This window comes from Streptomyces dioscori (assembly GCF_003024195.1).
In the GTDB taxonomy this organism is placed as follows: domain Bacteria; phylum Actinomycetota; class Actinomycetes; order Streptomycetales; family Streptomycetaceae; genus Streptomyces; species Streptomyces dioscori.
In genome coordinates this window covers 1-57,671 of the sequence record NZ_KZ679057.1, presented here as the reverse complement: position 1 = coordinate 57,671, position 57,671 = coordinate 1, and the positions used below count along the sequence as shown (strand labels likewise).

Sequence of the window (57,671 nt, the reverse complement as noted above, 5' to 3'; positions counted from 1 at the left end):
CAACTACCGTTGTCCAGCAGGGAGACGAACGAGAGGGGCCGACGTGACCACCACCGCAGACAGTGCCACCATCACTGCCCAGGACCGCTCCCAGGGCCGATTTGAGCCGGTGCAAGCCATGAATGAAACCGCGAACCAGGAGGGGCCCAAGCCCGCCCGCTCCCTGCCGGGCCGACCTCCAGGCATCCGGGCGGACAGCTCCGGTCTCACCGACCGGCAACGCCGCGTCATCGAGGTCATCAGGGACTCCGTCCAGCGGCGGGGATACCCACCGTCCATGAGGGAGATCGGTCAGGCCGTCGGCCTCTCCAGCACCTCCTCCGTGGCCCATCAGCTGATGGCACTGGAGCGCAAGGGCTTCTTGCGCCGCGATCCACACCGCCCCAGGGCCTACGAGGTCCGCGGATCCGACCAGTCCTCCGCACAGCCCACCGACACGGCCGGCAAGCCGGCGGCGTCGTACGTCCCGCTCGTCGGCCGGATCGCCGCCGGTGGTCCGATCCTCGCCGAGGAGTCGGTCGAGGACGTCTTCCCGCTGCCCCGGCAGCTGGTCGGCGACGGTGAGCTGTTCGTGCTGAAGGTCGTCGGCGACTCGATGATCGAAGCCGCGATCTGCGACGGCGACTGGGTGACCGTACGGCGCCAGCCGGTCGCGGAGAACGGCGACATCGTGGCGGCCATGCTGGACGGTGAGGCCACGGTCAAGCGCTTCAAGCGCGAGGACGGCCATGTGTGGCTGCTGCCGCACAACTCCGCCTACCAGCCCATCCCCGGTGACGAGGCGACCATCCTCGGGAAGGTCGTGGCGGTGCTCCGGCGGATCTGAGGATCCCCCTGACCGGGCCCCGGGACCTCTGCGCCGGTTCCGGGGCCCTGTGCTGTCCCCGCCTCGCTCACGGATGCCCCACGGAGCCCTGCGCCGGACCGCTGCGCACGTCACAGGGGCCGCTGCCGCCCGCTCTCACCGGAGCGGGAGACAGCGGCCCCTGTGTCCGTTCAGGCCTCCTCGGCCGCCACGGTCGCCTCTGCTGCCTTGGCCGCCTCGGCTTTCCGGGCCTTCTCGTCGATGGCGGCCAGCGACCGCCGCGCCTGGTTCCGGTCCGTCGTGTACCAGAAGTCGGGCAGTGACGCCTTGAGGTAGTTGCCGTAGCGCGCGGTGGCGAGCCGCTGATCCAGCACGGCGACCACACCCCGGTCCTCCGTCGCCCGTACGAGGCGGCCGGCGCCCTGGGCCATGAGCAGGGCCGCGTGCGTGGCCGCGACGGCCATGAAGCCGTTGCCCCCGGCGTCCTCGACCGCCTTCTGGCGGGCGCTCATCAGCGGGTCGTCCGGGCGCGGGAAGGGGATCTTGTCCATGACGACCAGCTGGCAGCTGGCGCCCGGGACGTCCACGCCCTGCCAGAGCGAGAGCGTGCCGAACAGACAGGTCTTCGGGTCCGCGGCGAAGTTCTTGATCAGCTCGCCGAGCGTCTCCTCGCCCTGGAGCAGGATCGGGAACTCCGGGATGCGGGAGCGCAGTTCCTCCGCGGCGAGCTGGGCGGCCCGCATCGAGGAGAACAGGCCGAGCGTACGGCCGCCGGCCGCCTGGATCAGCTCGGTGAGCTCGTCGAGCATGTCTCCGCGGTCGCTGTCCCGCGCGGGTCTGGCCAGGTGTTTCGCGACGTACAGGATGCCCTGCTTGCCGTAGTCGAAGGGCGAGCCGACGTCGAGGCCCTTCCAGAGCGGGATGTCCTCCCCCTGGACGCCTTCCGGGGACAGGCCGAGCGAGGCGCCCACGCCGTTGAAGTCGCCGCCGAGCTTCAGCGTGGCCGAGGCCAGGACGACGGAGCGGTCCGTGAAGAGCTTCTCGCGCAGCAGGCCCGCCACGGACATCGGCGCGACCCTCAGGGACGCCCCGAAGCGGTCGTGCCGCTCGTACCAGACGACGTCCCACTCGGAGCCGTTCGTGATGCGCTCCGCCACGTCATGGACGCTCTCCACGGAGGCGAGGGCCTGCTTGCGGACGGCGTCCTCGTCGGTGACGGACTTGTCGCGGGTCGCCCCGATCCCCGAGATCACCGTGCGGGCGGCGTCGCGCAGGGCCATCAGCGCGTACCCGAGATCCTCCGGGATCTCTTCGAGGCGGCCGGGCAGGGCCAGCTCCATCAGCCGCTCGAAGCCCTCGGCGGCCGTCTGCAGCTGATCGGCCGCCTTCTCGTTGACGAGCTTCGACGCCCGGCGCACCGCGCGGTTGACCTGGCCAGGCGTGAGCTCGCCGGTCGCGACCCCGGTGACCCGGGAGACCAGCTCATGAGCCTCGTCGACGATCAGCACCTCGTGCTGCGGAAGGACGGGGGCGCCCTCGATGGCGTCGATCGCCAGGAGCGCGTGGTTGGTGACGACGACGTCGGCGAGCTTGGCGCGCTCACGGGCGGCCTCGGCGAAACACTCCGCTCCGTAGGCGCACTTCGAGGCGCCGAGGCATTCCCTGGAGGAGACGGAGATCTGCGACCAGGCGCGGTCCGAGACACCGGGGGTGAGGTTGTCGCGGTCACCCGTCTCGGTCTCGTCCGACCACTCCCGCAGCCGCAGCAGGTCCTGACCGAGCTTGCTGGTGGGCGCGGCCGCCTCGAACTGGTCGAAGAGGCCCTCCTCCTCGTCCTGGGGCGCTCCTTCGTGGAGGCGGTGCAGGCACAGGTAGTTCGACCGGCCCTTGAGCATCGCGAACTCGGGGCGGCGGCGCAGCAGCGGATGCAGGGCGTCCACCGTGCGCGGCAGGTCCCGCTCCACGAGCTGCCGCTGGAGCGCCAGGGTGGCGGTCGCCACGACGACCCGCTCCCCGTGCGCCAGCGCGGGAACCAGGTAGCCGAGCGACTTACCGGTGCCGGTGCCCGCCTGGACCAGCAGATGGGAACCGTCGTCGATGGCCTGCGCGACGGATTCGGCCATGGTCACCTGGCCAGGGCGCTCCGTACCGCCGACGGCTGTGACGGCGGCGTGCAGGAGTTCGGGGAGTGAGGGCTCTGTCATAGCCCGACCACCCTACGGGTCGGCACCGACAACCGGGTGATCGCGGCGGTGGAGGGGGATGTGATCAGGACGCGTGCACAGGCGTCGGTGCTGTGGGTGATCACGACTGGTGGAGAGGGTTCGGGACGGTGCCGTGGACGGCGGCGTGCGGGCGCTGCGGCCGGTCCCGGTAGCCGTCGAGGTGCAGCCGGTTGCGGTTGAGGCAGAGTCGCTCGATACGGGGAGTGAGCAGGTCGAACGTCTCGTAGCGCTCCTTGAGCTCCGGGAACAGCTTGTGGTGCCGGAGGATCTCCGCCCGGACGAGTGACCAGAACTCGTCCTCGCGCACGCCCAGTTGCTCCTGGCACAGCGGGGCCAGATACCGGAAGACACCGACGAAGAGTCCGGAGTGGATGAACTGAGTGAGGAAGGCGGCCGGCTCCGTGAGCAGCACCGCCCGTACGTCGTCGGGCATGGAGGCGTGCTCGGGCAGCCGCTCCGCGCTCACGTTCACGTCGTCCACGAAGTCCTTCACCGCGAGCCGCACCGGTACGTCATGGTCGTCGAAGACAACGATCGCGTTCTCGCCATGTGGGCTGAACACAGTGCCGTACCGGTAGAGGAAGTGCAGCAGGGGTGGCAGCAGCGCGGCGAAGAGGCGGCGCAGCCAGCTTCGCGGGTCGAGGCCCGAGCGCTCGACCAGCTCAGCCGCGAAGGCCCGCCCCTCGGGGTCGGTGTGCAGGAGAGCGGCGAGCGTACGGGCACGTTCGCCGGGCGCCAGATGACGGGAGAGCGGCTCGCGCCAGATCGCGCCGAGCAGTTCCCTGTACTGGTACGGGACTTCCGGCAGCGCGTCGTACACCGGGTGCCCGACCGTCACCGACGCGACCTCGCCCAGCAGGATCACCCCGCAGGTGTCGTGGAGGAAGGGATCGGTGTCCCGCAGCCCGTGCATCCAGGCGGTGACGGCGGGGGCCGCCAGCGTCCGTTCCGTCGGGAGGCCGCGCCACACCAGGGTGTTGAGGACGGACAGCGGCAGTTTCACGGTGTGCCGGTCCGGACGGGATGTGTTCAGGAAGGTACGGATCGACTGCTGGGGCAGACGGAGATCGCCGTCCGGCGGCAGGGGGACGATGGCTCCCGCGGCGACGGAGGGTGCGAAGAGCGGCAGGACGACGTCGTTCCACTGCCAGGGGTGCACGGGCAGATAGAGGTACGACTCCGGAGTGAGGCCCCGCGCGCGCAGTGCGGTGTCGTACGACTTACGGACGGCGGGGTCGAGCTCGCGCGCGTAGAGCTGGTCGGCGCTGTCCAGGCCCTGGACGCCCCGGTAGGTGGCGAGCGAGGTGTGGACGGCGATCCACGGCAGGACGGTCGCCCTGCGGCCCTCGGGCGCCCACTGGGCGGCGTCCGTCGCGGAGAAGCCGAGCCGTCCTTTGTTGAGGACGATCCAGGGGTGACCTGTCTGGTGCCCTTCGAGCTCCGCGTACCCGAGATCGGCGAGGCGGGCGGCCGGGAGGGCGGTGTGGTCCAGCCGGGCGTCGGCGGCGAGTGTGGTGGACAGTTCGCGGATGACGTGCCCGAGGGTGGCGCCGTCGAGACGGAGCACGGCACGGGCGCGCGTGAGGAAGTCGAGGGGGTCGGTGTAGGGGCGCTGGTGTGGGGGTGGCATGGGGGCGTCGGGTGCCGTGGGGGTGGTGGCTGAGGCCTCCGTGAGCGGCTGGTCGGCGAGGGGCCTGGGATCGGGCACCGGGCCGGCGGGGCGCCTGGGCTCGGAAGGCGCGGCGTCGGTGGTTGGTTCGGGTTCGGTTGCGGCGGGAAGTTCGGCCTCGTCCGTGGGCCGGGCAGCGCGTTCGGTCAGGGTGAGTGACGACGGGTCCACCCGCCAGCTGTCGTACGCACCGCGGCGGGCGCGGAAGGCGAGGATGCCGCCGGCGTCGAGGCGCAGCGTGTAGCAGCGCTCGCCGTCGGGGGCGGCGGCCGGCTCCGGGTCGGAAGGGGACGCGGCCGAAGCCTGGGGTTCGGGGATGGGTGGCGCGGTGGGTCGTCGCTGAGCTTCGGTAGCGAGTGGCGAATCGTCTCCTCTGGGGCCCCGGGACCCGTCGGCAGCCCCCGCGCCGGAAGGGCTGGGAGAGCCGGGAGGGCTGGAGGGGCTGGAGGGGCTGGAGGGGCTGGAAGAAGCTACGGCTGCCGCCGTACCGCCGGTGCGGTGCACAGCCGGTTCCGGCAGCAGGATCTCCTCGTGCGCGAACTCGCCGATCATCTTCGCGAGCAGGCGGCGCCCCGCCTCCTCCCATCTTTCCGGGCTCAGTTCCGGCGGGTCGTAGAGACGTGACGGCTCTCCGGGAGACGGGGCGGAGGACGGGTTCGGCACAGGGACTCCTCGACTGGGAACCTGATCGGGACGAGCGGTGTACTAGAAGTGACGGCGCTACAACAGATCGCGCAGGGCCCGGTCTCGGACCATGAGGGCTGCCTTCTTGTCGGGCAGCTCTACCTCGGCGGAGAACCGGAAGCCGGCGCTCAGGAAGGCGGACACGGAGGGGGTGTTGCGAAGGTCGGGCTCCGCGACGACTCGTGCGCAGGCGGGACGACGGTCGAGGACGAGGTCGGAGACAGCGCGGAGCAGGATCGAGCCGAGTCCCCGCCCTCGATGGGCCACACCGCCGATGAGGAGGTGAATTCCGGTGTCGTGCAGGCGGGCCGGGTAGTGGCGGGCCAGGGGATCGAGATCCGCGCGGTAGATCTCCCAGTAACTCATCGGTGTGCCGTCCAGCATGCCGAGGCAGGGGACGCTGCGTCCGTCGCCGTCGAGTTGGGCGCGCAGGTGGTCCTCGGTCACCGTGCCGGGGCCGGCGAGTTCCCAGAAGGCGGCCACGGCAGGGTCGTTCATCCAGCGGCTGATCAGCGGAAGGTCACGGTCGAGGTGTACCGGGGTCAGGTGGAAGGTGCCCGCGTCGGTAGCCGTCTCCCCCCAGTCACCGACGCGGTCGAGCAGGTCCTCACCAGTGGGGGTGAGAGGGCGGGCGGGTCTTGTCCGGCGCGGTGCTGTTTCGGCGTCCCTCGTGAAGAGCGCGAGGAGGTCGTCGGGCAGACGCAGGTCGAGGGTGTCCGCGTTGCCCGGGCTGCCCGCGTCGTCCGGACCGTGCGGGTTTTCCGCGTCGTCCGGACCGTGCGGGCTGTCGGCAGCGGGCCCCGTTCCAACCCGGGCGTCGGCGCGGTGGGCCGTATCGGCAGCGGTATCGGCGTCGGCGTCGGCGTCGGCGTCGGCGTCGGCGTCGGCGTCGATGCTCGCATCGGGGGGAGGCACGGCGACGCTCCTCTCAGGAGACGGGGTGGGTCATGTTCCTCAGGAGTGCAGGGGGTTGGCGATGGTGACGTAGACGGACTGGGTGTCGACCGGGCCGACGAGTTCGTCTAGGCCGTGCAGCCGGGTCAGCAGGTTGGCCTTGCAGCGCAGGACGGGAGAGTCGAGCAGGAGGGAGGGCAGGGTGGTCCGCGGCAGGCGGGCCGGGCCGGAGACGACGCTGGTGAGGAAGCGGCGGAAGGCGGCCAGCAACAGGCGTTCATCAGCCAGGCGTTGGGAGCCGAAGGCACCGATGAGGCCGAGCACGTTGTTGATGGCGAGGTAGTAGGCGAACCGTTCGTCGGTGACCGCGTCGGAGACGAAGGTGTCGCTGTGCTCGCCGATGCCGGGCAGCCGCTCGTTCAGTTCCGCGCGCCGGGACTCGCGGAAGTAGTAGCCCTGGTTGTCGCGGTAGCGGCCGCCCCGGGGCCAGCCGTCCGCGTCCAGTAGCAGCAAGGTGTTCTGCTGGTGTGCCTCCAGCGCGATGCCGGCTTCGCTGTCCAGCCAGAGGACAGGACGGACGACGTGTTCGAGGTAGCGCAGGAACCACTCCGCGGCGACGGCTCCACGCGGCCGGCCCGTGCGGCCGGCGAGCCGGGTGACGATCTCGGTGAGCCGGGACCGGGTCGCGGACCGGGACTGCTCGGGCTGCCGTTGTCCGGTGGACGTGTTCCCGGGCCTGGGTGAGACGAGCCCGGCGATGCAGGAGACATCGTCGGTCGGCGTGAAGGGGTTGTGGCGGATCATCACGTCGAGGCCGGTCACCGGGGTGCCGTCGGACTCGTTCACCGCGAGCCACGCGGGGTCGCGCACGATGTCGAAGCCCGGGTGGGTCGCCTGCCACTGTCCGGCGAGGCCTGCACGCAACAGGCGGTGGACCTCGACGCCCCGGTGGAACTCCTTGCGGAGGTTCTCCCGGCGGGAGTTGGTGATGCGCAGGCCCAGCGACAGCTTCAGCATCGCGGGGGCACCGGAGCGGTAGAGGGTGCGGACGGAGGAGGTGGGGTGCCACGGGGAGCCGTGAGGGCCGAGGTCACGGAGCAGTCCGGCGGTCAGGAGTTTCGTGGTTTCCGGGCGGCGGTGGACTTCTCGGAGCTGCCAGGGGTGCATCGGCAGCGCGGCGTAGCCCTCGGGCAGCCGCAGTCCCGCACCGGCGAGCCGGGAGGTGAGCTGTTCCGCGGGTACCGGTCGGCCGCGCTCGGTCCACGCCGAGTCGGTGGCGAGCACGGAGGGGGCCACGGCCATCCAGTGCAGGGCGAAGGAGCCCCGCAACTCCGGCGAGTAGAGCCGGTTCTCGGCGACGGAGAGCCCTTCGCGGCTCTTCGGGGTGGGGTGGAGCGGATGGCCGAGCAGCAGTGACTGTTCGGCGGAGAGGAAGAGGTCGGAGCCGTCCGCGGGGTTCTCCCTGCGGTCCGTGATGAACACGACGGTCCGTCGCAGGGAGTCCGCGACCCGGCCGACCAGGTCACCGTCGTCGACCGAGTCGCGGAACCCGGCGGCCCCCACGGAGGCGACGTAGGTGCTCCCTTCGGCGGCGGTCGCACCCGGTGCGGCGGGCGTCATCGCTTCGGCGGGCGTCGTCGCTTCGATGGACACGTGCGCGGGGACGGACTCGACGGACGCTGTCGGGGTTCCATGAGCAGGAGCTCCATGGGCAGGAGCTCCATGGGCAGGAGCCTCGCGGCCCAGCAGGGCCGCGAGGGTGACGGCGTCGGTGGGAGGGGCCTGGTCCGGGGCGCTGGCGAGGTGAGGAGGGCCCAGTCGGTGCCACCCCGTGGGGGACCAGTACTGGACCGGGACGACAAGGGCCGTACCACTGGCCGGCAGGGGGATGCGCAGGGCGCCGTCGGCGGGAGCGGGGAGGTCGTGCTCGCGTACCCAGCAGCGCAGCAGGTTCTCCACGGCCGCCGCCTGGGCGGCGGTGTGCGGGTCGGGGTGTTCCAGCAGATCGGTATGGGCGCCGTACAGTCCTTCGGACTTCCTGGCCCCTCCCTTCTGCCGGGGGACCGACTCGCTCCCCGGCCCGAGCGGGACCTGCGGGCGGCAGGCAGCTCGCTCGTGGGGCTGGGGGCGTCCGTCGGATGCGGGCGTGGCGTTCAAAAGGGTTCCTCGGAGGTGGTTCAGGCTCGTACGGCGACGAACCGGGGCTGTTCCGGCATGGGTGACACCTGTGCGGTTCCTGGTCGGGCCGGGACGGGAAGACGGAGGGCGCTGCTCCCCCATCGGTCCGCCGCCCCACCCTGCGTGTTCGGTCTGCTCGGCCTGCTCTGCGTGTTCGGTCTACTTGGCCTGTTCTGCCTGTTCTGCCTGTTCTGCCTGCTCGGCCAGTTCGGCCAGTTCGCTGGGCTCTGTCGGCGGCTTTCGGGTGCCCGTGACAGCTCGGCCGGTGGGCACCTTCGCCACCTCGGCCACTGCGTCGGCGAGCCGGTCCAGTACCGCGGTCGCCTGCTCGTCGGTGATCGTGAGGGGTGGGAGCAGGCGCACCACGTCGGCGTGCCGGCCGCCCAGTTCCACGATCAGTCCGCGGCGCAGGCACTCCCGCTGGACGGCGGCGGCCAGCTCGGGCGCGGCGGAGGGAGGCCCTCCGGGGGTGGCGGACGGCTTCTCGGGGTCGACGAACTCGACGCCGATCATCAGTCCTCGGCCGCGCACCTCCCCGACACAGGCGAAGTCGGACTCCAGAGCGCGGAGTCGGCCGATCATGCGGTTGCCCAGTGCGGCGGCGCGCTCCGCGAGTCCGTTCTCGCGGACGTACGCGAGGGTCGCGGCGCCCGCCGCCATGGCGATTTGGTTGCCGCGGAACGTACCGGCGTGGGCGCCCGGTTCCCAGACGTCGAGGTCGTCGCGGTAGACGACGACGGCCAGCGGCAGGCTGCCGCCGATGGCCTTGGACATCACCATCACGTCGGGTGTGACGCCACTGTGCTCGACCGCCCAGAAGGTGCCGGTCCGGCCGACCCCCGTCTGCACCTCGTCGGCGATCAGTGGAATGGAGCGCGCCGCGGTGATCTCCCGTATCCGCCGCATCCAGTCGTCGCGGGCCGGGATCACGCCGCCCTCGCCCTGCACCGGTTCGAGGATCATGCCCGCGGGGCTCGTCACGCCGGATTTCGTGTCGTCCAGGAGGGACTGCGTCCAGCGGGCGGCGAGTTCGGCCCCTCGCTCGCCTCCGACGCCGAACGGGCAGCGGTAGTCCTGTGGATAGGGCAGGCGGGTGACTCGTACGTCCGGGGCGCCTCCGGATGCCGCGAGCGCCCCCTCTGTCATCCCGTGATAGGCCCCGGTGAAGGCGAGGATCCCGTTGCGTCCGGTCGCTGTACGCACCAGTTTCAGCGCCGCCTCCACGGCGTCCGTGCCCGCGGGGCCGCAGAACTGCACCCGCGCGCGGCCGGCGAGCCCGGGTGGCAGGGTGCGGAACAGCTCGGTGGTGAAGGCGTCCTTGACGGGTGTGGCCAGGTCCAGGACATGCAGCGGGGCTCCCGAGTCGAGGACCTTGCGGATGGCCTCCAGGACGACCGGGTGGTTGTGGCCGAGGGCCAGTGTGCCCGCGCCCGAGAGACAGTCGAGATAGCGGCTCCCGTCGGCACCCTCGATGGTCAGCCCGCGCGCCCGTACAGGGACGATCGGCAGGGCGCGCGCGTAGGTGCGTGCCGCCGACTCGCGCGCCGACTGCCGCCGCAGGATGCCCTCTTGCGCCGCGCGCGCCGTCGCGTTCTCGTGCGCCGCGCGTACGGATGCGGTTTCGCGCGCCGCGCGCGCCATCGCGCTGTCCTGCATCACGCGCGCCCCCGGTCCTTCGTACATAGCGCGCGCACCCGCCGCTTCGTGCACCGCGCACGCCCCCGCCGCTTCCCCTGCCGCGGGCGCCGCCTCGGGCTCGGACTCCGTCACAGCCACGTCTGCCGTCCTCCCGCTGTCCACGCCACGCTGTCCACGCCACGCCGTCCATGCCACGCTGTGCGGAGGCGCGTTGCCGGTCCGCCCGATGGGGCGGCAAGGGAATGAACGCAGCCGGAACGTCCCCCGTACGTACCAACGACGAGGACCGCGCGGGGCAACGGCGGACCTGAGATCCTCGCCGTGACGGAACCGTTGCGGGTCCGTCGGAAGTCCCCCACAGCAACGGCATAGTCTGTGGTGCCGTTCGGCGGTCCTCGCTGATCAGCACCCACGGTCCACGTCGGGTACGCACGGGTTCCCGGATCCGTGCGAAGTCCCGTGTGGCAGCACAGAGTTGTTCGTTCACCTCCAGGGGGAGTCACCACCATGCGACCGATACGCCCGCTCTTCGCCGCCCGTCGAGGGAGGAGCCCGCGCCGCAGAATCTCCCCCGTGCTGGCCGCGGTAGGCATGGCCACCGCGCTGGCTCTGACCACCACCGCCTGCGACGCCGGGACGGACGCCGACGCGGCTGCCGAGACGTCCGCCGCCGCGGCCGGTGACGGCAAGATCCAGATCCCGGACGACATCAAGGACAGGCTCAAAGAGCACGGCATCGACATCGACAAGTGGAAGGGCGGTGAGTGGAAGAACTGGGACAAGGACGACTGGCTGCGCGAGGCCGGCGACTACATCAACCCGATCATCGCGGACCTGTGGGACCCGGACCGTATGCGCGAGGCCGAGGACCCGGACCAGGGCAAGGGTGTCGACGAGAACGACCTCTCGGGTGACCAGGGCGTGACCGACCCCGAGCCGGCGCCGGTGGAGGCGCAGGCCGTTCCGGCGGCGTACCACGAGAACGTGCCCGAGGCGGGCAAGGTGTTCTTCGACTCGCCCGAGGGCACGATGGTCTGCTCGGCGACCGTGGTCGAGGACCCGGCCCATCCGGGGAAGTCCAACCTCGTGTGGACCGCGGGCCACTGTGTGCACGCGGGCGCCAAGGGCGGCTGGTACCGCAACATCGCCTTCGTGCCCTCGTACAACGACAGCGCCATGTCGGCGGCCGAGAGCGCGAACGCCACCAAGGAGCAGGTCGCTCCGTACGGCGTCTGGTGGGGCAACTGGGCGCAGACCTCGGACCAGTGGATCGAGCAGGGCGGCCCGACGGGCGGCGAGGGTGCCTCGTACGACTTCGCCGTCATCCATGTGACGCCGGAGAAGGGTGGCGACGGCAAGTCCCTGGAGGAGACCGTCGGTTCGGCGCTCCCGGTCGACTTCAACGCTCCGGCCGTGTCCGAGGTCGGGGACATCACCGCGACCGGTTACCCGGCGGCGAAGCCGTTCGACGGCGAGACCATGTACCAGTGCACGGACAAGCCGGGCCGGCTCTCGCTCGTCAGGTCCAACCCGACGATGTACCGCATCGGCTGCACCATGACCGGTGGTTCCTCGGGCGGTGGCTGGGTCGCGACGGGCTCGGACGGCGAGCCCGCGCTGGTCTCCAACACCTCGATCGGCCCGGTCACCGCGGGCTGGCTGGCGGGTCCGCACCTGGGCGCGGAGGCCAAGGGGATCTACGACTCGGTGAGCAAGAAGTACGCGGCACAGCGGTAGCGGCACGGGGACGGACGGCGGCAGGGTGGGCCTCACGCACCCATGCACCGCTCGGCCGCCGTTCGTCTCGAAGCTACCGATGGCCGCCCCGCACACGCTCGACCCGCAGGTCGGGAACACACGCTCTATCGGGGGTAACAACACCATGCGTTCCACACGTCCGTCCTTCGCGGGACGTCGCGGGCGGGGCCGCCTCCTCGCCGTCGCCGGAGTCGTCGCGGCCCTGGCCCTCACCGGCACCGCCTGCGACTCGGGGGACGACAAGGCCGCCGACAAGCCGGCTGCCACGGGTTCCGAGTCCTCCGGTTCCGACAAGATCGAAATTCCGGCCGACATCGCCGACAGGCTCAAGGAGCACGGCATCGATGTCGACGACTGGAAGGACGGCGAGTGGAAGAACTGGGACAAGGACAAGTGGCTCAGCGAGGCCCAGGACTTCGTCAACCCGGTGATCGAGGGTCTCTGGAAGCCTGAGCGGATGACGTCCGCCGAGGACCCGGAGAAGACGCTCTCCACGAAGGACGCGGCGGCCGAGCAGGGCGTCAGCGACCCGGCGCCCGCCCCGGTCACGGCGACGCGCGAGAAGACGCCGTACCACGAGAACGCCGCGCCGGTCGGGAAGGTCTTCTTCGACTCCCCCGAGGGTTCGATGGTCTGCTCCGGCACGGTCGTCACGGATCCGCGCCACCCGGGCAAGTCCAACCTCGTGTGGACCGCGGGCCACTGCGTGCACGCCGGCGGTGGCGGCGGCTGGTACCGCAACATCGCCTTCGTGCCCGCCTACAACGACCTCGGCAAGTCCGAGGCCCAGCTGGGCGACGCCACGCAGCAGGAGATCGCCCCGTACGGCCAGTTCTGGGCGGACTGGGCCTCGACCTCCGACGAGTGGATCGCGGGCGGCGCGGAGTCGGGCGGCGCGGGTGCCCCGTACGACTACGCGGTGCTGCACGTGAAGCCGGAAACCGGCTCCAAGTCCCTTGAGGAGACGGTCGGCAACGCGCTGGACGTGGACTTCTCCACGCCCGTCGCACGGAACGCGGGCGCGATGGGCGCCTGGGGCTACCCGGCGGCGGCACCCTTCGACGGTCTGATCATGCACAAGTGCGTCGACCGGCCGGGCCGGCTCTCGCTCGGCGCGGGGCTGCCGACCATGTACCGCATCGGGTGCACGATGACCGGTGGTTCGTCCGGCGGCGGCTGGTTCCGCGTGGTCGACGGCAAGACCGTGCTCGTCTCGAACACGTCGATCGGCCCGTCCGACAGCACCTGGCTGGCCGGTCCGCAGCTGGGCGAGGGCGCCAAGGCCATCTACGACAACATGAGCGAGGAGTACGGCGCCAAGTAGGCGCCGAGCAGAGGACGGCGAGAGCCACGTAGGAAACGACAGAACCAGAAGGCCCGCCCCTGCGAGAGGGGCGGGCCTTCTGCTGTGTCTCCGCTGATCAGGCCGCCGGAGCCGGCACGTACGGAGCGAGCTCCGCCGCCAGTTCCTCGTGCACCCGCACCTTCAGCAGGGTGCCCTCCGGGGTGTGCTCCTCGGAGAGGACCTCGCCGTCGGCGTGGGCGCGCGCCACCAGCCGGCCGAGCGTGTAGGGCACGAGGGCCTCCAGCTCGACCGAGGGGTGCGGCAGTTCGACGTCGATGAGCGCCAGCAGCTCCGCGATGCCCTGGCCCGTACGGGCCGAGACCGCGATGGAGCGCTTCTCGTTCCGCATCAGCCGCTGCAGCACCAGCGGATCGGCCGCGTCCGCCTTGTTGATCACCACGATCTCGGGCACCTTGGTGGCACCCACGTCACGGACTACCTCGCGCACGGCGGCCAGCTGCTCCTCCGGCGCCGGGTGCGAACCGTCCACCACGTGCAGGATCAGGTCGGAGTCGCCGACCTCCTCCATCGTGGAGCGGAACGCCTCGACGAGGTGGTGCGGCAGATGCCGTACGAAGCCGACGGTGTCCGCCAGCGTGTACAGCCGCCCGCTCGGGGTCTCGGCCCGGCGCACGGTCGGGTCGAGGGTCGCGAACAGCGAGTTCTCGACGAGTACGCCCGCGCCCGTGAGGCGGTTGAGCAGCGAGGACTTGCCGGCATTGGTGTAACCGGCGATCGCGACCGACGGCACCTTGTTCCGGCGGCGCTCCTGGCGCTTGATGTCGCGGCCGGTCTTCATGTCCGCGATCTCCCGGCGCATCTTCGCCATCTTCTCGCGGATACGGCGCCGGTCGGTCTCGATCTTGGTCTCACCGGGACCACGGGTGGCGAGGCCACCGCCCGAGCCGCCGCCCATCTGACGGGACAGCGACTGACCCCAGCCGCGGAGCCTCGGCAGCATGTACTGCATCTGCGCGAGAGCGACCTGCGCCTTGCCCTCACGGGACTTGGCGTGCTGGGCGAAGATGTCGAGGATCAGGGCCGTACGGTCGATGACCTTGACCTTGACGACGTCTTCGAGGTGGATGAGCTGGCCCGGCGACAGTTCACCGTCGCAGATGACCGTGTCCGCGCCGGTTTCGAGCACGATGTCACGCAGCTCGTTGGCCTTGCCGGAACCGATGTACGTGGCCGCGTCCGGCTTGTCCCGGCGCTGGATGACTCCGTCGAGCACGAGCGCTCCCGCGGTCTCCGCGAGGGCGGCCAGCTCGGCCAGTGAGTTGTCCGCGTCGGTCGCGGTCCCCGAGGTCCACACACCGACGAGTACCACCCGCTCCAGGCGGAGCTGTCGGTACTCGACCTCGGTGACGTCCTCAAGCTCGGTGGAGAGGCCCGCGACGCGGCGCAGGGCCGCACGCTCGGAGCGGTCGAACTGGTCGCCGTCCCGCTCTCCGTCGATCTCGTGGCTCCAGGCGACGTCCTCTTCCATCAGGGCATCGGCCCGAAGACCGTCGGGGTGGTTCTGCGCAACGCTCTGTGTGTCCTGGGAAGGGGAAGAAGAGGAGGTCATTGGGTCCTTACGTCGATGGGGATACCGGGGTGACGGACTCCACGCCCGTCACCCAGCTCAACGCCCGGGGCCGCCGGGAGATTCCCGCCCGGGGCCACGGGGCCGTGCCGCCGACCTGAAGTGTCGTCGACGTGAAGATGTTCGCACGGCACGCCCCGTCTCGTCACTCCAATTCCGAGGGGTTACGGGGCCCGCCGTGCGGGAATCACAGGGCGCCCGTCGCAGGGCTCACCGTGTTTGCTGCGCCGGGGTCACCGTGTCTGTTCTGCGGGGCTCACCGTGTTTGCTCCGCAGGGTCGCCATGTTCGCTCCGCGGGCGTCACCGTGTTTGCTCCGCGGGTTCACCCGGCGCGTTTCGCGGCCTTCTCGGCGGGCGCCGCGCTCTTCCAGTCGGGGTGTCCCGGCATGGGCGGGGTCTTCTCCGCGTAGAGCCACGCCTTGAAGAAGCCGCTCAGATCGCGGCCGGCGATGCCCGTGGCCAGGCGCTCGAAGTCCGCGGTGTCGGCGACACCGTCGTGGTGGGTGCTCACCCAGGCGCGCTCCAGCCGCTCGAAGGCGGGGCGGCCGATCTCCTCGCGCAGCGCGTACAGGACCAGGGCGCTGCCGTCGTAGACGTTCGGGCGGAAGATGCTGAGCTTCTCGCCGGGTTCGGCCCCCTTCGGGGCGGCGGGCGGTCCGCCGGCCTCGCGCCAGGTGTCGGACGACCGGTAGGCGGCCTTCATCCGGGCCTCCATGGGCCTGTCGGCCTTCTCCTCGGCGAAGAGGGCCTCGTACCAGGTGGCGTGTCCTTCGTTGAGCCACAGGTCGGACCAGGTGCGCGGGGAGACGCTGTCGCCGAACCACTGGTGGGCCAGTTCGTGCACCATGATCGACTCGACGTACCACTTCGGGTACTCGGACCGGGTGAAGAGGTCCCTCTCGAAGAGGGAGAGCGTCTGTGTCTCCAGTTCGAATCCGGTACGGGCTTCGGCGATGAGCAGCCCGTACGTCTCGAAGGGGTAGTCGCCGACCTTCTCCTGCATCCAGGCGATCTGGTCGGGGGTCTTCTTGAGCCACGGCTCCAGCAGCTCGCGGTCCTTGGTGGGCACCACATCGCGTACGGGCAGGCCGTCGGGGCCGTTGCGGCGCAGCACGGAGGAGCGGCCGATGGAGACCTGGGCCAGCTCGGTGGCCATGGGGTGTTCGGTGCGGTAGGTCCAGGTGGTGCCCGCGGCCCGGCGGGTCGCCCCTACGGGGAGTCCGTTGGCGACGGCCGTGTAGCCCTCGGGAACGGTGACCCGGACGGTGAACATCGCCTTGTCCGAAGGATGGTCGTTTCCGGGGAAGACACGGTGTCCGGCGTCGGCCTGGTTGGCCATCGCGAGCCCGTCCTTCGTCTGCACCCAGCCGCTCTGCTGGTCCTTCGTGGAGACCGGGTCGCTGTCGTGGTGCACGGTGACACGCATCGGGACGCCGGGCGGCAGCGCTTCGGCGGGCGTGACGACCAGGTCCTCGCCTGCGCTGCGGAACTCCGCGGGCTCGCCGTCGACCTCGACGGATCGCACTGTCCCGTGCGAGTAGTCAAGGTTGAACTGCTCCAGCCAGGCCGTCGTGCGGGCCTCGATGACCGTGACGGCCGGCAGCGGCTTGGTGTTGCTTCCGGAGTAGGTGAAGGCCAGGTCGTACGCCGTGACGTCGTATCCGGGGTTGCCCAGGTGAGGGAAGAGACGGTCGCCGATACCGAGCGGTGCTGGTGCGGGGGCGCTCGCGGCGATGAGGCAGACGGATGCGGCGGAGGCGACGAACGCGGTTCGAAGCCGCCGCTGCCGGGAGGCCGCCCTAGGGATTTCCGTCCCGGCGGTGTGGGGGGTGGTGCGGGTGCGCAGCATGGACCACGGCTATCAGCGCGTGGACTGCTCACGGAGCCGACTCGCACCGAAGCCACCCGAACGGCGGCCTTCGCGTGCACTTGGGAGATCTCTCACCCCCGGCCCTCGCGAGCGAGGAGATACCCAGGGGCGCGGGGAACGGCGCAATCCGTTGCCTTCAGCCGCGCGGGGAACAGCACACTCCGTTCACCCTTCAGGGGCGCGGGAAACGGCGCGGTCTTTCGCTCTTGGGGCGCGGGGAACGGCGCGGTCTCTTGTCTTCAGGGGCGCGGGGAACGGCGCGACCAGCCACGACGCACCCGCACCCGCACTCGTATGCCGTCGCCGACCGGCCCCGCCCGCGAGACGCGTCTCTACGGAGCCGTCGACTGGTGATGGGCCCGGCTGACGTCGAAGACACCAGGAACGTTGCGCATCGCCCGCATGAGGGCGGGAAGATGCGCGGCGTCCGGAAGCTCAAGCGTGTACGTATGCCGAACCCGCTGCTGGCTGGGCGGTTCGACCGTCGCCGAGACGATGGCGACGCCCTCCAGGGCGATCGCCTCGGTGAGGTCGGCCAGGAGATGCGGCCGCCCGAAGGACTCCGCGAAGAGCGTGACACGGCACTCGCTGCTGTCACCCCAGCGCACCTCGACCTCCGCGCGCCCCACGCCCTTCATGCGCTCCACGGCGGCGCACTCCACGCGGTGCACGGTCACCACTCCCCCGCGCACGGAGAAGCCGGTGATCGCGTCGGGCGGTACGGGCGTACAGCAGCCCGCGAGACGTACGGTCGCGCCGGGCCGGTCGACGACGACGTCCGCGGCGGCCGGACGGGCGGCCGGCCCGTCCGCGGCCGGACGGCGGGTCTCGGCCGGGGCCTCGGACGGTACGGCGGACGCCGGGTGCGCGGCCAGCCAGCGGGTGATGGCGATCCGCGCGACGGGCGTGTGCGCGTGCTCCAGCCACTCCCTGGAGGGCTCCGAGGCCGGGTCCTGGCCCATGAGCAGCTGAACGGTGTCGCCGTCGCTCAGAACCGTGCTGAGCCGCGCCAGGCGGCCGTTGACGCGTACGCCGATACAGGCGTGCGCGTCCTCGCCGTACTGGGCGTAGGCGGCGTCCACACAGCTGGCGCCCGCGGGCAGTCCGAGTGTGCCTCCGTCGGGACGGAAGACGGTGATCTCCCGGTCCTGGGCGAGGTCCTCGCGGAGCGTGGACCAGAACGTGTCGGGGTCCGGCGCGGCCTCCTGCCAGTCGAGGAGGCGGGACAGCCAGCCGGGGCGGGTGGGGTCGGCGCGCTCTCCGTCGGCGGCGCGGGAGCCGTCGGTCTGCTCCTCCGGGGATTCCGCGGAATCCGCAGGCGCGGCGTAGGGATTGCCGAGCGCGATGACGCCGGCTTCGGCGACCTTGTGCATCTGGTGCGTACGGATGAGGACTTCGGCGACCTGCCCGTCGGGGCGGGCCACGGCCGTGTGCAGCGACTGGTACAGGTTGAACTTGGGGACGGCGATGAAGTCCTTGAACTCCGAGACCACCGGGGTGAGACAGGTGTGCAGTTCGCCCAGGACCCCGTAGCAGTCGGCGTCCTCGTTCACGAGAACGAGGAGGCGGCCGAAGTCGGCGCCGCGCAGCTCGCCGCGTTTGCGCGAGACGCGGTGCACGGACACGAAGTGCCGTGGCCGGATGAGTACTTCGGCCTGCAGTCCGGCCTCGCGCAGGACTCCGCGCACCTCTTCGGCGATCTCGGCGAGGGGGTCGTCGGTGCGCGAGGAGTTCTTGACGATGAGTTCGCGGGTGTGGGCGTACTCCTCGGGGCGCAGGATCGCGAAGACCAGGTCCTCAAGCTCGGTCTTTAGCGCCTGGACACCTAGTCGTTCGGCGAGCGGGATGAGGACGTCACTGGTGACCTTGGCGATGCGTTCCTGCTTCTCGGGCCGCATGACTCCGAGGGTGCGCATGTTGTGCAGGCGGTCGGCCAGTTTGATCGACATCACGCGGACGTCGCTGCCGGTGGCGACGAGCATCTTGCGGAACGTCTCGGGCTCGGCGGCCGCTCCGTAGTCGACCTTTTCCAGCTTCGTCACGCCGTCGACGAGGTAGCGGACCTCCTCGCCGAACTCGGCGCGGACCTGATCGAGCGTCACTTCCGTGTCCTCGACGGTGTCGTGGAGCAGGGAGGCGGTCAACGTCGTGGTCTCCGCGCCCAGTTCGGCGAGGATGAGCGTCACGGCGAGCGGGTGCGTGATGTACGGCTCGCCGCTCTTGCGCATCTGGCCGCGGTGCGAGGACTCGGCGAGGACATAGGCGCGGCGCAGCGGGTCGAGGTCGGCGTCGGGGTGGTGGGCCCGGTGGGCCTCGACCACATGGCCGATCGCGTCGGGCAGCCGGTCGCGGCCCGCGGGCCCCAGGAGAGCGGCCCGGCCCAGGCGCCGCAGGTCGATCCGGGGGCGGCCCCGCCTGCGCTGTACCGCGGGCGTGATGGGGCCGGGCGTCGCGGGGTTCGTGGCCTCCGCACTCATGGGCACCTCCGGCTGCGTTGACCGGCGGACGGGGCGCCCCATGGCGTACGCGGCTCTGGGGATGGCGTCGTTCCCCCGTCCGGGCCGGTCCTTGATGCTACCGAGCCCACCACGCCCGACTGACCGCCTCTCGCCGAGCGTGAAACGGATCACCCATTCGAGCGAAGGTTCAGGGGGTCGTGTTTTCGAGCCATTCGGTGTCGATCTCACCCTCTGCGACGATCACCGCGGGCCCGGTCATCTCGATCTCGCCGTCGGGGCGCTCGGTGATCACGAGTCGGCCGCCGGGCACGTCGACGGTGTATGTGGCCGGTGTGCCGGTCACCGCGGGGTCGGCGCCGTCCCTGCGCGCGGCGGCCACGGCCACGGCGCACGCGCCCGTGCCGCACGAGCGGGTCTCGCCGGAGCCCCGCTCATGGACACGCAGAGCGACGTGATGAAGGCCACGGTCGACGACGAACTCGACGTTCACGCCGTCCGGGTACGCGGACAGTGGGCTGAACGGCGGTGGGGCGTACAGATGTCCGGCGTGGTCGAGGTCCTCGACGAAGGCGACGGCATGGGGGTTGCCCATGTTCACGTTGCGGGCGGGCCAGCTGCGGTCGCCTACGGTCACGGTGACGTCGCCCTCGGGGAGGACCGCCTTGCCCATGCCGACGGTGATGTCGCCCTCCTTGGCGAGGTGCACGGTCTTCACGCCCGCGCGCGTGGCGACCGCGATGTCACCTTCCGCCACATGTCCGGCGCGCTGGAGGTAGCGCGCGAACACACGCACTCCGTTGCCGCACATCTCCGCGATCGAGCCGTCGCCGTTGCGGTAGTCCATGAACCATTCCGCTTCGGCCGCCATCGAACGGGCCTCGGGGTGCGCGGCGGACCGTACGACGTGCAGCAGGCCGTCCCCGCCGATGCCCGCGCGGCGGTCGCACAGGGCCGCGGCGGTGGCCGGGGGCAGGTCGATGGTGTTCTCGGGATCCGGGACGATCACGAAGTCGTTCTCGGTCCCGTGCCCCTTGAGGAAGGCGATCCGCGTGCTCATTCCTCGATCGTAAGGGGTCGGTACGACAGCCCGGCATGCCTGCCGGTCGCGGCAGCGCGGCCGACCGGTCCGGCGGACGACAACGCGGACGCGACACCGTGTCACGACGTGCCACGAGGGGCTCCTGAGCGACTCAGCGCAGGCGGGCCACGCGCCACACCGCGAGCACCACGACCGCGGCGACTAGGACGGCGTACGCGATCGCGACGCGCCAGTCGGGGCGGCGGCCGGAACCGCGCTGAGGCAGCCCGGGCCACGTGTAACCGACCCGGCGGGCCGCCATCATTCCCCAGCCCGCGGCGCAGGAGCAGATCAGCAGGCCGAGCATGGCGATCATGGCTCCGCTGTCGCCGAAGTCGAAGGCCAGCGGGAAGGCGAACATCAGGGAGCCGACAGCGGCGAGGCTCACGATGGGAGCGAGCTGCCAGATGCGCATGCGGCGCTGCGGGCGCAGCTCCACCTCGACCTCGGGTCCCGGGTACATCTCGTCGGGCTCGGGACCGTCGGCGGTCACACCACCGATGATCTCGTCGGGCCCGTCCGGGCTCAGCCGGTCCCCGTCGGGGTCCTGCTGGTCCTGTGCGGTGTCGTGCACCCCGCCGGTGACGGTGTCCTGCTCCGCGCCTGGTGCGGTGTCACGAGGGCCGGCCTCCATCGCCACGCGCCCTCCCCACTCGGACTCCACTTGGTCGATCGAAGCTCGATGATGGCACGGTCCCAGAGGCCCGGATGACGGCCGGAGCGTCCCGATGCCAGGACGTGATCAGGCTGTGACCGGTCGTTCGACCAACGCCAGCGCAAGCTGCGGAAGTTCTGTGAGATCCGCCGCGGCCCCACTGAGCCAATGCACCCGCGGATCGCGTCTGAACCAGGAATCCTGACGGCGCGCGAAGCGCTTGGTGGCACGTACGGTCTCGGCCCGCGCCTCGTCGTCGGTGCACTCCCCGGAGAGCGCCGTGAGCATCTGCTGGTAGCCGAGCGCGCGCGACGCCGTACGCCCCTCACGCAACCCTTGCGCCTCCAGTGCGCGCACTTCCTCGCCGAGGCCGCCCTCCCACATGCGGTCCACCCGGCGGGCGATGCGCTCGTCGAGTTCGGGGCGCGCCACGTCGACGCCGATCTGGAGGGTGTCGTAGACGGAGTCGTGACCCGGGAGGTTGGCGGTGAAGGGCCTGCCGGTGATCTCGATGACTTCGAGGGCCCGGACGATACGGCGGCCGTTGCTCGGCAGGATCGCGTGGGCGGCCTCGGGGTCGGCGACGGCCAGTCTGGCGTGCAGGGCGCCGGAGCCCCGCAGGGTGAGTTCCTCCTCCAGACGGGCCCGCACCTCGGGGTCCGTACCGGGGAATTCGAGGTTGTCGACGGCGCCTCGGACGTACAGGCCGGAGCCGCCGACGAGGATGGGCCAGCGGTCCTCGGCGAGCAGTGCGTCGATGCGGATGCGCGCGAGGCGCTGGTACTCGGCGACGCTCGCCGTCACCGTCACGTCCCAGATGTCCAGCAGGTGGTGGGGAACCCCACCGCGCTCCTCGGGCGTCAGCTTGGCGGTGCCGATGTCCATCCCCCGGTAGAGCTGCATCGAGTCTGCGTTGACGACCTCACCACCGAGACGCTGGGCGAGGTGGACGCCGAGATCGGACTTTCCGGCCGCGGTGGGACCCACGACGGCGATGACCCGCGGAACGGGAGCTGCTCTACTCACCGTCACAGTCTCGCAAACCTCGGACCCACTTCTCGAACGAGCTACGTGACGGTACGGGGCCGGGGTCGTTGCCTGTTGCGAGGTTCCAGCCGCCGGTTTCGAGGACCGGTGACCCCGGGCGACGCAATGGGACGCACCGGGCGACGCGGAATTTCGCCCACACGAGCAGGGTATGGAGACGAAATGGGCGTTTTTGCATGGCTTCTTCGTAAAGAGAGGTCTGAATCGAAGGGGTCGGAGTCCGCAGGATCTGAGTCCCACGGGTCCGAGGGGGCGCCGGCCGCCGAGGCGCAGACGGACGGCCCGAAGGCCGGATCCGGGGCGGAGACTTCGACAGAAGCGGGGGCCGAGCCGGTTTCGGAGGGGGCGGGCGACGCGGTTGCCGGGCCGGAGGCCGCGGCCGTCGACGCCGACGCCGACGCTGAGCCGGGTGTCGAGCGGGGCGCCGAGCCGGGAGTCGGCTCCGAGGCCGTCTCTTCGAGCGCGTCGGCGTCCGCGTCCGTGACCGTGAGTGCGGCTGCGGAGGCCACCGAGGGCGGCCAGGCTGCGGCTGAGGCCGTCGAGATCCCCAAGCAGCAGTCCGCCGAGAAGGCGGCCGACAGCGAGGTCGGCGAGAACGCCCGTCAGTGACGGCGTGACGCCTTCCTCTCCCGCGCGGGTGCCGCCCCTCGGCGGCCCGGGCGACCACACTTCGGCGGACGGCCTCGGAGCGATCTCGGCTTCGGGGCGTCCGCCGTGTTCGCGCGGATGCCGGGCGCTGCGGGCTGTGCGGGCCTCGTGGCCCGCGAGGGCTCCCGGGGGGGGCCACCGGTGCCGGGGGTTTTTCGGCTGCGGGTGCGCTGTGGCCGGTCGCGCAGTTCCTCGCGCCCCTGAGGTGGCGAGGCTCTGCGCGAGTCGGGAAGTGCTCGGCGCTGTGGTCGGACGGGGCGCGGGCGTCGTTCTTCGGGTGCCGGTCCGTCGTGGTCGGGCGCGCAGTTCCCCGCGCCCCTGACGGGGCCGGGCGGGGTGGGCGGGGTGGGCGGGGTGGGGCGAGGTGGGGCGGGGCCTGTGCGCGCTCGGCGCGGTCGCCCTCCTAGCTCCGGCCCCCCGAACCTCAACCCTCAGATCCCACCCCTCAGCCCCCCTCAGCCCCCCTCAGCCCCCCCCTCAGCCCTGTCCCTCGCCCTCAGCCCCCAGCCCCCAGCCCCCAGCCCTCAGCCCTCAGCCCCCAGCGACGCTACGACCAGGTCGCGACCATGTAGCCGACGCCGTAGGGCGCGTCCTCGTACAGGAGGGTGCCCTTGAGGGGTGTTCCCTGGGCTGCGCCCGCCAGTACCTGCCAGGGGGCCCGGCCCGAAGCCTTCAGTTCGTGTGCCAGTTCCGCGTCCAGGCTCTTGAGGGCGGCCACGTCCGCCGTGGCCAGCGCACGCGCGATCTCCGCGTCGAAGGCCGCCGCCCGCTCGTCCAGGTAGCCCGGCGCCTTGAGCGTGCGGCACGCGCTGGAGTCGCCCATCACCAGCAGTGCCACTCGCCCGGGGCCGGAGGCGATCTGCTGCCCGATCTGGATACACCGCTCGGCGGCCAGTGGTTCCCCCACGCCGTGGCCCTCGACAGGAGCGTCCGACCAGTCCGTACGGCCGAGCAGCCAGGCGGCGACCGCCAGCGAGGCCGGCAGCACCCGTCCGGCGGCCTCGGCGGAGGGTTCGGCCGGGCCCTCGGACTCCCCGGTTCCGTAACGGGGACCGTTCCCGCCGAGCCGCACGTCGAGGTCGACACCGAAGCCGCGGAACGAGCCGTGTGAGCCCTCCGGATACGGTCCGCGCCCGCTCTCCTCGGCGGGTCCCACGACCACCAGCCGGTCCGGGCGGGAGGCGGCCAGTACCCCCAGGGCGTCCGTGCAGGCGGCACGTGCGGCGTCGAGTTCGGGCGCGGCCCCCGCGGCGACGTCGGGCACGAGCAGGGGCGGGCAGGGGCACACGGCGGCGGCGACAAGCATGATCGGCAGCGTAACCCCGCGCGGCGGCCGGGTGTCAGTCCTCGATCAGCACGTCGGCAACGTCGGCAACGTCAGTGAGGTCGATGACGGTGAGGGCGGGACCGACCGGTCCGCCGCCGATCGCCCACGCGCCGCCGTCAGTCCAGACCGCAACCACTGCCCGTGGCGACCGGCAGCGGCTCCGGGACGCCGATCTGCGGCAGCCCCAGCATGACGCCGACCGGCTTCGCGGCCTCGGCGGTGTTGCGCTTCTCCCAGGCGTCGCCCGCGCGCGTGCGGCGCACGTCCAGCGTGGCTCCCTCGGCGAGGAGGTGGTGCGGGGCCGCGTACGTGATCTCGACGGTGACGACGTCGCCGGGGCGGACCTCGGTGTCGGGCTTGGTGAAGTGCACGAGGCGGTTGTCGGAGGCGCGGCCCGAGAGGCGGTGCGTGGCGCCGTCCTTGCGGCCTTCGCCCTCGGCGACCATCAGCTCCAGCGTGCGGCCGACCTGCTTCTTGTTCTCGTCCCAGGAGATCTCCTCCTGGAGGGCCGACAGCCGCATGTAGCGCTCCTGCACGACCTCCTTGGGGATCTGCCCCTCCATGGTGGCCGCCGGGGTACCGGGGCGCTTGGAGTACTGGAACGTGAACGCCTGCGCGAAGCGGGCCTCGCGGACCGCGTGGAGGGTCTGCTCGAAGTCCTCCTCGGTCTCTCCGGGGAAGCCCACGATGATGTCGGTGGTGATCGCGGCGTGCGGGATCGAGGCACGGACCTTGTCGATGATCCCGAGGAACCGCTCCTGGCGGTACGAGCGGCGCATCGCCTTCAGGACGGTGTCCGAGCCGGACTGCATCGGCATGTGGAGCTGCGGCATGACGTTCGGAGTCTCGGCCATCGCGGCGATGACGTCGTCCGTGAAGTCGCGCGGGTGCGGCGAGGTGAAGCGCACCCGCTCCAGGCCGTCGATCTTCCCGCAGGCCCGCAGGAGCTTGCTGAAGGCCTCACGGTCGCCGATGTCGGATCCGTAGGCGTTCACGTTCTGCCCGAGCAGGGTGATCTCGGAGACGCCCTCACCGACGAGGGCCTCGATCTCGGCGAGGATGTCGCCCGTCCTGCGGTCCTTCTCCTTGCCGCGCAGCGCCGGGACGATGCAGAAGGTGCACGTGTTGTTGCAGCCGACGGAGATGGACACCCAGGCCGCGTACGCGCTCTCGCGGCGGGTCGGCAGCGTCGACGGGAACGCCTCCAGCGACTCGGCGATCTCTACCTGCGCCTCTTCCTGGATGCGGGCGCGCTCCAGGAGGACGGGGAGTTTGCCGATGTTGTGCGTCCCGAAGACGACGTCCACCCAGGGCGCCCTCTTCACGATGGTGTCGCGGTCCTTCTGGGCGAGACAGCCGCCCACGGCGATCTGCATGCCGGGCCGCTTCGTCTTCATCGGAGCGAGCCTGCCGAGGTTCCCGTAGAGACGGTTGTCGGCGTTCTCCCGCACCGCGCACGTGTTGAAGACGACGACGTCGGCGTCACCGTCGGAGCCTTCGGGAGCGCGCACGTAGCCGGCGCCCTCCAGCAGCCCGGAGAGCCGCTCGGAGTCGTGGACGTTCATCTGACATCCGTAGGTGCGCACTTCATACGTTCTGGTCAGGTCCACTGCCCGGCTCCGGTCACTGCTGCTCATGTGACAAGGGTAGGTGGTGCCCGGAGTGCGCCCCGCCCCATGGGTCCCGCGTGCGCTCCCCCCGAGGGAGCCCCGGGTGCGCTCTGTAGGCACCGCCCTGGTCATCCGGGCCGGTGAGCTGGCAGGATCGCGCGCATGTTCCAGGCACTCTCCCCCCTCGGCCGACGCCGGGCCCTGCAGGGTTCGGCCGCCGCCATCGTGGCCTTCGGGCTGCTCCTGTGGTGGCTGCTGCCACTGGGCGAGAGCTCACCGGGCGGAAAGGTCGTCTTCAGTACGGGGACACGCACCGGCGTGTACCAGCTGTACGGAAACCTGCTGCAGGACGCGCTGGCCAAGGACATGCCGCGTCTGGAAGTGGACCTGCGTCAGAGCGAGGGCTCCCAGGAGAACGTGGCACGGGTGGCCACGGGGAAGGCCGACTTCACCATCGCGGCGGCCGACGCGGTCGAGAAGTACATGGACAGCGGCAAACCCGGCGCGGACCAGCTGCGCGGCTGCGCGCGGCTGTACGACGACTACGTGCACGTGGTCGTTCCCCAGGACTCCCGGGTGAGCTCCATCGCGGACCTGAAGGGCAAGAGGGTGGCGATGGGGCAGCCGGGTTCCGGGGTGCTCCTGATCGCGGAGCATGTGCTGGCGGCGGCCGACCTCGGCCCGAAGGACGTCAAGCCGGTGTACGCCGGTATCTCGAAGATGCCGAAGATGCTGGAGGAGAAGAAGATCGACGCGTTCTTCTGGTCCGGCGGACTCCCGACCGGCGCCGTGACCGACCTCTCCGAGCGTTTCGACATCAAGCTGGTCCCGATCACGGCCGACCTGGTCGAGAGACTGCACAAGCCGAACGCGGGGTCCAGCTACTACCGGTCGGCCCTCATGCCCGCGGACACCTATCACGGGGATCGCAACGACGCCGCGGTACCGACGGTGGCGGTGGCGAACCTGCTGGTGACGCGGGCCGGAACGGACGCGACGCTCACCGAGGGAATGACCCGGACGGTGATCAACAGCCGCGACCGGATCGGCACGGAGGTGCACGCCGCGCAGCGCGTGGACCTGCGGACCGCCATCTACACCGACCCCCTGGACCTGCACGAGGGCGCACAGCGCTACTACCGCTCGAACAAGCCGTAGCCGTCCGGCCGGAGACGGGTCCTGACGCGCGCTCACGGGCCCTGTCGAGGGGCAGTGGGGTCCGGCTACCGCAAAGGCCGCCCGAGGGCCCTCAGAGGGCCCCTGAGGCCCCGGCGCGCCCACTCAGATCCCGGACATGGCCCTCAGGCCCCGGCCGTCGTCCCCTCAGACTCCGGCCATCGTCCGAGGCACCGTGACCGTCACCTTGAGCCCGTGCGGCTCGTGGTGGGCGTACGCGATGGAGCCGCCGCCCGCGGAGAGCAGCGCCCGGGAGATCGACAGGCCGAGCCCTGAGCCCTTGATGTTCTGATGGCCCGCGCTGCGCCAGAAGCGGTCGCCGACGCGGGTCAGTTCCTCGTCGCTCAGACCGGGCCCGTGGTCGGTGACGACGATCGTCGAGGCCTCGCCGTTCGAGGCCACCGCGACCTCGACGGACTCTCCCTCGGGCGTGAACTTCAGCGCGTTGTCGATGACCGCGTCCAGGGCGCTGGACAGGGCGACGGCGTCGACCCAGGCGGTCGTGGCGGGGCATGTCCCCAGGAGCCGTACCCCCTTGTCGTCGGCGACCGGCGACCAGGACGCCACCCTCTCGGCGGTGAGTTCGCCGATGTCGGTGAGCCGCAGGTCCGCGTCGGCGTGCTCGGCGAGGGCGAGGTCCAGGAGGTCGTCCAGGACGTGGGCGAGGCGCTTGCCCTCCGTACGGACGGCGGCGATCTCCTCGTTGCCCTCGGGCAGTTCCAGCGCGAGCAGTTCGATGCGCAGCAGCAGGGCGGACAGGGGGTTGCGCAGCTGGTGCGAGGCATCGGCGACGAAGGCGCGCTGCTGCTCCAGGACCTCCTGGACGTTGTCGGCCATCTCGTTGAAGGACCGGGCCAGGCGCCTGAGCTCCGGCGGTCCGCCGGCGGCGGCGACCCGGGACTTCAGGCTGCCGGTCGCGATGTCGTGGGTGGTGGCGTCGAGGACGCGCACGGGCCGCAGCACCCAGCCGGTCAGCCGCAGCGCGGCGCCGAGCGCGAGGAGCATCGCGCCGATCTCCCCGGCTCCGATGACGAGCCAGCCGTGCAGGATCCTGGACCGCATCTGTCCGGTGGGCGAGTCGGTCACCACGACCGCGACGACGTCACCGTCCCGGATGACGGGGGACGCGACGACGAGACGGTCCCGCTGCCACGGCCAGACCTGCTCCGGGTCATGGCTGCGGCGGCTCTGGAGCGCTTCGTCGAAGGCCGCGCGGATCTCGCCCCTCCTGGGGATGGTCCAGTCCTCGGGCGCGTTGGCCATGATGCCGTCGTCGCGGTAGAAGACTCCCGCGTTGATCCCGTACAGCTTCTGGTACGTGCGCAGTTCCTGCCGGAGCGTCTCGCCGCGCTGTTCGGTGGCGCTGATCCGTGAGCCCTCCGGGCGGTCGGCCACGAACTGGGCCAGGGACGCGAAGCGGGCCGTGTCGTCGATGCGGTCGACGACCACCTTCTGCTGCTGGGCGGCCGCCAGGCTCGCGGCGAGGGGGATGCCCAGGGCGAGCAGGATGGCCGCCATCAGGACGATGAGCAGCGGGAGGAGGCGTGTGCGCACCGGGACCCGCTACGCGGCGGGCGCGACGAGCCGGTAGCCGACGCCGCGCACGGTCTCGATCAGGGCCGGCATGCGCAGCTTGGAACGCAGGGAGGCGACATGCACCTCCAGGGTGCGGCCGGTCCCCTCCCAGCTGGTGCGCCAGACCTCGCTGATGATCTGCTCCCGCCGGAACACCACTCCGGGCCGCTGGGCGAGGAGGGCCAGCAGGTCGAACTCCTTGCGGGTCAGTTGGACGACCGAACCGTCGACGCTGACCTGCCGGGTGGGCAGCTCGATGCGTACGGACCCGAGGTGCAGCGCGTCGTCACCGGGGGTGGCCGCGTCGTCGGGGACGGTGCGCCGGGCGACGGCGTGGATACGGGCGAGGAGTTCCCCTGTGTCGTAGGGCTTCACCACGTAGTCGTCGGCGCCGAGGTTGAGTCCGTGGATCCGGGAGCGTACGTCCGCGCGCGCGGTCACCATGATCACGGGCGTGCTGGTCCGCTTGCGGATCTTTCCGCAGACCTCGTATCCGTCCTGGTCGGGCAGCCCGAGGTCGAGGAGCACCACGCCGAAGCCGTTGCCCTCCGGGACGAGGGCCTGGAGGGCCTCCTCGCCGCTGCGGGCGTGTGTGACGGCGAACCCGTGGCGTGCGAGGACCGCGGACAGAGCGGCTGCTACGTGGTTGTCGTCCTCGACGAGGAGCAGTCTCATCACGGCCCCCTTCAGTTCATCGTGCGTACGTTGTCGGTGGATAGACAGGTGGATAGACAGTGGCTCGGCATACGTCCTCGGTGGTCGGACACGGCCACGCGCGCGTGTCCCCTGGCAGTCAGGCCGATGGACGCGGACGGCGTCAAGCATGTTCCGGGCGCGGCCCGCATCCGTTACGCAGCCGGTACTCGCCCGAGGCGGCCTTCACGAAGAGTGTCGGTTTGCCGCCGGATCGTTATGCTCAATTTCCCCTCAGATGTAATGACGCTGATCGTGCGGCGTTACTACTGTCCTCCGCAACCGAGGAGGACGGAGCTAGAGGCCGATGACCGAAGTATCGGTGACCAAGGACGCCCTGCCCGCGGCCGATGATCTGGTCGTGCTGAAGAACGTGAACAAGCACTTCGGTGCGTTGCATGTACTTCAGGACATCGATCTGACCATCGCCCGTGGTGAGGTTGTCGTGGTCATCGGACCCTCCGGGTCCGGAAAGTCCACCCTGTGTCGCGCGATCAACCGTCTGGAGTCGATCGAGTCGGGATCCATCACGATCGACGGAAAGCCGCTGCCCGAGGAGGGCAAGGCACTTGCCCGTCTGCGTGCGGACGTCGGCATGGTGTTCCAGTCGTTCAATCTGTTCGCGCACAAGACAGTGCTCGAAAACGTGATGCTGGGCCAGCTCAAGGTTCGTAAGGCGGACAAGAAGGACGCCGAGGAGAAGGCCCGCGGTCTGCTCGACCGGGTGGGTGTCTCCGCCCAGGCCGACAAGTACCCCGCGCAGCTCTCCGGCGGGCAGCAGCAGCGTGTCGCGATCGCCCGGGCGCTGGCGATGGGCCCCAAGGTCATGCTCTTCGACGAGCCGACGTCGGCTCTCGACCCAGAGATGATCAACGAGGTCCTGGAAGTCATGCAGCAGCTTGCGCGTGACGGAATGACGATGGTCGTAGTCACTCACGAGATGGGATTCGCCCGTTCGGCGGCCAACCGCGTCGTCTTCATGGCGGACGGACGCATCGTCGAAGAGGCTGTGCCGGACCAGTTCTTCAGCAACCCGCGCAGCGACCGGGCGAAGGACTTTCTGTCGAAGATCCTGCACCACTGACGACCCGGGTCGTCCACAACCCGCGTCACCCGCACCCGACGGACTGCGGCACCCGACACCGAGGGCCCGCTTCTCCTCACCACAAAGGATGTTCACCATGATGCTCCGCAAGGTCTCCGCAGCAGCAGCAGCTGCGCTCGTTCTCTCTCTGACGGCGACCGCCTGTGGCGGCGACGACAAGGACAGCGACTCCGGCTCGGGCTCCGGTAGCGGCGACAAGATCAAGATCGGCATCAAGTACGACCAGCCCGGCCTCGGCCTCAAGGAGCCGGACGGATCCTTCTCCGGCTTCGACGTCGACGTGGCCACCTATGTGGCCAAGGAACTCGGCTACAAGCCCGACCAGATCGAGTGGGTCGAGACCAAGTCTGCCGACCGTGAGAACGCGCTCGCCCGTGGCGACGTGAAGCTCATCGCGGCCACGTACTCGATCAACGACGAGCGCAAGCAGAAGGTCGACTTCGCCGGCCCCTATCTGCTGGCCCACCAAGACCTGCTGGTCAAGGCGGACTCGGACATCACCAAGGCCACGGACCTCAACAACAAGAAGCTGTGTTCCGTGACCGGCTCCACTTCGGCGCAGAACATCAAGAACGACCTCGCCCCGAAGGCCCAGCTGAAGGAGCTGGGTGGCTACTCTGAGTGCATCGCCGCCCTGCAGAGCGGCTCCGTGGACGCGCTGACCACCGACGACTCGATCCTCGCGGGCTTCGCCGCGCAGGACAAGTACAAGGGCAAGTTCAAGCTCGCAGGCCTCAAGCTGAGCAACGAGAACTACGGCGTCGGTGTCAAGAAGGGCGACACCGCGACCATCGACAAGGTCAACACCGCGCTGGAGAAGATGGTCAGCGACAAGTCCTGGCAGAAGGCGGTTGACGACAACTTCGGTCCGGCCAATTACAAGAACGAGCCCGCGCCGAAGATCGGGACCATCGTCAAGTAAGCAGAACCCCCGCAGGCCTACCGTCGCCGCGATCGCGGCGGCGGTAGGCGACGCCCTTCACCTACGCCACACACCCGGAAGTGCGGGAGACCGTGTTCGACTTTCTTGAAGGCTACAACGTTCTAGGGGCGTTCTGGATGACGGTGAAACTCACCGCCCTCTCCGCCGTCGGCTCCCTCGTCTGGGGCACCCTGCTCGCCGCGATGCGAGTCAGCCCGGTCCCGCTCATGCGGGGGTTCGGCACCGCCTATGTGAACATCGTCCGGAACATCCCCCTGACCGTCATCATCATCTTCACGTCTCTCGGCCTCGCCGATATCTTCGGCATGACGATGGGCGCCCCCGACGACTTCGATGTGCAGGGCTTCCGGCTCGCTGTACTCGGTCTCGTCGCCTACACCGCGGCCTTCGTCTGCGAGGCGATCCGCTCCGGCATCAACACGGTGCCCCTCGGCCAGGCCGAGGCGGCACGCGCCATCGGACTGAGCTTCAGCCAGATCCTGCGCCTCGTCATCCTGCCGCAGGCCTTCCGTACGGTCATCGGACCGCTGGCCAACGTGTTGATCGCGCTGACCAAGAACACGACCGTGGCGGCCGCGATCGGCGTGGCCGAGGCCGCACTTCTCATGAAGGAAATGATCGAGAACGAGGCACAGACGCTGGCCATCGGCGCGGTCTTCGCCCTCGGGTTCGTGGTACTGACCATGCCCACCGGGCTCTTCCTCGGCTGGCTGAGCAAGCGACTGGCGGTGAAGCGATGAGCTCGGTGCTCTATGACACGCCCGGCCCTCGTGCCAAGCGTCGCAATGTGATCTTCTCGGTGATCTTCACTGTCCTGCTTGTCCTGATCCTATGGTGGGTCTGGCGGACGCTGGACGACAAGGGTCAGCTGGAGTGGTCCCTGTGGGAGCCGTTCACCGAGGCGCAGGCCTGGACGACGTATCTGCTGCCGGGCCTCGGCGACACGCTGAAGGCGTCAGCGCTTGCCATGGTGATCGCCCTTCCGCTGGGCGCGCTCTTCGGCATCTCACGCCTCTCCGACCACCGGTGGGTACGGGCGACGGCCAGTACGGTGGTCGAGTTCTTCCGCGCGATCCCCGTACTGCTACTGATGCTGTTCGCCAACGAGTTCTACGTCCGCTACTCGGACATCAGCAGTGAACAGCGCCCCTTGTACGCGGTTGTCACGGGCCTGGTCCTCTACAACGCGTCCGTGCTCGCCGAGATCGTCCGGGCCGGCATTCTCTCGCTTCCCAGGGGGCAGTCTGAAGCCGCGATGGCGGTCGGGCTGCGCAAGGGTCAGATGATGACCAATGTCTTGTTGCCACAGGCTGTCACCGCCATGCTGCCAGCCATCGTCAGCCAGCTCGTCGTCATCGTGAAGGACACCGCACTGGGCGGCGTGATGCTCGGCTTCACCGAGTTGCTCAACTCGCGCGGAACACTGGCGGCCAACTACGCCAACGTGATCCCCAGTTTCATCGTCGTGGCATTCATCTACATCGTGCTCAACTTCATCCTCACCACCTTCGCGAGTTGGCTGGAAGCCAGGCTACGCCGCAGTAAGAAGGGTACTGGTGCGGTCCTCGGGGGCGACGACGTTGACGACATCAACGCTGGCGAAGTTGGAGGCACGGCGACGATCGGTACTGGCGGTAAGAAGTGACGGGCAGTAATTAGTCTATCGGCGTGGAGGCAGTGACGTGATCGTCACTGCCTCCACCTCTTTCCGCATGTACCTACGAATTGGCTGCCACATGCTGTCATCACACGCTCTTATCGCGATGACTGGTCTTCTGAGCCAAGAATTTCATTGAGGCAGCTGGCGAGGCTTTGACGGCTCTTTTCTGCGGTTTTCGTCTCATCTCGGTCATCATGAGGGTCCATCAGTAAGCTGATGGACCCTCATGATGACCGAGATGAGAGTGCTTGAACTCATGGTGTCGTTGGGGTGAGTGACAGTTCGGTACTGGCGAGGCTCCCCTCGATGAGGTGGGGGCGGTACTGGATCTTCTTCATGCCGTGGCGGATGGTCTGGATGAGGTGCCCGAGGGTGGTGAAGGCGGTGTTGGACAGCCAGCTGCGCCGTAGCAGCGACCGAATGCCCTCGACCGGGTTGAGGTCGGGGGCATAGGAGGGCAACTGGTAGACGGTCAGCCACTCTTGCCTGGCGATGAACTGCCGCACCCGTAAGCAAGATGGACGTTCAAGATGCCCCTATGTTGCGTCAAGTGGCAGCCGTTGCGGCGGCGGAGACGTGTCACGACGATGCGGTAGAGGGCTGCGTTGGCCTGACGGTTGCCGCCGCGGTTCAGCCGTCGTCGCTGGGTCTTTCCGGAGGACTGTTCGACGGGGCTGACGCCACACAGAGCAGCGAAGGATGCCTCGTTTGCCAGCCGCTCCCGGCTGTCGCCGGCGGCGATCAGCAGGGCAGCGGCGCTGTCGGGCCCGACGCCGACGATGTCCAGGAGCCGCGGATGGTGGGTGCGGACGCCTCTGTTGACCCTGCTGGTGAGTTCCTTCACCTCGGCGGTCAATTGCTGGACGCGGCGGGCCAGCAGCCGGAGCGTGAAGACGGCCGCGTTCCCGGTGTCCGGAAGGTCCGCGCATCGGGCGATCAACGCCGAGTTGCTGAGTTCGGACAGGGATTCGCGCAGCTCGGGATCGGTGCCGAGGAGTACAGCCTTGAGCTGGTTCTTCGCCTGTGTTCGGGCTTTGACGGCCGACTCCTTCGCCAGTCTCAGCACGCGCATGTCGGCGGCCGGGCCCTCGCCCGTCTTGGGCGTGACAGCAGCTCGTCCGGACAGGACCGCGCGGGCGGCGGCATCCGCATCGACGGCATCGGTCTGGCCGCGCTTGCGACGCGTGGCGCGATCGGGCTGATTGACCTCGACGACCTGGATATTCTCCCGGCTCAGGAACCGTGCCAGAGCAGCTCCGTAGGAACCGGTGCACTCCACTCCCGCACGGTGCGGGAGGCCGAAGGAGCGGGCCCAGGCCAGGAGTTGGCGGTATCCGGCGGCGGTCGCCGGGAACACCTGATGGGCCAGGAGCGCGCCGAGCACCGTGATCACGTCGGCGACGTGCACGTCCTTGTGGGTGTCAACGCCGAGGATCACGTCCTCCGCCGGTTGTTGTTCTGGCCGTTCGGGCAGAGTTGTCTGGGGCATGCTGGTGACGGTCACGCGGCTCCTTGATCGGCACGGGGTTCATGGCCGACGCCGGGCCGGTGGGCGGTCAGAACTGTGACGGTGCCTTGTGCGGCAAGGCCCCTGTCGGGACACGCCCGTTGGTCCGGCGACAGCAAGCGCCGCCCGGGACCCGAAGCCGACAGATCTTGAACAAGGCAGCCAGGGCCAGTTGTCCCACGGGTCAGGCCCCGGCCCCGGGCGGCGCTCCATGAGTCTCACAGTTGTTCCAGACGAGCACGATCGCTCCACCGAGCTGCTGATGTGTGGTGATGAGCAGGTCGCGCTAGTCGGTCCAGGCGAAGCCCTCGCGTCCGTCTCGTCGGCTGTCGTCGTGGTGCGGCCGGTAGATCAGCCGGGAGCGTTCACCAGGCTTGTAGCAGGTCAGGGCGGCGAAGAAGATCCGGCGGCGAGAACGGCCGCGAATCTCCTCCTCATAGCGTTCGACGGTCCGTATGGCCAGCGCCTGGCAGGAGAAGCCGTGCCGGAGCAGCAGCTTGCGCACCCCTTGCAGGGTGTAGCTCTGGTGGAAGCGACGGCCGATCATCGTCTTGATCCTCGACAGCGTCTACTGCTGGTCCGGCCGGCCGTGCGCGACCGGCCCCTTTGTCAGCTCCGCTTCTGACCGTATGAACTGGGCCTCGCTCAGCCGCGGCGGGGAGGCTGAACCCGCCGACCGAAGCGCCTGCGGGCACCCTTGTCCCAGGACCTGCGCCACCGTTGCACCGACCGGACGCTGACCCGTAACTCCTTCACGATCGCCGAACTCGGCTCACCCACCGCGAACCCGCCAGCCGCCCTAAACCTGATCGCCTCGCGGAACTGCGACGCTCATCCGACAGACCGCCGCCCTGCGCGTACCTCATAAGAGACGGCGTACCGCGAGGATAAAAACCTGTCAGCAGCTACAACGCCCCAAGTTCAAGCTCAGCAGCCGTCGTTAAGTCTACGTGACAAGCGAATAACCATATCGAATCCGTGCAGCCTGACGCTCACATAAGATAAGGTCTGGGCCTTCTGTCACCCCCGCCCTCTGCCGCCCACATTAAGATGGGCCCCCGACTCCGTCGGGGGCCCATCGCAAAAGATCGAGACTAAGAGGCCTTTGTCAAGTACCCCACGTCAAGCACATATGTGCCTGAGGGGCAGTAAACGATCGACTCACCACTGGACTTCCAAACTCCCGCCTCGCGGTAGACATCAGGGCCACCCGATATCGCCCTGCAATTAGCGGATGCCTTCCAGTGCCCCCCGTTACTCTTTGTGCATGTCGCTCCCACGGCATCAGAAAAAACCTTCCGAGCCGTACAACCTGTTGGCCAGGCAGCAACGCCATCAGTGGCAGCTGAAGCCGCCGTCTGGAAGACCAGCGGAGAAACTGCAAGGAACCCACCGGCAACGAGTAGCGAAAAGCGCTTCGTCACAATTTCAGCCCTTCTAGATTGCACAACTTCGGAGCCTGCTGGAGTTTCCAATGACACCCGTGCGTCAGTTGTACTTCGTCTCGACACCCGCAGCCGTAGGCTTACCGGAGCCAGAACAATAAGCATAGGACGGAGTGGAATTATTTTTCCAAGCGCCTACTGCATTCGTCACCCTGCCTTCCGAGTCCTTGCAAACCGCGATGGCTCGGTAGTGCCCCCCGTTGGACTCGCTGCACTTGGCCATAGTTCGCCACGCATCTTGAATCTTGAACTCGCAGCCACTTGGATGCGCCTGCACATCCATGGTGTCGGCCGATGCAGTGGCACCAGCACCGAACGAGAAGATGCCAGCGAGTAGCAATCCAAACGCCGGCGTAACTGCAACGCGGTAAATGCGACTACGCTTCAACATAATCTTTCACCCTTCACTACTTGCTCAGCGATGACACGGCTCGCAAGACCCCGTTCGGGGCCCAGCGGCTTCTGAGGCCAATACAATCGGATGTGGGGTACACAGAACACCCCCCGACAGATGGAACCCTCTCCCACTATCCCCAGCGCAGGGGGTTGACTTCTTCCCAGAAGCACCGTAGCCGCAGAGTCAACAACTGACGAGATTTGCAAATGATCACTCTTTGCGCCTTCGACGAACTATGTACACAATGGGCGATAAATACAGAATCACGCGAATTGACCAACTCAAGGCTCAAGAAGAGCTCAATTTTATAAAATCGGACATCGAATTCTGCAATGAGATTGATAGGATGAAAACAGCACGCTCACTGCGCTGCCATTCACGACCAGATTGGCAGCCTTTGCTTCATGGCAGAGATTGACCGGGGGTCTAATAATGCGAGTCGCACTTATTGACGATAGCCGACTTTCTCGAGCTGGCCTGCGGGCCATCTTGGAATCTCAGCTAAATTTGAGCGTGGTCGCTGAAGGGGAAGCGCACGATGCAACATCCCTTATTGCAACCACACACCCTGAACTCGCCATATTCTGCTCCCCTTCACATAAAGATGTAATTCAGCCCCTCGCCCAGCTTAAGCGGGTCCGCAAAATACCCGCAACTCTCGTTATCACAGAATGTGTTTCAGAAGTTGGAGTGCGCCACCTGCTTACCCTTGGCGCATCCGGAATTCTATTGCAAGAGACAGCTCATCTACATCTATCTTGGGCGCTCCCCGCAGCGCTTCATGGAGGCTGCGCCCTATCCCCCGAGATATCCAGAAAAGTCATAACCGAATACACGGCACCAGTCATAGAATCTACACAGAAAAAGGCTGCGCAGGAAAAAATTTGCGCTCTTACGGCAAGGGAACTCGAAGTCCTTGAGTTGCTGAGTCAGGGACTCCCAAACCAGACTATAGCCAATTCTCTAACAATCACTCCGGGGACCGTCAAGGATCACGTACGTTCCGTATTCGCGAAGCTGAACGTCGACAATCGCTTGCACGCTGCTCGCATCGCATGGCAAGCCAGAAAATTCGACGCCTCGACTCGTGACCGCAAATAGTGGGGCCACATCGGATTGAGAAATCGGTCACGGGGTTAGGTGAGAGCAGATCTGCCTGTATCAGCCGGTCCAGCCAGGTTAGTGGGCTGAGCGGGTTCGCGGTGGGTGAGCCGAGTTCGGCGATCGTGAAGGAGTTACGGGTCAGCGTCCGGTCGGTGCAACGGTGGCGCAGGTCCTGGGACAAGGGTGCCCGCAGGCGCTTCGGTCGGCGGGTTCAGCCTCCCCGCCGCGGCTGAGCGAGGCCCAGTTCATACGGTCAGAAGCGGAGCTGACAAAGGGGCCGGTCGCGCACGGCCGGCCGGACCAGCAGTAGACGCTGTCGAGGATCAAGACGATGATCGGCCCCGGCATGGGGCTGACCGCCAAGCCGTACGTTGCCAAAAGGCGCCTTGGTGGCTCACGCATGTAGCTCAGCCGTGATTCGCTATTTGTCTGCAGACCAGTTGGGGGAGCCCACTCCCTCCGTCACTTGACGCAAGCACCGGCAATAGGTTGCATACGTTCTGTGATCGTGTACCCCGCTCCACCTGCAAGTCCCGGTAGGACACCCAGTACGCCGCTCCGGGCAGGGGGCACCACGCCGTGGACCCGGTGATCATCGTCGGAGCGGGGCCCGTAGGACTCACGCTCGCCCTGGCGCTGGCGCGTCAGGAGGTCCCGTCGGTCGTCCTGGACGAGGGCCCCGGCAAGGACGAACAGCGACTCGCGCGTACGGCCGTCCTGCGCGAGGACACGGCCGCGCTGATCGGCCGGCTGACCGGCTTCCCCGTCGCCGAGACCGGCTTTCGCTGGGCCGGATGGCGGTCGATGCGGCGCAAGCAGGTGATGCGGGAGATCACGTTCGGCGAGGACGATCCCACGCTGCTGCACCTCCCCCAGCACGTTCTCACCGCCGCCCTGCGCGAGGCGATCGGCGCCGAACGCCTGGTCAGGGTCGCCGTGGACAGCCGTCTCGACTCCCTGGAACAGGAGCCCGCCGGCGTCACCGCGCACACCCGGGGCCCCAAGGGCACCTGGTGGCGCGGCAGCTACCTGGTGGGCTGCGACGGACCCCGCTCGACGGTCCGCAAGCTCCAGGACATCCGTTTCCCGGGACGTACGGCCGTGGAACGCCACGCCGTCGCCGCACTGCGCACGGAACTCCCGTGGCCCGGCGAGGCGTTGCTGCACCGCACGCCGCCGTGGCGGACCTCGGGCCCCCCGGTCTCCGAGGTGACCGCGCGCCCCCTCGCCGACGACGTGTGGCGCATGGACTGGCTGCTGCCGCCGGGCAAGGACCTGGTCACACCGGACCTCCTGGTGGCACGCGTCCGGGAGACCCTCGCGGGCTGGAGCGGGGGCACCACCCCGCCGTACGAGCTGCTCGACACCGGCGTCCACACGGTCCACCACCGGCTGGCGCGGCGCTGGCGGGCCGGCCGGGTCTTCCTCGCCGGGGACTCGGCGCATCTGCTCGGAGCACTCGGCACCCAGGGCCTCGACGAGGGCCTGCGGGACGCCGACAACCTCGCGTGGAAACTGGCCCTCGCCTGGCACCACGGTCCGCACGAGGCACTGCTCGACAGCTACCAGGTGGAGCGGCGCGCGATCGTCGCGGCGCGCCTGCGCGCCGCCGACCAGGCACTGCCGCTGCTGCGCGGCGGTGGACTGCGTTCCGCGGTGCCCGGGGCGGCCCGCGGTCATGACGCGCTCCTCACGGACGGACACCTGGGGCGCGGTCCACTGGGTGCGCCGGGGGCGTACGCCGATTCGCCGCTCGCACCTCCGTACGCCGAGTCCGCGGTCGAGGTCGACACGGCGCCGGGTGCCGCGATCGCCGATGTATGGGTGACCGCCGAGGACGGTTCGTCCGTGGCCCTGCGCGACCGGCTGGGCCGGGGAGCGCTGCTCGTGCTGCTGATCGCGCCGGGGACCGTGGTGTGGGACCGCAAGCACTGGGTGACGGCGGGGATCATGCCGCGGCTCGCCGCTGCAGTGACCGCGCTGCCGCACCGGGCCGAGCTGCTGGTCGCCGAGAGCTATCCGGGCGCGGCCGCGCACACCGTGCTGCTGATCCGCCCGGACGGACACCTGGTCACGGCGTTCGGCGGGGTGCGCCCGGCCGACCTGTACGAGGCCGCGGAGGCGGCGCTGGGCGGTCCCCGGACCACGGCGGAGGCGCCCGCGGGCAAGTCCTGAGAGGAGCCTGTTCCTCCTGTGCAGAGGGCCGCTGTCCAACCCATGACACTGAGTTGACCGGCCCGCACCGTCATGGTGTACTCCGGATCGTGACCGACACCTGTGTGCGCCTGTGGCGGAGGGTCCATATGGACCTCGTCCGCTATGCGGGCTGCGTGTGTCGCCCGTCCTGCTGAATTCGCATCCTCTGAAATCTCGCGTGTGAGGCCCTTCGGCTGCCGCGCGCACCCACGCGAACGCTTGTCAGGACGGTACCCGTGTCTGTGTCACCCTCTGCTCCCGCTTCCGCCGGTTCCACCGCCTCCACCGAGGCCCGTACTCCCACCCAGGCCGAGCTGCTGGACTTCGTACGACGCACGGCCGCCGACGCCGAACTGATCGCCTCCCTGCCGCTCGATCCCGAGGGCCGTACGTGGGTACGCCTCGAAGGTCCCGGCGGAAGCGAGGCCTGGCTCATCGGCTGGCCGCCCGGTACGGGCACCGGCTGGCACGACCACGCCGAGTCGGTGGGCGCTTTCCTCACCGCGTCCGGCGAACTCAAGGAGAACTCGCTCGTCGCACGGCTGCCCACCGACGGCTGGAAGACCCTCGAACTCAACGAGGGGATCGACCGTGAGCGGCTGCTGTCGGCCGGCAAGGGCCGCTCGTTCGGTCAGCACCATGTGCACGAGGTGCTCAACGAGTCCACCGAGGAGCATGCCGTCTCCGTGCACGCGTACTACCCGCCGCTCCCCCGGATCAGCCGCTACAGCCGGACCGGCCAGGTGCTGCGCCTGGAGCAGGTCGAGCGCCCCGAGGACTGGCAGTGACGGCCGGAACGACCGGACGACCCGTGGCAGCCGCGCCTTCCGCGACGGCCGAACGCCCCTTGGGTATCGACGAGTTGCTTGAGCGGGTCCGTGCGGACCTGGACCGGGTCGAGGCACAGGCAGCCCACGACGCCGCCCGGACGGGCGACGCGCTGCTCGTCGACATCCGGTACGCGGCACTGCGCGAGCGTGACGGCCTGATCCCCGGGGCTCTCGTCGTCGAGCGCAACGAACTGGAGTGGCGGCTCGACCCGCAGGGCAGTCATCGCGCCCCCGAAGCCACGAGCCACGACCTGCGCGTCGTGATCGTCTGCAACGAGGGCTACGCGTCGAGCCTCGCGGCCGCCTCCCTGCGCCTGCTGGGCCTGCACCGGGCCACGGACCTGGTGGGAGGCTTCCAGGCTTGGCGAGCGGCGGGGCTGCCGGTGGAGACGACTGCGGCTTCGGTCACGACCACGGCTACGGCTACGGCTACGGCCTAGGAGACGTCGGTCTCCGGCATACCCCGCCGGCCCCTCGGGCATAGCTAGCGGTGGGGGCCCCTTCATGTAAGGGGCCCCCACCATTGCAAACCGCCCCTTACTCCCTCATCACTCCTTGGCCGTCGCCGCAGTGACAGGGCGTACCCGGAGAGCCGCGCGGCCGGGCAGCGCGCTGGCGACGAGGGCCAGCAGACCGGCGGACGCCACCACCGCGATGTACACCAGCGGTGTGACGGCCGGGGCCGCGCTGCCCGTCATCCCGACGCTGAAGGCCGTGAGGACGGCGAGCGCGATCCCGCTGCCGAGGGCCGTGGCCAGCAGCAGGACCGACAGCGCCTCGGTCCGCAGCATGCGCAGTACCTGTCGGCGGGTGGCGCCGGCGAGGCGGAGCAGCGCGAACTCGCGGACACGTTCCGATACCGACATGGCGAGCGTGTTGACGACCGCGATGGCGGTGAAGGCGAGCACGAGGCCCATGGCGAAGTAGTTCACCTCGGCGTTCGCCTGCTGCCGCTCGGCCTGCAACGAGTCCGCGGTGGCCGGTGAGACAACCCTGACCCCCGGGAACTCCCGCACGGCCGTCGCCAGTTCTTCCCGTGAACGGTGGGTGGAGACGAGAACCGTGGCCGCGAGCGGGTTGTCGACGTGCCGGGCGACCAGGTCGTGGGCCATGGTGAGGTCGCCGAACCCGAGCCCCCTGGCATAGACGGCGGCGACGGTGAGGGTGACAGGTGTTCCGTCGCCGAGGGTGAGCTTCAGCGTGCTGCCGGGCCGCAAGTGGAGCTGATCCGCCGCGAGTTCACTGACGGCGATGGTGTCCTTCGCGAGCCCGTCGAGGGATCCGGCGGTGACATCGGGATCCCAGGTACGGGTCAGCCCTCGGGTTGTGACGCCCTGGGCCGCGTACTTGGAGAGCCCGACACGGACGGTGGTGCGGACGACCTCGGTCACGGCCCCGGTGCCGACGTCATGGCCCGTACGCAGCTGCCGTGCGGCCTCCGCCGGGACGCCAGGGCCCTGTGCGGCGAGGACCCAGTCCGCGCGGATGCCCTCACGGGCCTGCTCCCGGGCCGCGTGCCCCAGGGTCGGCTGGACGAAGAGGACGGTACAGGTCATGCCGATGAGGAGGGTGAGCGGGGTGACGACGGAGGCCATGCGGGTGGCGTTGCCGCGCAGGTTGGCGGTGGCGAGCCTGGCGCCCGGCCCGGTGAGCCGCAGTGGAGGGCCCAGGACCGCCACGGCCGCCCGCACCAGGAGGGGACCGAGCAGGGCAACGGCGGAGGCAAGGACGACAACGGCGAGGAACGTCACGGGTGTCGAGGCGGGCTCGGTGCGCAGCACGCTGAGCAGGACAACGAGGACCGTCCCTCCGGCCAGCAGCACGAGTCCCGCGAGGATGCGGCCCCACGCGGGCCCGGTGAGTGCGGCGCCGGTCTCGGCGAGTGCTTCGGCCGGGCGGATACGGGCGATGCGACGGGATGACACACGCGCGGCGGCCCAGGCACCGAAGAGGGTGGCGGCGACCGCGGCGAACAGCGGGAACACGCTGACCGTGTGCTGCAGCGTGGCGGGGACGGCACCGAGGGCGACGAACCTGCCGTGCAGCCAGCCGCCCAGCGGCAGTCCGGCGAGCGCTCCGACGACGCCTGCGGCGGCGCCGACCAGCAGTGCCTCCCGGCCGAGGAGCTTACGGATCTGTCCTGATGTGGCGGCGATCGCGCGCAGCAGGGCGAGTTCGCGGTGCCGCTGCTGGACGGAGAGCCCGAAGGTTCCGACGACCACGAGGACGGCGACGAGCAGGGACGTGCCACCCATCGCACCGCCCATGCTGACGAGTCTGATCCGGGCGGCAGCGGCATCGAGGAACTCGACGGGACCTCGCTCGTCCCCCGAGCTGACCTGCGCGGTGGTTCCGTGCAGCGCCTTGGCCACGGCACTTTCGAGTGTGGCCGCCTCGGTGCCCCTGTCCGGCACGACACCGAAGGTCGTGACTTCACCGGGGTGGGCGGCGAGGCGCCGGGCTTCGGCGGCCGAGAAGAAGAGCGAGGTCTGGTGGCGTACGCCGTCTCCCGCGGGCACCGCGATGCCGGTGACGCGGTACGTACGGGGGCTCTGCGTGGACTGGACGCCGAGACGGTCACCTGGCTGGATCCGGGCGCGGTCGGCGAGGTAGCGGTCCACGACCAGTTCGTCGGCCGCACGGGGCGGGCTACCGGTCGCGAGGGTGTACGGGGTGAGGGCCGCCGAGTCCCAGGCGTGGCCGTAGGCGGTTCGGTCGCCGGTCCCTGAGGGCGTCAATGGCTGCGCCAGAAACGTCAGTTCGGGGATGACACGCGCGACACCGGGAACCGCGCCGAGCCGCGCTGCGAGGTTCTCCGGCAACCAGGCCCGTTCGGCGATGGGTTTGGCCTTGTGCTTGGTCTTGGTCTTGCCCTTCTTGTGCTTGACGGTGGTCTGGTGGACGTTCTGGTCGGCGGAGACCACGACCGGGGTGGCGGCGTAACGCTCTGTACTGATGGTGCCGCGCAGTCCGGTTTCGAGGAGAGTGCCGCAGGCGGCGATGAGGGCGGCAGCGCACATCAGGGCGAGGAAGACGCCGAGGAAGCCGCCTTTCCGGTGCCGTACGGTCCGCAGGGCATAGCGCAGCATCATGGCGTCTCGGCCTCTCTCCTGTTGTCTTCGTCCTGGTCTTCTACGCCCTGGTCTGCGATGTCTTTGTCTTTGTCTTCCTGACCTTGTCCGTCCGGGCCTTGGTCTTGCATGCCTCGCCCGTCCGCGGCGGCGGTCTGGGCGGGGAAGGCGAGGAACCGGGTGAGTACCGTGCGGGCGCCGGCCGGAGTGTCGGCCACAGGGCGCTTGTACCGGTTGAGGAGGCCGATGTACTCCTCGAAGAACGCGCGGAGTTCGGGAAGCGTCAGCCGGATCGTGCCGCGCGAGTACGGAAAGGCGTCGGCCCATGGTCCGTCGGCCGCGTCGAGCTGGAGCTGCTCGAAGAGTTCGAGGTCGGCGGCGTAGGCATGGTGGTTGAGCTCGTCCATCACGAGCCGCATCTCGGGACTCTGGCGGCTGCGGGGCGGAAAACGGCGGTCGCCGGGAACGGCCCGCCACCAGCGCCGGCGGCCCTGCCCTTGGGCGCCGGTCTCCTCGACGAAGCCATAACGCGCGAGTTCACGCAGGTGGTAGCTGGTGGCTCCGGTGTTGAGACCGAGCGCCCGGGCCAGGGTCGCGGAGGTGGCGGGGCCGTGCACGGTGAGGTGCTGCAGCATCCGCTGGCGGCGGGGCTGGGCGAGTGCTTTGAGCGTGGCCAGGTCGGAGAGTTCGACCGGGGCGCGGCCGGTCTCCTCGGACGTGGGAGCTGCGCGCTCCGGTCCCGTGGGATCTGCGGCGCCGGGTGTCTGTGCCATGCGTACACAGTCGTCTGTGCACAGGTATCTGTGCACTGCGGTCGCCCGGCGTCCTGGGAGGGGGGTTAACCCCACCTCACCGACGCCCACGAACCGCACAACAGAAGCCCCGTGATGGGGAGTTGCCACTTACCCGGATCGAAGAACTCCGGTGGCAGCGCAACGGCGGCCCGCCCTACCGCTCCGGACCGAGCGCGATGGGCGCCCCCGCGCGTCCACCGTGCCCAGCCCCGACCCCAGCACTTGCCCTCCACCCGAATCGCAGGGACCGCAATCCCTTCGGTGCGGCCTCCCGGCCCCCTCGGAACCTCAGAACTCCCCGTCGCCGAGGAACTCCGTGTCCTCGCCCTCTTGCTCAAGCGCCTGGCGGACCACGCGCAGGGCGGTGCCCTGGGAGTAGCCCTTGCGGGCGAGCATGCCCGCAAGACGCCGTATGCGCTTGTCGCGGTCGAGACCGCGCGTGGAGCGCAGCTTGCGCGCCACGAGTGCGCGTGCGGTCTCCTCCTCCTGGTCGGAGTCGAGTTGTGCGACCGCCTCGTCGATCAGCGTGGGATCCACGCCCTTGGTCCGCAGCTCCTGGGCGAGTGCCCGCCGGGCGAGACCCCGGCCATGGTGGCGGGACTCCACCCAGGCGTCCGCGAAGGCGCTGTCGTTGATCAGCCCGACCTCTTCGAAGCGTGACAGCACCTCGTCCGCCACGTCGTCCGGGATCTCGCGCTTGCGCAACGCGTCCGCCAACTGCTTGCGCGTACGCGCGGTCCCGGTGAGCAGGCGCAGACAGATCGCCCGCGCCTGCTCAGCCGGATCCTTCGGCTGCTCCGCCTTCTCGGCCCTCGACGACGAAGGGGCGCCTCCGTCCTGTGCGCCGCCGGACGACTCTCCGAAGCCACTGCGCCGCCCCCGCCGGGCGCGACCTCCACGCCCCGGAGCGCCCTCGTCCCGGTCTCCTCCGTCCCCGTCCCCGTACGGCCACTCACCGGCGCCGCGCCCCGAGCCGACGCCCGATGAACCGCCGTCTTCCCGCGAACCGTCGCCGCGGGACGTACTGCCGCTGCCTCGCCGCCGACCACCCGCAGGTCGGCGGTCTCCCCCGTGCTCGCCGTCTGCACCGTCCGCGCCCGAGGCACCGGAACCGAACGGCTCATCGCCTTCGTACGATCCGGTGCCTTCGTACGATCCGCTGCCTTCGTCCGCGCCACCTCTGCCGGCAGAGCCGAAGTCTCCCCCACGACCCTGGCCCTGCCCTTGAGGAGCGACGGGGTAGACGTACTCGGCCCAGTCCGTTCGTCGTGTCACGGACTAGCTCTTGGCCGCCGCGGCCTTGGGCTTGACGGCCTTGGCCGCGGGAGCGGGAACAGTCTTCGCGCCCTCCCCTGCCGCGACCGGCGCCGCCGCGTCCACACCCGGCTCGGCAGCGGGCTTGTCCTTCTCCGCCTTCACACCGACGCCCAGCTTCTCCAGGATCTTCTTCTCGATCTCGTTGGCGAGGTCGGGGTTGTCCTTCAGGAAGTTGCGCGCGTTCTCCTTGCCCTGGCCGAGCTGGTCGCCCTCGTACGTGTACCAGGCGCCGGCCTTGCGGACGAAGCCGTTCTCCACGCCCATGTCGATCAGGCCGCCCTCGCGGCTGATGCCCTGCCCGTAGAGGATGTCGAACTCGGCCTGCTTGAAGGGCGGTGCGACCTTGTTCTTGACGACCTTGACGCGGGTGCGGTTGCCGACCGCGTCGGTGCCGTCCTTCAGGGTCTCGATACGACGGATGTCGAGGCGCACCGAGGCGTAGAACTTCAGCGCCCGGCCACCGGTCGTGGTCTCCGGCGAGCCGAACATCACGCCGATCTTCTCGCGGAGCTGGTTGATGAAGATCGCGGTGGTCTTCGACTGGTTGAGCGCGCTGGTGATCTTCCGCAGTGCCTGGCTCATCAGACGGGCCTGCAGACCCACGTGCGAGTCGCCCATCTCGCCCTCGATCTCCGCGCGCGGCACGAGGGCCGCGACGGAGTCGATGACGATGAGGTCGAGCGCGCCGGAGCGGATCAGCATGTCCACGATCTCCAGAGCCTGCTCGCCGTTGTCCGGCTGCGACAGGATGAGGTTCTCGATGTCGACGCCGAGCTTTTTCGCGTACTCGGGGTCGAGGGCGTGCTCCGCGTCCACGAAGGCCACCTGGCCGCCGGCCTTCTGCGCGTTCGCCACGGCGTGCAGGGTCAGGGTCGTCTTGCCGGAGGACTCCGGGCCGTACACCTCCACCACTCGGCCACGCGGCAGGCCGCCGACGCCGAGTGCGACGTCGAGGGCCGTCGAGCCGGTGGGGATGACCTCGATGGGCTCGTTCGGCCGCTCGCCGAGGCGCATCACCGCGCCCTTGCCGAATTGCCGTTCAATTTGTGCGAGCGCGGCGTCGAGCGCCTTCTCGCGGTCGGTTCCTGCCATGGGTTCCACCCGATTTGCTTGTGTCGATCGCTTCACGTCAAAGACGCTAACGCCTGCCACTGACAATCCGCCCCGACGCCCGTCCAGCCTGTGGATAACTCGGGCACTTCCGCATGAAATCCCCGCCCGCATCCCGTTCCGGGCTTCGCCAGAGCCTCCATAAGAATGGATGTTCGATTTTGATGTCAAGCGCATCACGCACCACGGCGGGGGCGTGTCGCGACCATGCGGCCGGACCGTTCCGGGGCCGTGCGGGCAGCCCGCAACGGCCTCAGGAAGAAGCTCGGGGCCCGTCACTCTCACGCGGCGGTCGGTCACCCTCACTCGGCGGCGGCCCGTCGTCCCCACCCGGCGGTGGCCCCTGGGAATCCCCGCGCAGCAGCTGCCGCACACGCTTCAGGAGGGCGCCTGAGCCCCGTTCGCGGCGCCCGTGCACCCGCGGGTCGTCCGTGACGGCGTACCTCTTCACGTACGCCCCCAGGAAGGCCTGCAGGGTGGCGACCGCCGGGATGGCGATCAGCGCGCCGACGGCTCCGAGCAGGGCGGTGCCCGCGATGACCGATCCGAAGGCGACCGCCGGGTGGATGTCCACGGTCTTCGCGGTCAGCTTGGGCTGCAGCACGTAGTTCTCGAACTGCTGGTAGATCACGACGAAGACCAGCACCCACAGCGCGTACCAGGGGTTGACCGTGAAGGCGATCAGCATCGGCAGGGCGCCCGCGAGATACGTACCGATGGTGGGGATGAACTGCGAGACCAGTCCCACCCAGACGGCGAGCACGGGCGCGTAGTCCACGCCGAGGAACTCCAGCAGGACGTAGTGCGCCAGGCCGGAGATGAGCGCCATCAGACCGCGCGAGTAGAGGTAACCGCCGGTCTTGTTGACGGCGATCTCCCACGCGCGCAGGACCTCCGCCTGCCGGGACGGGGGCAGCACCGAGCACAGCGCGCGCCGCAGCCGCGGGCCGTCGGCGGCGAAGTAGAACGCGAACAGGGTGATCGTCAGGAGCTGGAAGAGGCCGCCCAGCACCTGCGCGGACACGTCCAGCACTCCGGTGGCGCTGTTCTGCACGTACTTCCGGAGCCAGTCGGAGCGCAGCAGGCTGTCCTGGATGTCGACGCGGCTGAGCTCGGTGTGGAAGGTGGTGTTGATCCAGCTGATCACCGAGTCGACGTACTTCGGGAAGTCCTCGACGATGTCGATGATCTGCCCGGCGAGCATCGAACCGAGCAGCGCGACGAAGCCGGCGCTCACGATCATCGTGATGAGGAACACCAGGCCGGTGGCCAGCCCCCTGCGCATGCCGAACGAGGACATCCAGCTCACGGCGGGCTCTATGGCGAGGGCCAGGAAGAACGCGATCAGGATGTTGATCAGCAGCCCGGTCAGCTGGTGAAAGGCCCAACTGCCCAGCTGGAAACAGGCGATGAGGGCAAGAGCGAGCACCATGGCCCGCGGCAACCAGCGCGGCATGCGTGCGCCCCCCTCGGCCGCGCCTCCGGCCGGGGGCGCGGGAGGTGTCGTGCCGAGCGGTGATGGGTGCTGTCCGACCTGCGCGGTCTCATCTGTCGATGCCACGGGCCAAGTCTCACCCACGCCACGGACAATCGACCCCACACCCCCGGATCTTCGTGATCGCTCAGCGCGATTCGTGGGGAACGTTCACCGCGGTGCACACCGCGCGCCACACGTCCTTCGCCTCCCAGCCCGCGTCCAGCGCCTGCCGCACCGTGCGTCCGCCGAGTTCCGACATCACATGATCGCGCGCGAAGGTGTCGGCGTACTCCGTACCGAAGTGATCCGACATCCGCTCCCAGAAGACCGTCAACCGCATGACTTCATTATCCCGCCCCTGAGGGTGGGCCCGAGCCGGGACCGCTTGCCGAGAACGCTTTCCGTCCTACGGTCTGACCCATGGCCGAAACAGGAGCATCCCCACTCCCCCCGACGCCCCCGGCGCACTCTGCCGTCGCCCGCGCCGAGCATTTCGTCTGGCTCACCGCGCGCGTGCTGGAGCAGCGGCGTTTCGCGTACCACTTCCTGGGCGGCGGCGCGGACACGGTGGAGACCGCGCTGTCCGCCTACCGCAACGAGGACGACGGGTACGGCCACGCGCTGGAACCCGACCTGCGCGGCCCGGTCAGCCAGCCCCTGCACGTCGGGCACGCGCTGCGCGTCCTGGACTCGATCGGGCGCTGCGGCGGACAGCGGGTGGAACGCGTGTGCCGTTACCTCACCTCCGTGTCGACGCAGGACGGCGCGCTTCCGGCGATCCGTCCCAGCCAGCGGGGCTATCCGTCGGCGCCCTTCGTCCCGGTCGTGGACGACCCGCCCAGCGAACTGCTCGCCACCGGTCCCGTGGTGGGTCTGCTGCACCGCAACGAGGTGTGGCACGCCTGGCTGTTCCGGGCCACCGACTTCTGCTGGCAGGCGGTGGAGTCGCTGGAGAAGACACATCCGTACGAGGTCGAGGCCGCCGTGGCCTTCCTGGACTCCGCCCCCGACCGGCCGCGCGCGGAGGCGGCCGCCGACCGGCTCGGCCGCCTGGTGCGCGAACAACGGCTCGCGGTGCTGGATCCGGAACACCTCGACGCGTTCCCTGTGGCACCCGGTTACGCGCCCGGGGAACACCACCTGCCGCACGACTACGCGAAGACGCCGGCTTCCCTCGCGCGCGCGTGGTTCACCGACGAGGAGATGACCCGCTCCCTGAGCTTCCTGAGAACACAGCAGCGTGAGGACGGCGGCTGGCCGATCCGCTGGCGCCAGTGGGCTCCGGGCACGGCTCTGGAAGCCCGCCCCATGGTCACGATCGAGGCATTGCGCACCCTCAGGGCACACGGCCTGCCGATCACCTGACCCCACCCCGCAGCCCGCGGGTCCCCCTCAACCATCACCCTCTAACCGCCACCCCCAACCGTCACCCCCACCCCGTCATCGCACCCTCTCAACCACTCATGGCCCGCACTCCTGCCGTCACCACCACAGCCGCAGCGACGACCACCAGGAAGGGAGCACGCAGCAGCAGCGCCACGGCGGCCGCGGCAAGCCCCGCGGCCTTCGCGTCCAGCACCAGCAGGCGGCCGTCGGCGAAGGTCTGCTGAGCGGTCAGGGCGGCCAGCAGGGCGACGGGCAGCAGAGCGGCCAGCCGCTGGACGAGCGGCCGCTCCAGAGCGCCCGCGGGAATCAGCAGCCCAACAAGTTTCACGACGTAACAACCAACAGCGGTCACACCGATGGCGATCCAGACGTTCAACGCTTCTCCTCCGCCGCGTCACGCGCACCGACGGATTCAGTACGCCCCCTGCGCCGGCCGTCGGCCCAGAGGGCGACCGGAGCGGCCAGCGCAGCCACCAGGACGGGCACACCGGCAGGCAGTACAGGAAGCAGCCCAAGCCCCAGGACGACCGCGAGACCCGCGACAACACGTTCCAGGGCCGTCCTGACCATCGGCGCGAGCAGCGCCAGGAAAACGGCCGGCCCGGCCGCGTCGAGACCCCAGACAGCGGTATCACCAATGGCCTCGGCGCCCAGCGCGCCGAGCAGTGTGGTGAGGTTCCACAGCACATAGAGGGACAGCCCGGTGACGGTGAACCCGATGCGCACGCTGCGCCGCGTGGGCTGGGCGAGAGCCACGGCCGTGGTCTCGTCGATGACCCACTGGGCGGCGAACGGCCGCACCGCGCGCGGGAGGGCCAGCAACTGCGACAACCGGAGCCCGTAGAAAGCGTTGCGCACCCCTAGGAAGAACGCGCCCGCCGCGGCAGCGAACGGACTACCGCCGCCCGCCAGCGCCCCCACAAGGGCGAACTGCGAGGCACCGGTGAACACCAGGAGACTGAGAGCACAGGTCTGCAGCACAGTGAGCCCACTACCGGCCGAGGTCACCCCAAAGGCGAACCCGGAAAGCCCGACAGCCACCCCAACCCCAAGCGCGTCCTGCACAACGGCGGCATCAGCCTTCCCGCCACTCAGCGCATCCGCTCTTCCGCCTCCCCCACCCCTTTCATCCCTTATGCCTGCCACATCCGGGGAAACTGTTTCTTCTGCCACGCCTGGGACGGTAGGCGGCCCCCCTCACGCGAATCTTGTACGTTCTTGCGCTCACGTTGATAAGCCCCCGGCGGCACCCCCACGATCCGGGTGAAATGCCGATTGAGGTGCGACTGATCGGTGAAGCCCACGGCCAGCGCCACCTCGGCGGGCACGACTCCGGCGTCCAGCAGCCCACGCGCGCGCCGCACCCGGACATCGGTGAGCCACGCGTGGGGCGGCATGCCATAGGCGTCCCGAAAGGCGCGCAGCAACGCGAAGGGGCTGGTCCCCAGATCCCCGGCGAGCCGTTCCAGAGTGGGCGGTCGCACGATCCGCTCTTCGAGAACGGCACGCGCGCGTGCCGCCATCCGGGCCCCCGCCGTCCGCGGAACCCGCTGCGGCAGCGTTCCCCCGTTGACCCTCAGCAGCCGCGTCACGGCCACCCGCAACAACGTGTCGGCGGCAAGCGCATTGCCCTCGTCGGCGGCGCGCAACACCTGATGCACCAGCCTCACGGCATACGGATCATCGACGACCGGGCTCACAAAACCGGGCGCACCGCGAAGAACGACGGTCTCGGCGGCGATCTCCGCCACCAGCTCGGGCGACGGATAGACCGCCCCGTACCGCCAGCCCTCGGGAACACCGGCACGCCCCGTGTGCGAAGTATCGGGATTGACCAGCGCGAGAGCCCCGGCCCCGGCGTACTGATCGGCCCCGCCATGGCGAAACACCTCCACCCCGTCCGAGATGGCGGCGATGACGAAGTTCTCATGCGTATGCCGCACAAAGGTCTTCCGAACGTACCGAGCACGCAGCAGATCGACACCGGGCAGCTCCGCATACTGCCAGTGCCGAGCCCGCTCCTGCCCCACCCCCGCCACACCCCCATTCTCAGCCACCACACTGCAGAGGCCACTACCTCCCCCGGGCCCCAGCCAAGGGTCGCCCCGCAGACGCCCGACAACCCAAGGGGCCGGTCCGGGGGTATCCGCCCGCAGCGGCTGGCGCGCAACGGGAGCACTTCGAAAACAAACAGCGTCGTGCCAGACCGAGGACGGATACCCCCGGACCGGCCCCGCCCCACCGGACAGGCAAGCGCTCCCACGCCCCTCCCCAGCAAGCACGTCGGCACGCCCCCTCCCCCGCAGGTCAAAGCCGTTGTCAGTGCCCGGGTGCAGGATGGACGCATGGTCAGCCACGCACATCGAGCCCTGGACGGCTTCTCCCCCGCGACCCGCGCCTGGTTCACGGGGGCCTTCTCCGCGCCCACCGACGCCCAGGCCGGCGCATGGAAGGCCATCGGCGAGGGCTCGGACGTACTGGTGGTGGCCCCGACCGGCTCAGGCAAGACCCTGGCCGCCTTCCTAGCCGCACTGGACCAGCTGGCCTCGACCCCACCCCCCGCCGACCCCAAGAAACGCTGCCGAGTCCTCTACGTCTCTCCACTCAAAGCCCTGGCGGTGGACGTGGAACGAAACCTCCGCAGCCCCCTGACGGGCATCCGCCAGGAAGCCGTCCGCCTGGGCGACCCCGAGCCCGAGGTAAAGGTCGGCATCCGCTCCGGCGACACCCCTCCCGCAGAGCGCCGCACCCTGGCCACCCGCCCCCCGGACATCCTGATCACGACCCCAGAGTCTCTGTTCCTCATGCTCACGTCGGCCACGCGCGAGGCGCTGACGGGCATCGAGACAGTGATCCTGGACGAAGTACACGCCGTCGCTGGCACCAAGCGCGGCGCCCACCTGGCCCTCACCCTGGAGCGGCTCGACGAACTACTGCCGAAACCGGCCCGCCGGATCGGCCTCTCCGCCACGGTCCGCCCGGTGGACGAGGTCGCCCGCTACCTCTCCCCCCATCGCAAGGTGGAGATCGTCCAGCCCCCTTCCGGCAAGGAATTCGACCTCTCCGTGGTCGTCCCCGTCGAGGACCTGGCCGAGCTGGGCGGCTCCCCGGTAGCGGATTCCAACGAAGGCGCCGAGAAACCCTCCATCTGGCCGCACGTGGAAGAAAGAATCGCCGACCTGGTCCAGTCCCACCGCTCGACGATCGTCTTCGCGAACTCCCGCCGCCTCGCGGAGCGCCTCTGCAACCGGCTCAACGAGATCGCGTACGAGCGGGCGACGGGCGAACCCCTGGAGGAGCACCACTCTCCCGCCGAACTCATGGGCGGCTCAGGCGCCGCCCAGGGCGCCCCCCAGGTCATCGCCCGAGCCCACCACGGCTCGGTCTCCAAGGAACAGCGCGCCCTGGTCGAGGAAGACCTCAAGGCGGGCCGCCTCCCCGCAGTGGTGGCCACCTCCAGCCTTGAGCTGGGCATCGACATGGGAGCGGTGGACCTGGTCATCCAAGTGGAGTCCCCGCCCTCGGTGGCATCGGGCCTCCAGCGCGTGGGCCGCGCAGGCCACCAGGTAGGCGCGGTCTCCACAGGCGTGGTCTTCCCCAAATACCGGGGCGACCTCGTACAGGCCGCAGTGGTCACCGAACGCATGCGCACCGGCTCCATCGAATCCCTCCGCGTCCCGGCGAACCCCCTCGACGTACTGGCCCAGCAGATCGTCGCGATGACGGCACTCGACACCTGGCAGTACGACGACCTCCTCGCCACGGTCCGCAGGGCGGCACCGTTCGCGTCACTCCCCGAGTCGGCGTTCACGGCGGTCCTGGACATGCTCGCGGGCCGCTACCCGTCGGACGCCTTCGCGGAACTGCGCCCCCGCGTCGTATGGGACCGAGTCGCCGGCACGATCACAGGCCGCCCCGGTGCCCAGCGCCTGGCCGTCACCTCCGGAGGCACGATCCCGGACCGCGGCCTCTTCGGAGTGTTCCTCGCCGGCTCCGACCCGAAGAAGGGTGGCGGCCGGGTGGGCGAGCTGGACGAGGAGATGGTCTACGAGTCCCGGGTCGGGGACGTCTTCACCCTGGGCACCAGCTCCTGGCGCATCGAGGACATCACCCGCGACCGCGTACTGGTCTCGCCCGCGCCCGGCGTGCCGGGCAGGCTGCCGTTCTGGAAGGGCGACCAGCTCGGCCGCCCGCTCGAACTGGGCCGCGCGCTGGGTGCGTTCCTCCGCGAGGTCGGCTCGATGCCCAAGGACGAGGCCCGCCCGCGGCTGCTTACCGCGGGCCTGGACGCCTGGGCCGCGGACAACGTCCTCTCCTACCTGGCCGAGCAGCGGGAGGCCTGCGGCCACATCCCGGACGACCGCACCATCGTCGTCGAGCGGTTCCGCGACGAGCTGGGCGACTGGCGGGTCGTCGTGCACTCCCCCTTCGGCGCGCAGGTCCACGCCCCCTGGGCGCTCGCGCTGGCTGCCCGTCTCTCCGAGCGGTACGGCATGGACGCCCAGGTCATGCACGCCGACGACGGGATCGTGCTGCGCCTCCCGGACGCCGACCTGATGAGCCTGGACCTGCTGGACCAGGAGCCCGTGAAGCTCGGCGCGGAGTACGACGCCGAGCAGGCCCCCGTGGGCGCGGCGGACATCGCGTTCGACAAGGGCGAGGTCAACCAGATCGTCACGGACCAGGTCGGCGGCTCGGCCCTGTTCGCCTCCCGTTTCCGCGAGTGCGCGGCCCGCGCCCTGCTGCTGCCGCGCCGCAGCCCGGGCAAGCGCACCCCCCTGTGGCAGCAGCGCCAGCGCGCCGCCCAACTGCTGCAGGGGGCCAGCGAGTTCGGTTCCTTCCCGATCGTCCTGGAAGCGGTCCGGGAATGCCTCCAGGACGTCTTCGACGTACCGGGCCTGGTCGAGCTGATGGGCGACCTGGAGTCCCGCAAGGTCAGGCTCGTCGAGGTCACGACCCCCGAGCCGTCCCCGTTCGCCCGCTCCCTGCTGTTCGGTTACGTCGCCCAGTTCCTGTATGAGGGCGACTCGCCCCTGGCCGAGCGGCGCGCCGCGGCCCTGTCGCTGGACTCACGTCTGCTCGCCGAACTGCTCGGCCAGGCGGAGCTGCGCGAGCTCCTGGACGCGGATGTCCTGACCGAGCTGGAGAACGAGCTGCAGTGGCTGACGGAGGACCGCCGGATCAAGGACGCCGAGGGTGTCGCGGACCGGCTGCGGATGCTCGGACCGCTGACCGACACCGAGCTGTCCGAGCGTGGAGCGGATCCGCAGTGGGCCCGTGAGCTGGCCGCGGCCCGCCGTGTCATCCAGGTCAGGATCTCCGGGGCGGACCACTGGGCGACGATCGAGGACGCGGGCCGGCTGCGCGACGCGCTCGGCACCGCGCTGCCCGTCGGTGTCCCCGAGGCCTTCACCGAGCCGGTCAAGGACCCGCTCGGCGATCTCCTCGCCCGGTACGCGCGCACGCACGGCCCCTTCACCTCTACGGCCGCGGCGGCCCGCTTCGGTCTCGGTGTCGCGGTCACCGAGGGCGTCCTGCAGCGGCTCGCGGGCAGCGGCCGTGTCGTCCAGGGCGAGTTCCATCCGGCGGGCATCGGCCAGGAGTGGTGTGACGCGGCGGTGCTGCGCAGACTGCGGCGCCGTTCACTGGCCGCGCTGCGCCATGAGCTGGAGCCGGTGCCACCGACCGCACTGGCGCAGTTCCTGCCGCAGTGGCAGCACCTGGGCAGCGGTCACGGCCTGCGCGGCATCGACGGACTCGTGCGCGCGGTGGAGCAGTTGCAGGGCGCCTCGGTACCGGCGTCCGCACTGGAGAAGCTGGTTCTGCCGTCCCGCGTCTCGCACTACGCTCCCGCGATGCTCGACGAGCTGACGGCCGCGGGAGAGGTGGTCTGGGCCGGCGCAGGCGCCCTGCCGGGCAAGGACGGCTGGGTATCCCTGTACCTGTCGGATGCGGCGCCGCTCCTCCTTCCGGCCCCGCACCCCCTGGAACTGACAGCGCTCCACCAGTCGGTCCTGGATGCCCTCTCCGGCGGCTACGGCCTCTTCTTCCGCCAGATCACCGACCAGGTCCGGGCCACCACACACCCGGCGGCCACCGACCCCCAGCTGGCGGACGCCGTCTGGGACCTGGCGTGGTCGGGCCGCCTGACGAACGACACGCTCGGCCCGATGCGCTCCCTGCTGGGTTCGGGCCGCACCGCGGGCTCCACCGCGCACCGCGCGAAGCGCACGGTGCCCCGAGGGAGGTACGGAAGCCTGACGGCCGCCGCGCGTCCCACTTCGCGTACGGGCCCACCGACGGTCGCGGGCCGCTGGTCTCTGCTGCCCGACCTGGAGCCCGACGCCACCGTGCGCGCCCACGCCCTGGCCCGCACCCTGCTCGACCGGCACGGAGTGGTCACCCGGGGCGCGGTCGCCGCGGAGGGTGTGGAGGGCGGCTTCTCGGCGGTCTACCGCGTCCTGTCCGTCTTCGAGGAGAGTGGCCAGGCGCGCCGAGGCTATGTGGTGGAGGGGCTGGGGGCCGCGCAGTTCGCGATGGACGGCGCGGTGGACCGGCTGCGGGCGGCGGCCACGGCCCGTGAGCGGGGCGAGTCGCTGCCGGAGCCCGCTTTCGCGGGTGCCCCGTCCCTCGGCCACTCCGGCGCACCCGCCGCCGACCCCTTCGAGGGCCCCGTCGGGCATCCGGATCCCTTCGACGGCAACCTGGACTTCCTGTCCACCGCGAGCACGGACAACGACCCGTATTCCATGAACGCCGGCTCGGGACGCCCCTCCGGCCCTCGCCCAGGATCCTCACCCCCCGGGTCATCGGCACCCGGGTCATCGGCACCCGGTTCCCGGCGAGGTTACGCGTCTCCGTACGCCGCCGACTCCCCCCGCTCGGCCCCGCAGGCGTTCCCCGGCGGACCCTCCTCCCGCACCCGTGCGAGCACTGCGAACCGCGCCGTCGTGCTGGCCGCCGCCGACCCCGCGAATGCCTACGGCGCGGCTCTCCCCTGGCCCGAGCCCCCCACCGGAGCCGGCCACAAGCCCGGCCGTAAGGCAGGCTCCCTGGTCGTTCTGGTGGACGGCGAGCTGACTCTGTACATGGAGCGAGGCGGCAAGACGCTCCTGGCCTGGCCCGCCGCCCCGGACGAGGCGACCCTGCACGACGCCCGTCTGCGCACGGCCGCCGAAGCGCTCGCCGCGTCCGCCGGCGCGGGCTCCCTCGGCACGGTCACCGTGGAGCGGGTGAACGGCGCCTCCGCGCTGACGTCCGAGTTCGGCACGCTCCTGGAAGCAGCCGGCTTCCACGCGACCCCCCGCGGCTTGCGGCTACGCGCTTAGGGACCACCGACCACCCACCGGCCAGCCCCGCACCACCCTCACCCCACCCCCCTCCTCCCCCAGACCACCACCCACCCACACGACACCCCGCCCACCCCCATGCCACCCTGGATCCCATGCCCGAAGGAGACACCGTCTGGCAGGCCACCCGGCGCCTGCACAACGCCCTCGCGGGCCACGTGCTGACCGTTTCCGACCTCCGGGTCCCCAAGTACGCCCTGACGGACCTCACCGGGCGCACGGTCCTGAGCGTCATCCCGCGCGGGAAGCACCTGCTCACCCGCGTCGAGGGCGGCCTGACCCTGCACTCGCACCTGCGCATGGACGGTTCCTGGAAGATCTACGCCCCGGGCGAGCGCTGGCGCGGCGGCCCCGCTCACCAGATCCGCGCGATTCTCGGCACCGAGGAACGCACGGCCGTCGGCTACCGGCTCCCCGTCCTGGAACTGCTCCACACCGCCGACGAGGACCGCGCGGTCGGCCACCTCGGCCCCGACCTCCTGGGCCCCGACTGGGATCCCGACAAGGCCTTGGCGAACCTCCTCAGCGACCCCGACCGCGCCCTCGGTGAAGCCCTCCTCGACCAGCGCAATCTCGCCGGCATCGGCAACGTCTTCAAGAGCGAGATCTGCTTCCTCCTCCGCGTCACCCCCTGGCTCCCCATCGGCAAGCTCCCCACCGAGTACGCCGCCCACCTGCCGACGGTCTCCAAGAAGCTCCTGGACTTCAACCGCGAGCGCCCCACCCGCGTCACCACCGGCCGCAGCGACCAGACCCTGTTCGTCTACGGCCGCGCGGGCCGCCCCTGCCTGCGCTGCGGCACCCGGATCCGCGTGGCGAACCAGGGCGACGGCTCCCGCGAGCGCCCCACGTACTGGTGCCCGTCCTGCCAGCCGGGCCCGTCCCCGCAGCCCGGCCGACGGTGAGGCCATACGCCGTTCCCGACGCCCTGCCCCCGCCTCCGCCGCCCGCCGCCCGCCGCCCGCCGACAGGTGAGATCGCCCCCCCCCCCCCCCCCCCCCCCCCCCCCCCCCCCCCCCCCCCCCCCCCCCCCCCCCCCCCCCCCCCCCCCGCCCCC

General features: G+C 69.9%; 44 protein-coding genes and 2 pseudogenes. 18 read left to right on the top strand and 28 right to left on the bottom strand.

What is annotated here, in order from left to right:
- The first annotated feature begins 43 nt into the window (after positions 1 to 43).
- A complete protein-coding gene (lexA, locus tag C6Y14_RS38030; protein ID WP_107021475.1) occupies positions 44 to 826 on the top strand; it encodes a transcriptional repressor LexA in 783 nt (260 codons plus the stop codon).
- A 170-nt stretch (positions 827 to 996) separates the two neighbouring features.
- Here lexA and C6Y14_RS38025 read toward each other — a convergent pair whose 3' ends face one another.
- The 5 genes from C6Y14_RS38025 to C6Y14_RS38000 all read right to left on the bottom strand — a co-directional run bounded on the left by C6Y14_RS38025 (position 997) and on the right by C6Y14_RS38000 (position 10,096).
- Positions 997 to 3,009 carry an ATP-dependent DNA helicase gene (locus C6Y14_RS38025; RefSeq protein ID WP_107021474.1) on the bottom strand — a complete coding sequence of 671 codons (2,013 nt, stop codon included), beginning with the start codon at positions 3,007 to 3,009 and terminating at the stop codon, positions 997 to 999.
- Between the two features lie 100 nt (positions 3,010 to 3,109).
- Complete coding sequence (locus tag C6Y14_RS38020; protein ID WP_225891483.1) at positions 3,110 to 5,362, bottom strand: IucA/IucC family protein; 2,253 nt, start codon at positions 5,360 to 5,362, stop codon at positions 3,110 to 3,112.
- A gap of 57 nt (positions 5,363 to 5,419) precedes the next feature.
- Complete coding sequence (locus C6Y14_RS38010) at positions 5,420 to 6,298, bottom strand: GNAT family N-acetyltransferase (RefSeq protein ID WP_404828889.1); 879 nt, start codon at positions 6,296 to 6,298, stop codon at positions 5,420 to 5,422.
- A 39-nt stretch (positions 6,299 to 6,337) separates the two neighbouring features.
- Positions 6,338 to 8,434: an IucA/IucC family protein gene (locus tag C6Y14_RS38005; RefSeq protein ID WP_107021473.1), complete on the bottom strand. Its 2,097-nt coding sequence runs from the start codon at positions 8,432 to 8,434 to the stop codon at positions 6,338 to 6,340.
- A gap of 180 nt (positions 8,435 to 8,614) precedes the next feature.
- Positions 8,615 to 10,096 (bottom strand): diaminobutyrate--2-oxoglutarate transaminase family protein, encoded by a 1,482-nt coding sequence (locus C6Y14_RS38000; RefSeq protein WP_107021588.1) that lies wholly within the window; start codon positions 10,094 to 10,096, stop codon positions 8,615 to 8,617.
- Between the two features lie 504 nt (positions 10,097 to 10,600).
- Between C6Y14_RS38000 and C6Y14_RS37995 the strand changes: the two genes are divergently transcribed.
- Complete coding sequence (locus C6Y14_RS37995; protein WP_107021472.1) at positions 10,601 to 11,830, top strand: trypsin-like serine peptidase; 1,230 nt, start codon at positions 10,601 to 10,603, stop codon at positions 11,828 to 11,830.
- A gap of 145 nt (positions 11,831 to 11,975) precedes the next feature.
- The gene (locus tag C6Y14_RS37990) at positions 11,976 to 13,175 is read left to right on the top strand and encodes a hypothetical protein (protein ID WP_107021587.1); all 1,200 of its coding nucleotides are present in this window, start codon (positions 11,976 to 11,978) and stop codon (positions 13,173 to 13,175) included.
- Positions 13,176 to 13,272: 97 nt separating this feature from the next.
- On the opposite strand, the gene hflX is transcribed toward C6Y14_RS37990, so the two are convergent.
- The 6 genes from hflX to miaA form a co-directional block, all read right to left on the bottom strand.
- A complete protein-coding gene (gene hflX / locus C6Y14_RS37985; RefSeq protein WP_107021471.1) occupies positions 13,273 to 14,766 on the bottom strand; it encodes a GTPase HflX in 1,494 nt (497 codons plus the stop codon).
- Positions 14,767 to 15,107: 341 nt separating this feature from the next.
- Positions 15,108 to 16,634: a M1 family metallopeptidase gene (locus tag C6Y14_RS37980; protein ID WP_107021470.1), complete on the bottom strand. Its 1,527-nt coding sequence runs from the start codon at positions 16,632 to 16,634 to the stop codon at positions 15,108 to 15,110.
- Between the two features lie 353 nt (positions 16,635 to 16,987).
- Positions 16,988 to 19,132, bottom strand: a complete 2,145-nt coding sequence (locus tag C6Y14_RS37975) for a RelA/SpoT family protein (RefSeq protein WP_107021469.1) — start codon at positions 19,130 to 19,132, stop codon at positions 16,988 to 16,990.
- Between the two features lie 169 nt (positions 19,133 to 19,301).
- Positions 19,302 to 20,171, bottom strand: a complete 870-nt coding sequence (gene dapF / locus C6Y14_RS37970) for a diaminopimelate epimerase (protein ID WP_107021468.1) — start codon at positions 20,169 to 20,171, stop codon at positions 19,302 to 19,304.
- A gap of 133 nt (positions 20,172 to 20,304) precedes the next feature.
- Positions 20,305 to 20,826: a hypothetical protein gene (locus tag C6Y14_RS37965; RefSeq protein WP_107021467.1), complete on the bottom strand. Its 522-nt coding sequence runs from the start codon at positions 20,824 to 20,826 to the stop codon at positions 20,305 to 20,307.
- A 108-nt stretch (positions 20,827 to 20,934) separates the two neighbouring features.
- The gene (gene miaA, locus C6Y14_RS37960) at positions 20,935 to 21,873 is read right to left on the bottom strand and encodes a tRNA (adenosine(37)-N6)-dimethylallyltransferase MiaA (RefSeq protein WP_107021586.1); all 939 of its coding nucleotides are present in this window, start codon (positions 21,871 to 21,873) and stop codon (positions 20,935 to 20,937) included.
- 183 nt (positions 21,874 to 22,056) lie between these two features.
- On the opposite strand from miaA, the gene C6Y14_RS45375 reads away from it, so the two are divergent.
- A complete protein-coding gene (locus C6Y14_RS45375; protein ID WP_107021466.1) occupies positions 22,057 to 22,503 on the top strand; it encodes a hypothetical protein in 447 nt (148 codons plus the stop codon).
- Positions 22,504 to 23,089: 586 nt separating this feature from the next.
- Here C6Y14_RS45375 and C6Y14_RS37950 read toward each other — a convergent pair.
- Both C6Y14_RS37950 and miaB read right to left on the bottom strand, forming a co-directional pair.
- A complete protein-coding gene (locus tag C6Y14_RS37950; RefSeq protein ID WP_107021465.1) occupies positions 23,090 to 23,848 on the bottom strand; it encodes a class III extradiol dioxygenase subunit B-like domain-containing protein in 759 nt (252 codons plus the stop codon).
- Between the two features lie 137 nt (positions 23,849 to 23,985).
- Complete coding sequence (gene miaB, locus C6Y14_RS37945) at positions 23,986 to 25,506, bottom strand: tRNA (N6-isopentenyl adenosine(37)-C2)-methylthiotransferase MiaB (RefSeq protein WP_107021464.1); 1,521 nt, start codon at positions 25,504 to 25,506, stop codon at positions 23,986 to 23,988.
- 135 nt (positions 25,507 to 25,641) lie between these two features.
- Between miaB and C6Y14_RS37940 the strand changes: the two genes are divergently transcribed.
- Positions 25,642 to 26,637 (top strand): TAXI family TRAP transporter solute-binding subunit, encoded by a 996-nt coding sequence (locus tag C6Y14_RS37940; protein WP_107021463.1) that lies wholly within the window; start codon positions 25,642 to 25,644, stop codon positions 26,635 to 26,637.
- 165 nt (positions 26,638 to 26,802) lie between these two features.
- Here the strand turns inward: C6Y14_RS37940 and C6Y14_RS37935 are convergent, their stop codons facing one another.
- Positions 26,803 to 28,209, bottom strand: a complete 1,407-nt coding sequence (locus tag C6Y14_RS37935; RefSeq protein ID WP_107021462.1) for a sensor histidine kinase — start codon at positions 28,207 to 28,209, stop codon at positions 26,803 to 26,805.
- A gap of 9 nt (positions 28,210 to 28,218) precedes the next feature.
- The gene (locus tag C6Y14_RS37930; RefSeq protein WP_107021461.1) at positions 28,219 to 28,905 is read right to left on the bottom strand and encodes a response regulator transcription factor; all 687 of its coding nucleotides are present in this window, start codon (positions 28,903 to 28,905) and stop codon (positions 28,219 to 28,221) included.
- 325 nt (positions 28,906 to 29,230) lie between these two features.
- Between C6Y14_RS37930 and C6Y14_RS37925 the strand changes: the two genes are divergently transcribed.
- From C6Y14_RS37925 to C6Y14_RS37910, 4 genes are all read left to right on the top strand, one after another.
- Positions 29,231 to 30,007 carry an amino acid ABC transporter ATP-binding protein gene (locus tag C6Y14_RS37925; RefSeq protein ID WP_107021460.1) on the top strand — a complete coding sequence of 259 codons (777 nt, stop codon included), beginning with the start codon at positions 29,231 to 29,233 and terminating at the stop codon, positions 30,005 to 30,007.
- Positions 30,008 to 30,104: 97 nt separating this feature from the next.
- Complete coding sequence (locus C6Y14_RS37920; protein ID WP_107021459.1) at positions 30,105 to 30,950, top strand: glutamate ABC transporter substrate-binding protein; 846 nt, start codon at positions 30,105 to 30,107, stop codon at positions 30,948 to 30,950.
- A 92-nt stretch (positions 30,951 to 31,042) separates the two neighbouring features.
- Positions 31,043 to 31,711 (top strand): amino acid ABC transporter permease, encoded by a 669-nt coding sequence (locus C6Y14_RS37915; protein ID WP_107021585.1) that lies wholly within the window; start codon positions 31,043 to 31,045, stop codon positions 31,709 to 31,711.
- A complete protein-coding gene (locus C6Y14_RS37910; protein WP_107021458.1) occupies positions 31,708 to 32,616 on the top strand; it encodes an amino acid ABC transporter permease in 909 nt (302 codons plus the stop codon). The genes C6Y14_RS37915 and C6Y14_RS37910 overlap by 4 nt, the downstream gene beginning before the upstream one ends.
- 269 nt (positions 32,617 to 32,885) lie before the next feature.
- Here the strand turns inward: C6Y14_RS37910 and C6Y14_RS37905 are convergent, their stop codons facing one another.
- The 4 genes and pseudogenes from C6Y14_RS37905 to C6Y14_RS45370 form a co-directional block, all read right to left on the bottom strand.
- Positions 32,886 to 33,137 carry a transposase gene (locus C6Y14_RS37905; protein ID WP_225891482.1) on the bottom strand — a complete coding sequence of 84 codons (252 nt, stop codon included), beginning with the start codon at positions 33,135 to 33,137 and terminating at the stop codon, positions 32,886 to 32,888.
- On the bottom strand, positions 33,104 to 34,120 hold the full coding sequence (locus C6Y14_RS37900; RefSeq protein ID WP_450152400.1) for an IS110 family transposase: 1,017 nt from the start codon (positions 34,118 to 34,120) through the stop codon (positions 33,104 to 33,106). Before C6Y14_RS37900 ends, C6Y14_RS37905 begins: the two co-directional genes overlap by 34 nt.
- 307 nt (positions 34,121 to 34,427) lie before the next feature.
- A pseudogene (locus C6Y14_RS46060) lies at positions 34,428 to 34,685 on the bottom strand (winged helix-turn-helix domain-containing protein); the annotation flags it as partial.
- A gap of 98 nt (positions 34,686 to 34,783) precedes the next feature.
- Positions 34,784 to 34,918, bottom strand: a complete 135-nt coding sequence (locus C6Y14_RS45370) for a hypothetical protein (RefSeq protein ID WP_263973120.1) — start codon at positions 34,916 to 34,918, stop codon at positions 34,784 to 34,786.
- Between the two features lie 1,494 nt (positions 34,919 to 36,412).
- Between C6Y14_RS45370 and C6Y14_RS45955 the strand changes: the two genes are divergently transcribed.
- From C6Y14_RS45955 to C6Y14_RS37865, 6 genes and pseudogenes are all read left to right on the top strand, one after another.
- Positions 36,413 to 37,081 (top strand): LuxR C-terminal-related transcriptional regulator, encoded by a 669-nt coding sequence (locus C6Y14_RS45955; protein WP_107021455.1) that lies wholly within the window; start codon positions 36,413 to 36,415, stop codon positions 37,079 to 37,081.
- Between the two features lie 95 nt (positions 37,082 to 37,176).
- Positions 37,177 to 37,391: pseudogene (locus tag C6Y14_RS46055) on the top strand (helix-turn-helix domain-containing protein); the annotation flags it as partial.
- 272 nt (positions 37,392 to 37,663) lie between these two features.
- Complete coding sequence (locus C6Y14_RS37875) at positions 37,664 to 39,259, top strand: FAD-dependent monooxygenase (protein ID WP_107021454.1); 1,596 nt, start codon at positions 37,664 to 37,666, stop codon at positions 39,257 to 39,259.
- An 89-nt stretch (positions 39,260 to 39,348) separates the two neighbouring features.
- Positions 39,349 to 39,435: a putative leader peptide gene (locus C6Y14_RS45950; protein WP_313960178.1), complete on the top strand. Its 87-nt coding sequence runs from the start codon at positions 39,349 to 39,351 to the stop codon at positions 39,433 to 39,435.
- A gap of 81 nt (positions 39,436 to 39,516) precedes the next feature.
- Positions 39,517 to 40,068 carry a cupin domain-containing protein gene (locus C6Y14_RS37870; RefSeq protein ID WP_107021453.1) on the top strand — a complete coding sequence of 184 codons (552 nt, stop codon included), beginning with the start codon at positions 39,517 to 39,519 and terminating at the stop codon, positions 40,066 to 40,068.
- A 23-nt stretch (positions 40,069 to 40,091) separates the two neighbouring features.
- The gene (locus C6Y14_RS37865; protein ID WP_107021584.1) at positions 40,092 to 40,550 is read left to right on the top strand and encodes a rhodanese-like domain-containing protein; all 459 of its coding nucleotides are present in this window, start codon (positions 40,092 to 40,094) and stop codon (positions 40,548 to 40,550) included.
- A 108-nt stretch (positions 40,551 to 40,658) separates the two neighbouring features.
- Here the strand turns inward: C6Y14_RS37865 and C6Y14_RS37860 are convergent, their stop codons facing one another.
- The 6 genes from C6Y14_RS37860 to C6Y14_RS37835 all read right to left on the bottom strand — a co-directional run bounded on the left by C6Y14_RS37860 (position 40,659) and on the right by C6Y14_RS37835 (position 48,219).
- Positions 40,659 to 43,202, bottom strand: a complete 2,544-nt coding sequence (locus C6Y14_RS37860; protein WP_107021452.1) for an ABC transporter permease — start codon at positions 43,200 to 43,202, stop codon at positions 40,659 to 40,661.
- Positions 43,199 to 43,954 carry a winged helix-turn-helix domain-containing protein gene (locus tag C6Y14_RS37855; protein WP_107021451.1) on the bottom strand — a complete coding sequence of 252 codons (756 nt, stop codon included), beginning with the start codon at positions 43,952 to 43,954 and terminating at the stop codon, positions 43,199 to 43,201. Before C6Y14_RS37855 ends, C6Y14_RS37860 begins: the two co-directional genes overlap by 4 nt.
- Before the next feature lie 309 nt (positions 43,955 to 44,263).
- Complete coding sequence (gene recX / locus C6Y14_RS37850; RefSeq protein WP_107021450.1) at positions 44,264 to 45,250, bottom strand: recombination regulator RecX; 987 nt, start codon at positions 45,248 to 45,250, stop codon at positions 44,264 to 44,266.
- A 3-nt stretch (positions 45,251 to 45,253) separates the two neighbouring features.
- Positions 45,254 to 46,384 (bottom strand): recombinase RecA, encoded by a 1,131-nt coding sequence (gene recA, locus C6Y14_RS37845; protein ID WP_107021449.1) that lies wholly within the window; start codon positions 46,382 to 46,384, stop codon positions 45,254 to 45,256.
- 271 nt (positions 46,385 to 46,655) lie between these two features.
- Complete coding sequence (locus C6Y14_RS37840) at positions 46,656 to 47,963, bottom strand: AI-2E family transporter (protein WP_107021448.1); 1,308 nt, start codon at positions 47,961 to 47,963, stop codon at positions 46,656 to 46,658.
- A gap of 61 nt (positions 47,964 to 48,024) precedes the next feature.
- Positions 48,025 to 48,219: a DUF3046 domain-containing protein gene (locus C6Y14_RS37835; protein WP_107021447.1), complete on the bottom strand. Its 195-nt coding sequence runs from the start codon at positions 48,217 to 48,219 to the stop codon at positions 48,025 to 48,027.
- Positions 48,220 to 48,299: 80 nt separating this feature from the next.
- On the opposite strand from C6Y14_RS37835, the gene C6Y14_RS37830 reads away from it, so the two are divergent.
- Positions 48,300 to 49,244 (top strand): hypothetical protein, encoded by a 945-nt coding sequence (locus C6Y14_RS37830; RefSeq protein ID WP_107021446.1) that lies wholly within the window; start codon positions 48,300 to 48,302, stop codon positions 49,242 to 49,244.
- 88 nt (positions 49,245 to 49,332) lie between these two features.
- Here the strand turns inward: C6Y14_RS37830 and C6Y14_RS37825 are convergent, their stop codons facing one another.
- From C6Y14_RS37825 to C6Y14_RS37815, 3 genes are read right to left on the bottom strand one after another with little or no spacing between them, the layout of a single operon-like run.
- On the bottom strand, positions 49,333 to 49,641 hold the full coding sequence (locus C6Y14_RS37825; protein ID WP_107021445.1) for an AzlD domain-containing protein: 309 nt from the start codon (positions 49,639 to 49,641) through the stop codon (positions 49,333 to 49,335).
- Positions 49,638 to 50,402 (bottom strand): AzlC family ABC transporter permease, encoded by a 765-nt coding sequence (locus tag C6Y14_RS37820; protein ID WP_107021583.1) that lies wholly within the window; start codon positions 50,400 to 50,402, stop codon positions 49,638 to 49,640. Before C6Y14_RS37820 ends, C6Y14_RS37825 begins: the two co-directional genes overlap by 4 nt.
- Positions 50,399 to 51,304: an AraC family transcriptional regulator gene (locus C6Y14_RS37815; protein ID WP_107021444.1), complete on the bottom strand. Its 906-nt coding sequence runs from the start codon at positions 51,302 to 51,304 to the stop codon at positions 50,399 to 50,401. Before C6Y14_RS37815 ends, C6Y14_RS37820 begins: the two co-directional genes overlap by 4 nt.
- Before the next feature lie 306 nt (positions 51,305 to 51,610).
- Here C6Y14_RS37815 and C6Y14_RS37810 point away from each other — a divergent pair, with 306 nt between their 5' ends.
- Positions 51,611 to 56,593: an ATP-dependent helicase gene (locus tag C6Y14_RS37810; protein WP_107021443.1), complete on the top strand. Its 4,983-nt coding sequence runs from the start codon at positions 51,611 to 51,613 to the stop codon at positions 56,591 to 56,593.
- A 116-nt stretch (positions 56,594 to 56,709) separates the two neighbouring features.
- A complete protein-coding gene (locus C6Y14_RS37805) occupies positions 56,710 to 57,519 on the top strand; it encodes an Fpg/Nei family DNA glycosylase (RefSeq protein WP_107021442.1) in 810 nt (269 codons plus the stop codon).
- Positions 57,520 to 57,671: the final 152 nt, after the last annotated feature.

Bases quoted from the DNA above. Each gene is read 5' to 3' on its own strand.
- C6Y14_RS38025 (WP_107021474.1), bottom strand. From the start codon at position 3,009: ATGACAGAGCCCTCACTCCCCGAACTCCTGCACGCCGCCGTCACAGCC.
- C6Y14_RS38000 (WP_107021588.1), bottom strand. From the start codon at position 10,096: ATGGCGCGCGCGGCGCGCGAAACCGCATCCGTACGCGCGGCGCACGAG.
- C6Y14_RS37995 (WP_107021472.1), top strand. From the start codon at position 10,601: ATGCGACCGATACGCCCGCTCTTCGCCGCCCGTCGAGGGAGGAGCCCG.
- C6Y14_RS37990 (WP_107021587.1), top strand. From the start codon at position 11,976: ATGCGTTCCACACGTCCGTCCTTCGCGGGACGTCGCGGGCGGGGCCGC.
- hflX (WP_107021471.1), bottom strand. From the start codon at position 14,766: ATGACCTCCTCTTCTTCCCCTTCCCAGGACACACAGAGCGTTGCGCAG.
- C6Y14_RS37980 (WP_107021470.1), bottom strand. From the start codon at position 16,634: ATGCTGCGCACCCGCACCACCCCCCACACCGCCGGGACGGAAATCCCT.
- C6Y14_RS37975 (WP_107021469.1), bottom strand. From the start codon at position 19,132: ATGAGTGCGGAGGCCACGAACCCCGCGACGCCCGGCCCCATCACGCCC.
- dapF (WP_107021468.1), bottom strand. From the start codon at position 20,171: ATGAGCACGCGGATCGCCTTCCTCAAGGGGCACGGGACCGAGAACGAC.
- C6Y14_RS37965 (WP_107021467.1), bottom strand. From the start codon at position 20,826: ATGGAGGCCGGCCCTCGTGACACCGCACCAGGCGCGGAGCAGGACACC.
- C6Y14_RS45375 (WP_107021466.1), top strand. From the start codon at position 22,057: ATGGGCGTTTTTGCATGGCTTCTTCGTAAAGAGAGGTCTGAATCGAAG.
- C6Y14_RS37950 (WP_107021465.1), bottom strand. From the start codon at position 23,848: ATGCTTGTCGCCGCCGCCGTGTGCCCCTGCCCGCCCCTGCTCGTGCCC.
- miaB (WP_107021464.1), bottom strand. From the start codon at position 25,506: ATGAGCAGCAGTGACCGGAGCCGGGCAGTGGACCTGACCAGAACGTAT.
- C6Y14_RS37940 (WP_107021463.1), top strand. From the start codon at position 25,642: ATGTTCCAGGCACTCTCCCCCCTCGGCCGACGCCGGGCCCTGCAGGGT.
- C6Y14_RS37930 (WP_107021461.1), bottom strand. From the start codon at position 28,905: ATGAGACTGCTCCTCGTCGAGGACGACAACCACGTAGCAGCCGCTCTG.
- C6Y14_RS37925 (WP_107021460.1), top strand. From the start codon at position 29,231: ATGACCGAAGTATCGGTGACCAAGGACGCCCTGCCCGCGGCCGATGAT.
- C6Y14_RS37920 (WP_107021459.1), top strand. From the start codon at position 30,105: ATGATGCTCCGCAAGGTCTCCGCAGCAGCAGCAGCTGCGCTCGTTCTC.
- C6Y14_RS37910 (WP_107021458.1), top strand. From the start codon at position 31,708: ATGAGCTCGGTGCTCTATGACACGCCCGGCCCTCGTGCCAAGCGTCGC.
- C6Y14_RS37900 (WP_450152400.1), bottom strand. From the start codon at position 34,120: ATGCCCCAGACAACTCTGCCCGAACGGCCAGAACAACAACCGGCGGAG.
- C6Y14_RS45955 (WP_107021455.1), top strand. From the start codon at position 36,413: ATGCGAGTCGCACTTATTGACGATAGCCGACTTTCTCGAGCTGGCCTG.
- C6Y14_RS37860 (WP_107021452.1), bottom strand. From the start codon at position 43,202: ATGATGCTGCGCTATGCCCTGCGGACCGTACGGCACCGGAAAGGCGGC.
- C6Y14_RS37855 (WP_107021451.1), bottom strand. From the start codon at position 43,954: ATGGCACAGACACCCGGCGCCGCAGATCCCACGGGACCGGAGCGCGCA.
- recA (WP_107021449.1), bottom strand. From the start codon at position 46,384: ATGGCAGGAACCGACCGCGAGAAGGCGCTCGACGCCGCGCTCGCACAA.
- C6Y14_RS37835 (WP_107021447.1), bottom strand. From the start codon at position 48,219: ATGCGGTTGACGGTCTTCTGGGAGCGGATGTCGGATCACTTCGGTACG.
- C6Y14_RS37830 (WP_107021446.1), top strand. From the start codon at position 48,300: ATGGCCGAAACAGGAGCATCCCCACTCCCCCCGACGCCCCCGGCGCAC.
- C6Y14_RS37810 (WP_107021443.1), top strand. From the start codon at position 51,611: ATGGTCAGCCACGCACATCGAGCCCTGGACGGCTTCTCCCCCGCGACC.
- C6Y14_RS37805 (WP_107021442.1), top strand. From the start codon at position 56,710: ATGCCCGAAGGAGACACCGTCTGGCAGGCCACCCGGCGCCTGCACAAC.